50 protein-coding genes (2 of these 50 running past the window's edge) are annotated in these 56,937 nt (G+C 72.6%); 26 read left to right on the top strand and 24 right to left on the bottom strand.

Annotated features, from left to right (window positions below):
* Positions 1–236, top strand: partial view of an ankyrin repeat domain-containing protein gene (locus ACIBI5_RS02975; protein WP_397242550.1) — the final stretch only. The gene continues 1,108 nt to the left of window position 1, outside the view; 236 of the gene's 1,344 nt are visible here — the last part of the coding sequence; the start codon falls outside the window, past its left edge; the stop codon is at positions 234–236.
* 12 nt (positions 237–248) lie between these two features.
* Here the strand turns inward: ACIBI5_RS02975 and ACIBI5_RS02970 are convergent, their stop codons facing one another.
* The 5 genes from ACIBI5_RS02970 to ACIBI5_RS02950 all read right to left on the bottom strand — a co-directional run bounded on the left by ACIBI5_RS02970 (position 249) and on the right by ACIBI5_RS02950 (position 4,703).
* Positions 249–1,139: a maleylpyruvate isomerase family mycothiol-dependent enzyme gene (locus tag ACIBI5_RS02970; RefSeq protein ID WP_397242548.1), complete on the bottom strand. Its 891-nt coding sequence runs from the start codon at positions 1,137–1,139 to the stop codon at positions 249–251.
* The gene (locus ACIBI5_RS02965; protein ID WP_379613764.1) at positions 1,139–1,690 is read right to left on the bottom strand and encodes a sigma-70 family RNA polymerase sigma factor; all 552 of its coding nucleotides are present in this window, start codon (positions 1,688–1,690) and stop codon (positions 1,139–1,141) included. The genes ACIBI5_RS02970 and ACIBI5_RS02965 overlap by 1 nt, the downstream gene beginning before the upstream one ends.
* A gap of 652 nt (positions 1,691–2,342) precedes the next feature.
* Positions 2,343–2,945 (bottom strand): hypothetical protein, encoded by a 603-nt coding sequence (locus ACIBI5_RS02960; RefSeq protein WP_397242546.1) that lies wholly within the window; start codon positions 2,943–2,945, stop codon positions 2,343–2,345.
* Between the two features lie 310 nt (positions 2,946–3,255).
* On the bottom strand, positions 3,256–4,191 hold the full coding sequence (locus ACIBI5_RS02955) for a hypothetical protein (protein WP_397242544.1): 936 nt from the start codon (positions 4,189–4,191) through the stop codon (positions 3,256–3,258).
* Entirely contained in the window at positions 4,191–4,703 is a 513-nt protein-coding gene (locus ACIBI5_RS02950; RefSeq protein ID WP_397242542.1) for an RNA polymerase sigma factor, read from the bottom strand. Before ACIBI5_RS02950 ends, ACIBI5_RS02955 begins: the two co-directional genes overlap by 1 nt.
* 121 nt (positions 4,704–4,824) lie before the next feature.
* On the opposite strand from ACIBI5_RS02950, the gene ACIBI5_RS02945 reads away from it, so the two are divergent.
* The 10 genes from ACIBI5_RS02945 (at position 4,825) to ACIBI5_RS02900 (ending at position 17,286) form a co-directional block, all read left to right on the top strand.
* Entirely contained in the window at positions 4,825–5,250 is a 426-nt protein-coding gene (locus ACIBI5_RS02945) for an OsmC family peroxiredoxin (protein ID WP_397242540.1), read from the top strand.
* A 33-nt stretch (positions 5,251–5,283) separates the two neighbouring features.
* A complete protein-coding gene (glgX, locus tag ACIBI5_RS02940) occupies positions 5,284–7,401 on the top strand; it encodes a glycogen debranching protein GlgX (protein ID WP_397242538.1) in 2,118 nt (705 codons plus the stop codon).
* A 256-nt stretch (positions 7,402–7,657) separates the two neighbouring features.
* A complete protein-coding gene (locus ACIBI5_RS02935) occupies positions 7,658–8,944 on the top strand; it encodes an ABC transporter substrate-binding protein (protein WP_397242536.1) in 1,287 nt (428 codons plus the stop codon).
* Positions 8,944–9,873, top strand: coding sequence for a carbohydrate ABC transporter permease (locus tag ACIBI5_RS02930; RefSeq protein ID WP_397242534.1), 930 nt, complete (start codon positions 8,944–8,946; stop codon positions 9,871–9,873). Before ACIBI5_RS02935 ends, ACIBI5_RS02930 begins: the two co-directional genes overlap by 1 nt.
* Complete coding sequence (locus ACIBI5_RS02925; protein ID WP_397242532.1) at positions 9,860–10,720, top strand: carbohydrate ABC transporter permease; 861 nt, start codon at positions 9,860–9,862, stop codon at positions 10,718–10,720. The genes ACIBI5_RS02930 and ACIBI5_RS02925 overlap by 14 nt, the downstream gene beginning before the upstream one ends.
* Positions 10,721–10,740: 20 nt before the next feature.
* Positions 10,741–13,086 (top strand): polysaccharide lyase 8 family protein, encoded by a 2,346-nt coding sequence (locus tag ACIBI5_RS02920; protein WP_397242530.1) that lies wholly within the window; start codon positions 10,741–10,743, stop codon positions 13,084–13,086.
* A 38-nt stretch (positions 13,087–13,124) separates the two neighbouring features.
* Positions 13,125–14,087 carry an acetylxylan esterase gene (locus ACIBI5_RS02915; RefSeq protein ID WP_397242528.1) on the top strand — a complete coding sequence of 321 codons (963 nt, stop codon included), beginning with the start codon at positions 13,125–13,127 and terminating at the stop codon, positions 14,085–14,087.
* A gap of 9 nt (positions 14,088–14,096) precedes the next feature.
* Complete coding sequence (locus tag ACIBI5_RS02910; RefSeq protein WP_397242526.1) at positions 14,097–14,852, top strand: SDR family NAD(P)-dependent oxidoreductase; 756 nt, start codon at positions 14,097–14,099, stop codon at positions 14,850–14,852.
* Positions 14,840–16,705: a heparinase II/III family protein gene (locus tag ACIBI5_RS02905; RefSeq protein ID WP_397242524.1), complete on the top strand. Its 1,866-nt coding sequence runs from the start codon at positions 14,840–14,842 to the stop codon at positions 16,703–16,705. The genes ACIBI5_RS02910 and ACIBI5_RS02905 overlap by 13 nt, the downstream gene beginning before the upstream one ends.
* 23 nt (positions 16,706–16,728) lie before the next feature.
* A complete protein-coding gene (locus tag ACIBI5_RS02900) occupies positions 16,729–17,286 on the top strand; it encodes a hypothetical protein (protein ID WP_397242522.1) in 558 nt (185 codons plus the stop codon).
* Here ACIBI5_RS02900 and ACIBI5_RS02895 read toward each other — a convergent pair.
* Entirely contained in the window at positions 17,283–19,286 is a 2,004-nt protein-coding gene (locus tag ACIBI5_RS02895) for a hypothetical protein (RefSeq protein WP_397242520.1), read from the bottom strand. The genes ACIBI5_RS02900 and ACIBI5_RS02895 overlap by 4 nt on opposite strands.
* A gap of 86 nt (positions 19,287–19,372) precedes the next feature.
* Between ACIBI5_RS02895 and ACIBI5_RS02890 the strand changes: the two genes are divergently transcribed.
* Entirely contained in the window at positions 19,373–20,428 is a 1,056-nt protein-coding gene (locus tag ACIBI5_RS02890) for a LacI family DNA-binding transcriptional regulator (RefSeq protein ID WP_397242518.1), read from the top strand.
* Here ACIBI5_RS02890 and ACIBI5_RS02885 read toward each other — a convergent pair.
* Positions 20,400–20,804, bottom strand: a complete 405-nt coding sequence (locus ACIBI5_RS02885) for a hypothetical protein (RefSeq protein WP_397097583.1) — start codon at positions 20,802–20,804, stop codon at positions 20,400–20,402. The genes ACIBI5_RS02890 and ACIBI5_RS02885 overlap by 29 nt on opposite strands.
* 363 nt (positions 20,805–21,167) lie before the next feature.
* On the opposite strand from ACIBI5_RS02885, the gene ACIBI5_RS02880 reads away from it, so the two are divergent.
* Genes ACIBI5_RS02880 through ACIBI5_RS02870 form a run of 3 tightly spaced genes read left to right on the top strand, consistent with a single transcriptional unit; the run spans position 21,168 to position 23,378 of the window.
* Positions 21,168–21,860 (top strand): pyrimidine reductase family protein, encoded by a 693-nt coding sequence (locus ACIBI5_RS02880; protein ID WP_397242516.1) that lies wholly within the window; start codon positions 21,168–21,170, stop codon positions 21,858–21,860.
* Positions 21,861–21,864: 4 nt separating this feature from the next.
* On the top strand, positions 21,865–23,001 hold the full coding sequence (locus tag ACIBI5_RS02875; protein ID WP_397242514.1) for an ATP-dependent DNA ligase: 1,137 nt from the start codon (positions 21,865–21,867) through the stop codon (positions 22,999–23,001).
* 26 nt (positions 23,002–23,027) lie between these two features.
* Positions 23,028–23,378, top strand: a complete 351-nt coding sequence (locus ACIBI5_RS02870; protein ID WP_397242512.1) for a hypothetical protein — start codon at positions 23,028–23,030, stop codon at positions 23,376–23,378.
* A 7-nt stretch (positions 23,379–23,385) separates the two neighbouring features.
* On the opposite strand, the gene ACIBI5_RS02865 is transcribed toward ACIBI5_RS02870, so the two are convergent.
* Positions 23,386–24,093 carry a polyphenol oxidase family protein gene (locus ACIBI5_RS02865; protein WP_397242510.1) on the bottom strand — a complete coding sequence of 236 codons (708 nt, stop codon included), beginning with the start codon at positions 24,091–24,093 and terminating at the stop codon, positions 23,386–23,388.
* Positions 24,094–24,142: 49 nt separating this feature from the next.
* Here ACIBI5_RS02865 and ACIBI5_RS02860 point away from each other — a divergent pair, with 49 nt between their 5' ends.
* The 3 genes from ACIBI5_RS02860 (at position 24,143) to ACIBI5_RS02850 (ending at position 26,785) form a co-directional block, all read left to right on the top strand.
* Positions 24,143–25,576 (top strand): aldehyde dehydrogenase family protein, encoded by a 1,434-nt coding sequence (locus ACIBI5_RS02860; RefSeq protein WP_397242508.1) that lies wholly within the window; start codon positions 24,143–24,145, stop codon positions 25,574–25,576.
* A 66-nt stretch (positions 25,577–25,642) separates the two neighbouring features.
* A complete protein-coding gene (locus tag ACIBI5_RS02855) occupies positions 25,643–26,116 on the top strand; it encodes a hypothetical protein (protein ID WP_397242506.1) in 474 nt (157 codons plus the stop codon).
* Positions 26,117–26,785: a class F sortase gene (locus ACIBI5_RS02850; RefSeq protein ID WP_397242504.1), complete on the top strand. Its 669-nt coding sequence runs from the start codon at positions 26,117–26,119 to the stop codon at positions 26,783–26,785.
* On the opposite strand, the gene ACIBI5_RS02845 is transcribed toward ACIBI5_RS02850, so the two are convergent.
* A complete protein-coding gene (locus tag ACIBI5_RS02845; protein WP_397242502.1) occupies positions 26,763–28,613 on the bottom strand; it encodes a polysaccharide lyase family 8 super-sandwich domain-containing protein in 1,851 nt (616 codons plus the stop codon). The two genes, ACIBI5_RS02850 and ACIBI5_RS02845, sit on opposite strands and share 23 nt — an antisense overlap.
* Before the next feature lie 10 nt (positions 28,614–28,623).
* Entirely contained in the window at positions 28,624–30,630 is a 2,007-nt protein-coding gene (locus ACIBI5_RS02840; RefSeq protein WP_397242500.1) for an acyl-CoA dehydrogenase, read from the bottom strand.
* A 130-nt stretch (positions 30,631–30,760) separates the two neighbouring features.
* Between ACIBI5_RS02840 and ACIBI5_RS02835 the strand changes: the two genes are divergently transcribed.
* A complete protein-coding gene (locus ACIBI5_RS02835) occupies positions 30,761–32,920 on the top strand; it encodes an alpha-L-fucosidase (protein ID WP_397242498.1) in 2,160 nt (719 codons plus the stop codon).
* Positions 32,921–32,960: 40 nt separating this feature from the next.
* Here ACIBI5_RS02835 and ACIBI5_RS02830 read toward each other — a convergent pair whose 3' ends face one another.
* Entirely contained in the window at positions 32,961–33,572 is a 612-nt protein-coding gene (locus ACIBI5_RS02830) for a glyoxalase (RefSeq protein WP_397242496.1), read from the bottom strand.
* A gap of 65 nt (positions 33,573–33,637) precedes the next feature.
* Positions 33,638–34,648 carry a non-homologous end-joining DNA ligase gene (gene ligD, locus ACIBI5_RS02825; RefSeq protein WP_397242494.1) on the bottom strand — a complete coding sequence of 337 codons (1,011 nt, stop codon included), beginning with the start codon at positions 34,646–34,648 and terminating at the stop codon, positions 33,638–33,640.
* Between the two features lie 531 nt (positions 34,649–35,179).
* On the opposite strand from ligD, the gene msrB reads away from it, so the two are divergent.
* The gene (gene msrB / locus ACIBI5_RS02820; RefSeq protein WP_397242492.1) at positions 35,180–35,581 is read left to right on the top strand and encodes a peptide-methionine (R)-S-oxide reductase MsrB; all 402 of its coding nucleotides are present in this window, start codon (positions 35,180–35,182) and stop codon (positions 35,579–35,581) included.
* Between the two features lie 184 nt (positions 35,582–35,765).
* On the opposite strand, the gene ACIBI5_RS02815 is transcribed toward msrB, so the two are convergent.
* The 3 genes from ACIBI5_RS02815 to hemG all read right to left on the bottom strand — a co-directional run bounded on the left by ACIBI5_RS02815 (position 35,766) and on the right by hemG (position 38,625).
* Entirely contained in the window at positions 35,766–36,338 is a 573-nt protein-coding gene (locus tag ACIBI5_RS02815) for a hypothetical protein (RefSeq protein WP_397242490.1), read from the bottom strand.
* A 195-nt stretch (positions 36,339–36,533) separates the two neighbouring features.
* Positions 36,534–37,235, bottom strand: coding sequence for a hydrogen peroxide-dependent heme synthase (hemQ, locus tag ACIBI5_RS02810; protein WP_379613830.1), 702 nt, complete (start codon positions 37,233–37,235; stop codon positions 36,534–36,536).
* Positions 37,228–38,625, bottom strand: coding sequence for a protoporphyrinogen oxidase (hemG, locus tag ACIBI5_RS02805; RefSeq protein ID WP_397242488.1), 1,398 nt, complete (start codon positions 38,623–38,625; stop codon positions 37,228–37,230). Before hemG ends, hemQ begins: the two co-directional genes overlap by 8 nt.
* A gap of 99 nt (positions 38,626–38,724) precedes the next feature.
* Between hemG and ACIBI5_RS02800 the strand changes: the two genes are divergently transcribed.
* Positions 38,725–39,654 carry a DUF4349 domain-containing protein gene (locus ACIBI5_RS02800; protein WP_397242486.1) on the top strand — a complete coding sequence of 310 codons (930 nt, stop codon included), beginning with the start codon at positions 38,725–38,727 and terminating at the stop codon, positions 39,652–39,654.
* A gap of 1 nt (position 39,655) precedes the next feature.
* Here the strand turns inward: ACIBI5_RS02800 and ACIBI5_RS02795 are convergent, their stop codons facing one another.
* Together ACIBI5_RS02795 and hemE are read right to left on the bottom strand one after the other, a co-directional pair.
* Positions 39,656–41,446 carry a BTAD domain-containing putative transcriptional regulator gene (locus ACIBI5_RS02795; RefSeq protein WP_397242484.1) on the bottom strand — a complete coding sequence of 597 codons (1,791 nt, stop codon included), beginning with the start codon at positions 41,444–41,446 and terminating at the stop codon, positions 39,656–39,658.
* A gap of 71 nt (positions 41,447–41,517) precedes the next feature.
* Positions 41,518–42,531 carry a uroporphyrinogen decarboxylase gene (gene hemE, locus ACIBI5_RS02790; protein ID WP_397243779.1) on the bottom strand — a complete coding sequence of 338 codons (1,014 nt, stop codon included), beginning with the start codon at positions 42,529–42,531 and terminating at the stop codon, positions 41,518–41,520.
* A gap of 481 nt (positions 42,532–43,012) precedes the next feature.
* Between hemE and ACIBI5_RS02785 the strand changes: the two genes are divergently transcribed.
* Positions 43,013–43,606, top strand: coding sequence for a DUF3000 domain-containing protein (locus ACIBI5_RS02785; protein ID WP_397242482.1), 594 nt, complete (start codon positions 43,013–43,015; stop codon positions 43,604–43,606).
* Entirely contained in the window at positions 43,603–44,829 is a 1,227-nt protein-coding gene (locus ACIBI5_RS02780) for an HRDC domain-containing protein (protein ID WP_397242480.1), read from the top strand. Before ACIBI5_RS02785 ends, ACIBI5_RS02780 begins: the two co-directional genes overlap by 4 nt.
* Positions 44,830–45,021: 192 nt before the next feature.
* Here the strand turns inward: ACIBI5_RS02780 and ACIBI5_RS02775 are convergent, their stop codons facing one another.
* Together ACIBI5_RS02775 and ACIBI5_RS02770 are read right to left on the bottom strand one after the other, a co-directional pair.
* The gene (locus ACIBI5_RS02775) at positions 45,022–45,837 is read right to left on the bottom strand and encodes an alpha/beta hydrolase (protein ID WP_397242478.1); all 816 of its coding nucleotides are present in this window, start codon (positions 45,835–45,837) and stop codon (positions 45,022–45,024) included.
* Between the two features lie 61 nt (positions 45,838–45,898).
* Positions 45,899–46,255: a PadR family transcriptional regulator gene (locus tag ACIBI5_RS02770; RefSeq protein WP_397242476.1), complete on the bottom strand. Its 357-nt coding sequence runs from the start codon at positions 46,253–46,255 to the stop codon at positions 45,899–45,901.
* 91 nt (positions 46,256–46,346) lie between these two features.
* Here ACIBI5_RS02770 and ACIBI5_RS02765 point away from each other — a divergent pair, with 91 nt between their 5' ends.
* The 3 genes from ACIBI5_RS02765 to ACIBI5_RS02755 are packed head-to-tail and all read left to right on the top strand — an operon-like array spanning position 46,347 to position 49,467.
* Complete coding sequence (locus ACIBI5_RS02765) at positions 46,347–47,480, top strand: Gfo/Idh/MocA family protein (RefSeq protein ID WP_397242474.1); 1,134 nt, start codon at positions 46,347–46,349, stop codon at positions 47,478–47,480.
* Positions 47,477–48,643 carry a dihydrodipicolinate synthase family protein gene (locus ACIBI5_RS02760; protein ID WP_397242472.1) on the top strand — a complete coding sequence of 389 codons (1,167 nt, stop codon included), beginning with the start codon at positions 47,477–47,479 and terminating at the stop codon, positions 48,641–48,643. Before ACIBI5_RS02765 ends, ACIBI5_RS02760 begins: the two co-directional genes overlap by 4 nt.
* A complete protein-coding gene (locus tag ACIBI5_RS02755; protein WP_397242470.1) occupies positions 48,640–49,467 on the top strand; it encodes a sugar phosphate isomerase/epimerase family protein in 828 nt (275 codons plus the stop codon). The genes ACIBI5_RS02760 and ACIBI5_RS02755 overlap by 4 nt, the downstream gene beginning before the upstream one ends.
* A gap of 39 nt (positions 49,468–49,506) precedes the next feature.
* Here ACIBI5_RS02755 and ACIBI5_RS02750 read toward each other — a convergent pair whose 3' ends face one another.
* The 5 genes from ACIBI5_RS02750 to ACIBI5_RS02730 form a co-directional block, all read right to left on the bottom strand.
* Positions 49,507–52,152 carry a PEP/pyruvate-binding domain-containing protein gene (locus ACIBI5_RS02750; RefSeq protein ID WP_397242468.1) on the bottom strand — a complete coding sequence of 882 codons (2,646 nt, stop codon included), beginning with the start codon at positions 52,150–52,152 and terminating at the stop codon, positions 49,507–49,509.
* A 529-nt stretch (positions 52,153–52,681) separates the two neighbouring features.
* Positions 52,682–53,575 (bottom strand): alkaline phosphatase family protein, encoded by an 894-nt coding sequence (locus ACIBI5_RS02745; protein WP_397242466.1) that lies wholly within the window; start codon positions 53,573–53,575, stop codon positions 52,682–52,684.
* 329 nt (positions 53,576–53,904) lie between these two features.
* A complete protein-coding gene (locus ACIBI5_RS02740) occupies positions 53,905–54,678 on the bottom strand; it encodes a sugar phosphate isomerase/epimerase family protein (protein WP_397242464.1) in 774 nt (257 codons plus the stop codon).
* Between the two features lie 179 nt (positions 54,679–54,857).
* Positions 54,858–55,847 carry a LacI family DNA-binding transcriptional regulator gene (locus ACIBI5_RS02735; protein WP_397242462.1) on the bottom strand — a complete coding sequence of 330 codons (990 nt, stop codon included), beginning with the start codon at positions 55,845–55,847 and terminating at the stop codon, positions 54,858–54,860.
* Positions 55,848–56,549: 702 nt separating this feature from the next.
* Positions 56,550–56,937, bottom strand: partial view of a hypothetical protein gene (locus tag ACIBI5_RS02730; protein WP_397242460.1) — the 3' portion only. Its footprint extends 767 nt past the window's final position; the window shows 388 of its 1,155 coding nt (coding positions 768–1,155); its start codon lies beyond the right edge, outside the window; the stop codon is at positions 56,550–56,552.

Genomic DNA, 56,937 nt, shown 5'->3' with positions numbered 1-56,937 from the left:
AGGTACGCGACTGGGCGACCGCCGGGCTGTCCTCGCTCGACGCCGACACCCCGGAGATCAGGGACGTGCTGGCCCAGCGGCTGGACGACACCGACCTGCGCACGGTGGCCGAGGCCACGCGGGGGCTGGCCGAGCGGGGCGACGCGCGGGCCGAGGCCGGGGTCAAGCGGGTGCTGGCGGAGAGCGACGACTCCTACGAACGCGAGATGGTCACCGAGGCGGCCGCCAAGCTCTGACTCCCCGGCCTGTCAGGGGCCGGACAGAGCCGGGGCGGTGCGCAGGATGTCGGCGGCCAGGTCGTGGTCGCCCGTGATCTCGGCGGGGAACGCCCCGGGCTCGCCGCGTCCGCCCAGCAGGAAGCAGAAGCCGATCACGTCGGCGGTGATCGAGACGTCCGGAGCGCCGGGAGCCGCGTCATGGACGCCGAGCGGCATGGTCCACTCCCCGCCGCCGGGCCCGGTCAAGGTCAGGTGGAGGGTACGGCCGGCGCCTTCCACCCCGGACAGCATCATCGTCCACGGCAGCAGGCGGGCGCACAGGTCGGCCGTCGGCCGGATGTGGTCGGGGACGGGGTGCGGCAGGCGTAGCCCGGCGACCGAGGCGGCGTCGTCGGTGTGGATCCACGTCTCCAGGCCGCGCGCCAGGACGTGGTCGCCGAGCGCGCCGGCCACGCCGTCGAGCGTGGCGGGGGTGTCGGGGGTCAGGCCGCCCAGGTGACGGCAGAGCGCGTCCGCCTGTGCCCGCCAGTCGCGCCGGGTCTGCTCGGGGCTGCGCGCCCGCTCGTACTCCTGAACCTGGAGGGTGCGTCCCATCGCGTCGAGCGCGTCGAGGGCGGGGCCGAGCACGGGGGCGCCGACCGAGGCGGCCAGCAGCCCGTCCTTGGCGGCGAGGTGGGCGACGAGTTCCTGCAGCGTCCAGCCTTCGACGATCTCGCGGGCCCAGTCGTCGTCCATCGCCGCGGCCAGCAGCGCGTCCATGGCGGCCACCCGTCCGGCGTACGGCTCCGCCCACGCGGCCGTGGGCGCGGCGGGCCGGCGGCGGGCCCTCGCCCCGGCCAGCAGCTGCGGCCGGAGCGACCGCTCGGGCACGGCCGCTTCTTCCATGAGGGCGTCCAGGTACAGACGCTCGACGGGCTCCATCACACCTCTTCCTCTGCCAGCGCGTCGGCCAGGCGCCGCAGCGCCAGCCTGATGCGTGACTTGGCCGTGCCCTCGGGCACGCCCAGTTCCTCACCCACTTGCCGATACGTACGGCCACCGAAGTACGCCAGTTCAATCGCCTCGCGTAAACCTTCGGGCAGCCGGGTGACCGCTTGGCGTACCCGCTTGGCCTCGTCGGCGGCGAGCACGGTCTCCTCCAGTCTCTCAGGCGGGGGCTCGAACAGCCTCGGCCCCAGGACGGAGACCCGGCGCCGCTCCTCGGCGCGTACATGGTCGACGGCGCGCCGGTGCGCGATCGTGGCCAGCCAGGCGCGCAGGGTGCCGCGGTCGGGGTCGTAGGCCAGGGGTCGTTCCCAGAAGATCAGGAACACCTCCTGGGTGATGTCCTCGGCGATCACACGGTCTCTGGTGACGCGGAGCGAGAGACCGAAGATCAGCGAGGAGAGGTGGTCATACACCTCGCCGAGCGCGGACTCATCGCCGCCGACCACCCGTTGGTGCAACAGGCGGTCGTCGAACGGTGCCTCCACTGGCACCACACTCCCGTGATCCGGACCTAGGCGGCGGGTGCGCCGCGACCCGAGCATGTCACTATTCGCCGGAAATGTTGAGCCGGATGACGAACGAGCTCCCCGATTTCCCACCCCCTCCTGGGCTTGGCCCAGGTGCCTGGTTTCCCTGTGCTGGACGCGGTTTCCTGAGTCCCGCACTTCACCCGGTCCGACCGGCCCGCCTTCGCGGCCGCCCAGGAACCCGGCCCTGGGCCAGACCACGGTGCCGGGACGAGACCGCCCATCCTCAGGGCGGCACGTGGCGTCCCGCCCCGGGACCCCCGGGTCGTGGGCAGGCGGCGTGCGGCGCTCCGTCCAGGGACACGGGGCACGACCGGAAGCGTGCGTGTGCGGTGCCGGAGGGTGTCCCGGGCAGGAGGTGGCGGTCCTGCCCGGGACCCGCGCGGGGAGGGGCGCCGCGCGGAGTTTCGGGAGAAACGCGGTGGGATGGGGCGGCGGATACGGGTGATACGGGGGATACCGGTGGGGACGCGGTTGGGGTGCCGAGGCCCGCTGGGATGTTGGAGATTCCGTGATGGTGCCGGGCCCCAGAGGTGGTGGGGCACGGTGGGCGTGGCTGCGGGGGGTGAGAGGTGGCGGGGCCGTGGGGTGGAGAGGGCTGTGGAGTGGGTCAGGAGGAGGGGTAGGGCGGGGTGGGGTAGGAGGTGGTGATGCGGTGGTGGTAGGCGGCCACGGTTTCGGCTGCTGCCTGGTCGCCGTCCAGGACGGCGGCGATGCGGGCCTGGGACCTCAGGGCGAAGGACTCGGCCCACCAGTCGCGGGGTCCCGGGGCGGGGCGGTCGCGGAAGAGAGGAAGGCAGCGGCGGGTCAGGGCGCGCCACTCCAGGGTCGCCGACAGTCCGTCGAGGTCGCACAGGGCGTGGGCGGCGAGCATGCGTGCCGGGGAAGGGGGCGGCAGGTCGCGCCACAGGGCCGGGCGGGCGAAGGGGAGGCTGCGGCCGGTGATGCCGTCCGGGTCCTTGACGACGTAGCCGATGCCGGTGCCGCCTATCCACAGCATGGCCAGTCCGGTGGCCAGGCGGTGGGCGGGGCCGTACTCAAGAGTGGCCAGGTCGTCGACGGCGGTGACGAAGTCGGGGCGTGGCGGGCCGTCCTTGGGGGACCACAAGCGGCGCAGCACGCCTTCGAGCGGGCCGCACCAGCGGCGGCCGTCGCGCGGGGTGGGGCGGAGGTCCTCCGGATGGGGCGGGCACCAAGCGGGCGTCATCATCATGCCCGGTAATAGTCCGGCCGCCCGGCATTTCTTACGGCCCCGCGCAGCCGCGTCTCTCACCGCCCGAACGAAGCCGCCTTACGAAGCCGCCTTACGAAGCCGCCCCACCGAACCACCTCATCAAACCACCTCGCCGAACCGCCCCACTGAGCCGCCTTCCGCCGAATCGCCTCCCGCCGCCTTGCGGGACCGCCGAGCCGTCTGGCCAAGGCGCCGCGCCTCTCGCCGCTTGCGGGGCCGCCGTGCCGAGCTGTCGGGCTGAGGTGGCTTGCCGAGCTGGGCCTTGCCGGACAAACCAACGGGGCGAGGGTCAGTCGCCCACGGTGGCCGCGTCGGCGCGGTCGAGGAAGGTCCAGAAGTCGCGGACGCAGGGCGGCGTGACCTCCAGGCCGGCCGCGGGCCGCAGCATCACGCGCTCCACCCCCAGCAGGTCGCCGCTCCCCCGGTCGGCCACCAGCACCCACCGGTCGGCGGTGCCCACGTCGAAGGCGACCCCCTGCCCCGTGCGTTCGCGCCGGTCGGTGATCTGGCCCAGCGTGCGCAGGCCCGGCCGGTCGGCCAGGATCCGCCACAGCGCGGCCGTGCGCGGGGCGTCGAGGATCTCGCTCTCGTTGAGGGAGATGATGGCGGTGACGAGCCCGTACGTCTCGGGTTCCGCCGACAGACGGGCGCGCAGGTCGCCGGGGAGCGAGGGTCCCGGCCGGTACGCCCCCTCCCGCCCCTCCTGCCCTTGGACGAGGCGTTCACCGTCGACGGCCAGCGTGTACTCCACCCGGCGGCCGGAACCCCGCACCGGCGTCCACTGCCTGGACAGCACGCTGGCCCGCCCGCCCGGCCTCAGCAGCGACGACGCCACCGTGATCCGGCCGTGGCCGCGCGCCGCCACCCGTCCGGCCCGTGCGGCCGCCTCGGCCAGGCCGAGTACGACGCGCCGGGCCCCGCCCCCGGTCCCGGGCAGTTTGCGCGGCCGGGGCCCCGGTTCCCCGCACAGCGCCAGGGGCGCGCCGGGGTAGCGGAAGTAGGCGGTGACGGTCAGCTGGCCGGGCGTCCTCGCGGTGGGGATGGCGCCGGCGGCGAGGATGACGAGCCCGGTGGCCAGCGCGGCGCCGAACGTCAGCCGCCACGACAGGGTGGAGCAGCGGCGCGGCCTGGCCGTGCCGAGGATCTCGGCGAGCAGCAGTTCGTCGGGCGGCACCTCGTGCGGGGCCGGGTCGTGGCGTGCCATCAGCCGTGCGAGCTCGTCCATCAGCTCCCCTCCTGGAACCCGAGCGTGCGCAGGTGTTCGCGCAGGCGTGCCCTGGCCCGGCTGAGCCGGGTGGCCATGGTGCCGGCGCGGCAGCCGGCGACCGTGGCGGCCTCCTCCACGCTGAGCCCCTCCCAGTAGAAGAGGCGCAGGGCCTCCCTGTCCTTGCCGGCCAGCCTGGCCAGCGCCTCGTGGAAGGCGAGCCTGGTGACGATCTCTCCGTCGAGGCCCTGATCGGCCGGCGCGCGCCAGACGGCCAGCCGGTCGGCCAGGGCCTGCCTTCTGCGCAGGCCGCGCCACTCGTTGCTGACCTGGCCGCGGGCGATGCCGAGCAGCCAGACCCGCTCGGCGCGGCGCTCGCCGGGCACCTGCCCGAGACGGCGGAAGGCGTCGGTGAAGGTGCGCGCGGCGACGTCGGGCGCCGCGTCCCGCCCTACTCTGCGCGCGGCGTAGCGCAGCACCGTGGAGTAATGGCGGTGGTACAACGCGGCATACCGTTCATCGTCCTCCGGCACGGGGCCCTCCGCTGCGGGGATTACGACGCTCCGCTCCGATTACAACCGACCACTCATGGTCACCGCGGCGATACAGGATATGTTCGGACCTGTATCGGCAATCGATGAAGGGACTATCGCCATGGCGACCACGCGTACGGCCACCACGCAGTGGAAGGGCGCGCTGCTCGACGGCTCCGGTACGGTCTCGCTCGACACCTCCGGCGTCGGCACCTTCGAGGTCTCCTGGCCGTCGAGGGCCGAGGCGGCCAACGGCAAGACCTCGCCCGAGGAGCTCATCGCCGCCGCCCACTCCTCCTGCTTCTCGATGGCGCTGTCCCACGGCCTGGCCGGGGCCGGTACGCCGCCGGAGTCGCTGGAGACCCGCGCCGAGGTGACCTTCCAGCCGGGCGAGGGCATCACGGGCATCGTGCTCAGCGTGAAGGGCCACGTCCCCGGCCTGACGCCCGGCCAGTTCCAGGAAGCCGCCGAGACGGCCAAGGCGAACTGCCCCGTCAGCAAGGCCCTCACGGGAACCACGATCAGCCTGAAAGCGGAACTGCTCTAGCAACGGGGCGATCGCGTGCGACAATTGGGTCACATGCGTGAGGTCTGGCCGGGCGAGCCCTATCCACTCGGCGGCACCTGGGATGGCGTGGGCACCAGCTTCTCGGTGTTCTCCGAGGTCGCCGAGCGGATTGAGCTGTGCCTTTTTCAGGACGACGGCTCCGAGGAGCGCGTTGATCTGCCCGAGATGGATGGGTTCGTCTGGCATGGCTACCTGCCCGGGATCGCCCCCGGCCAGCGGTACGGCTACCGCGTCCACGGCCCGTTCGCGCCCTCGCAGGGCCACCGCTGCAACCCGGCCAAGCTGCTGCTCGACCCGTACGCCAAGGCGATCGACGGGGAGCTGACCTGGAACGAGGCGCTGTTCGCCTACCGGTTCACCAATCCGGCCGAGTTCAACGACGCCGACAGCGCGCCGTACATGCCGAAGAACGTGGTGATCAATCCGTTCTTCGAGTGGGGCAACGACCGGCCGCCGCGCACGCCGTACCACCAGACGCTGATCTATGAGGCGCACGTGCGGGCGCTCACGATGCGCCACCCGTCGGTGCCGGCGGAGCAGCGGGGCACCTACGCGGGGATCGGGCATCCGGCGGTGATCGACCACCTGGTCTCGCTCGGGGTGACCGCGATCGAGCTGATGCCGGTGCACCACTTCGTGCCGGAGCACTTCCTGGTGGCGCGGGGGCTGACGAACTACTGGGGCTACAACACGATGGCCTTCCTGGCCCCGCACGGCCCCTATTCGAGCGCGGGCTCGCGCGGGGAGCAGGTGCTGGAGTTCAAGGCGATGGTGCGCGCCCTGCACGAGGCGGGCATCGAGGTCATCCTGGACGTGGTCTACAACCACACGGCCGAGGGCGATCACATGGGGCCGACGCTCGGCTTCCGCGGCATCGACAACGCGGCCTACTACCGCCTGCACGACGGCGACCGGCGCTATTACCTCGACTACACCGGCACCGGGAACTCGCTGAACGTCCGCTCGCCGCACGCGCTGCAGCTGATCATGGACTCGCTGCGCTACTGGGTGCTGGACATGCACGTGGACGGCTTCCGCTTCGACCTGGCCTCGGCGCTGGCGCGGGAGCTGCACGACGTGGACCGGCTGAGCGCGTTCTTCGACCTGATCCAGCAGGACCCGGTGATCTCGCAGGTGAAGCTGATCGCCGAGCCGTGGGACGTGGGCCCCGGCGGCTACCAGGTCGGCAACTTCCCGCCCCTGTGGACGGAGTGGAACGGCAAGTACCGCGACACGGTGCGCGACTTCTGGCGCGGGACGGGCTCCGCGCTGCCCGAGTTCGCCTCCCGGCTGACCGGCTCCGCCGACCTCTACGCCACCTCGGGCCGCCGCCCGGTCGCCTCCATCAACTTCGTGACCTGCCACGACGGCTTCACCCTCACCGACCTGGTGTCCTACGACCGCAAGCACAACCTGGCCAACAGCGAGGACAACCGCGACGGCACCGACGACAACCGCTCCTGGAACTGCGGCGCCGAGGGCCCGGTCGAGGACCCGGACATCGTCCGCCTGCGCCACCGCCAGCGCCGTAACTTCCTGGCCACGCTCTTCCTGTCGCAGGGCGTGCCGATGATCTCCCACGGCGACGAGCTGGGCCGCTCGCAGCGCGGCAACAACAACGCCTACTGCCAGGACAACGAGCTGACCTGGATCGACTGGACGGCCGTCCACACCGAGTCGGACCTGCTGGAGTTCACGCGGTCGCTGGCCAGGCTGCGCCGCGAGCACCCGGTCTTCCAGCGCCGCCGCTTCTTCCGCGGCCGCACCGCCGACAACGGCCGCGACCTGGTGTGGCTGACCCCGGCCGGCGCCGAGATGAGCGCCGGCGACTGGCACACCGGCTACGCCAAGTCGCTCATGGTCTATCTCAACGGCGAGGCCATCACCGAGCCCGGCCCGCGCGGCGAGCGCATCCAGGACGACTCGTTCCTGCTGCTCATCAACGCCCACCACGAGGACATGACGTTCACGCTGCCGGGCGAGGAGTTCGGCGCGGCCTGGCAGACCGTCTTCGACACCAGCGACGACACCGCCCGCGACGAGCCTTTCCCCGACGAGCAGTGGCTGCCCGCCGCGCTGGTCGCCGTCGCCTCGCGCAGCCTGCAGCTCCTGCAGCGCAAAACCCCGTAAAAGCCTCTTAGAAGTACGGCAAGCCACCCCCACGCCACCCGCCGCACCGAGCGGGCGCCGATCGTGGGGGTCGCTTCTCACGTCGCACGTGGTCCCCGCCGTAACGGCCCCTTGGTTGGTGTACCGATGCACCACAAGAGACCCAACATCTCGACGCCCTCCCAGTGAACTCGCTGTTGACCACGGAAAGAGGCGTCCCTATGGTTGGTGCATCGATTCATCGGCGCCCCTTCCCCCCAGAACTGAGAGGCATCCCATGGACCTGACGAGACGGGGTTTCCTTGCTGCGCTAGGCGCCCTCGGCACGGCCGCGGTCGCCACCGGGTGCGCCGCCGGCGGCTCCTCGGCCGGGAACGCCGACGGCGCCGTGGAGGGCGAGATCACGCTCCTGACCCCGATGTTCGAGGGGTCCAGCGGCAAGCAGCTCCTCGAAGGCACGCTGCTGCCCTCGTTCCTGAAGCGGCACCCCAAGGCCAGGGTGCGCGTCGACTACACCACCTACGCCGCGCTCAACGAGAAGATCACCACCGCGCTGGCCGGCGGGCTCCTGCCCGACGTGCTCATGCTGGGCGTCGGCTGGGTGCCGCCGTTCGCCCACAAGAAGGTGCTGGCTCCGCTGCCCGACTCCGTGGCCGCCCGCCACCAGTACGAGCCCAGGGTGCTGGAACCCTCCCGCTACGACGGCAAGCTCTACGCGCTGCCGGTGGTGCTCGACACCCGGGTGGTCGCCTATCGCAAGGACATGTTCGACAAGGCCGGGATCAAGGGGACGCCCCAGGACTGGACCGAGCTGCGCGCCCTCGCCAAGGAGCTGACCAGGCGCGACGCCGCGGGCAAGCTGGCCACCGCGGGCTTCGACCCGTTCTCCGTGGACCTGCGGCAGTGCTGGGAGACGTTGCTGTTCGCCAACGGGGGCAAGCTGTTCGACGAGGCCGGCCGTACCCCCTTGTTCGACGACGAGCGCGGCGTCGCGGCGCTGCAGCTCTTCCTCGACCTGATCGCCGACAGGAGCACCGAGTACTCCTTCAAGTCCGAGACCGGCCAGCCGAGCCTCATCCAGCAGGGCAAGGCGGCGATGGCGATGACCACGACCGCGCTGTGGCTGCAGATGGAGCAGCAGACGCCCGAGCTGATCAAGGACGACGCCATCGGCACGTTCGTGGTCCGCAACACCAACGAGGCGATGCTGCAGGGCGGCACGCTGGCCTCGGTGTCGGCGCACAGCAGGCAGCCGGCCGTGGCGCGGGCGCTGGTGGAGTTCCTGGCCAGCCCGGAGGTGATCCTGCCCGCGTCCCGGCAGCGCGGGTCGGTGCCAGCGGTGCGGAGCCTGCGCGACAGCGAGTACGTGAAGAACAACAAGTTCGTCGGCTTCGCGCTGGACAACCTGGACAAGGCCTACTCCGAGGGCGGCACCGCGGCCTGGATGGAGATCCGCGAGAAGATCAAGCCGACGCTGGAGACCGCCGTCGTCGGCCAGCGCGGCGCGGCCGAGGCGCTCAAGGAGCTGTCCGGCCTGGCCGCCAACGCGATCGGCCGGCTCTGATGGCACTCGGCACGCTCGCCCCGCCGCGTCCCCCGCGCGCGGCGCCCCGGCCCGCGCGCTCGTCGCGCTCGCGCCGGCGCGCCGGATACCTGATGATGGCGCCGGCGTTCCTGCACATGCTGCTGTGGACCGGGCTGCCGCTGGTCGCCGCGGTGTTCCTGGCGTTCACCTCCTACGACATCCTGAGCGCGCCGGAGTTCGTCGGGCTCGCCAACTTCACCGAGATGTTCGGCGACCCGGTCTTCCGCCGGGCCGTGCTCAACACCGTCGTCTACGCGATCTTCACGGTGCCGGTGGCGATGGGCATCGCGCTGGTGATCGCCGTCCTGCTCAACGGCAACGTGCGCGGCCGGAGGCTGTTCCGCACCGCGGTGTTCCTGCCGCAGGTCACGGCCACGATCGCGGTCGCGCTGGTGTGGCTGTGGATCTACAACCCGCGCGGCGGGCTGCTCAACGCGGTGCTGTCGTTCTTCGGCGTCGCCGGGCCCAACTGGCTGTCGTCCACGACGTGGGCGCTGCCCGCGGTGATCGCGGTCGGCGTCTGGCAGGGCATCGGCATGAAGATGCTGATCTACCTCGCGGCGCTGCAGAACCTGCCGCCCGAGCTGTACGAGGCGGCCTCGGTCGACGGGGCCTCCAAGGTGCGCCAGTTCTTCACGATCACGGTGCCGCTGCTGCGCCCGGCGACGTTCTTCGTCTTCGTCACCTCGGTGATCGGCGCCTTCCAGTCCTTCGACCAGATCTACGTCCTGACCGACGGCGGCCCCGCCCACAGCACCACGATGATCACCTACGAGGTGTACAAGTCGGCCTTCCGCGAGTTCCGCATGGGCTACGCCTGCGCGCAGTCGCTGGTGCTGTTCGCCATCCTGATCGCCCTCACGCTGATCAACCGGCGGGTCATCGGAGGCGACCGTGTCACGGCTTAGCCGCAGGATCGGCCTCTACGCCGCGCTGAGCGTGATCGCGGTCATCATGATCGCGCCGTTCGCGTGGATGGTGCTCACCTCGCTCAAGACGCCCGCCGACATCGGCGCCAGCCCGCCGCCCCTGCTGCCGACCACGTGGGCGTGGAGCAACTACGTGGAGGCCTTCGCCGCGGCGCCGTTCGCGACCTACGCCCGCAACAGCCTGATCATCGCGGTCAGTCACACGCTGATCAACGTCACCTTCGCCTCGATGGCCGGGTACGCGCTGGCGCGGCTGCGCCTGCCCGGATCGCGATGGTTGTTCGCCGCCTTCGTGGGCGCGCTGATGATCCCCACGTACACGAAGATCCTGCCGGAGTTCCTGATCGTCCGGTTCATGCCGCTGGCCGGGGGCAACGACCTGTTCGGCCAGGGCGGCACCGGATGGCTCGACTCGTGGTGGGGCCTGATCATCCCGGGCGCGGTCGCGCCGTTCTCGGTGTTCCTGTTCCGGCAGTTCTACCTGTCGCTGCCCGTGGAGCTGGAGGAGGCGGCGCGGCTGGACGGGCTCGGCGAGTTCGGCATCTACTCCCGCATCATGACGCCGCTGGTGAAGCCGGCCTTCGCCACCGTGGCGCTGCTCACGCTCGAAGGGTCGTGGAACAACTTCCTGTGGCCGCTGCTGATCACGCGCCGGGACGATCTGCGGGTGATCCAGGTGGGCCTGTCGGTGTTCCAGACCGAGAACAACACACAGTGGGCCTTCCTGATGGCCGGTACGACGCTGGCCACGCTGCCCATGGTGCTGCTGTTCGTCGCCTTCCAGCGCTACTTCGTCCAGGGCTTCGCCACCGCCGGCATCAAGTGACCCCCCCGGAAGGATCTACCATGTCCCTGCCTCTCGCCCGGCGTACCGTCCTGATCGGCGCGGGCTTAGGAGCCACCGCCGCCTTCGCCGCCGGCCCGGCCACGGCCCTTGTGGCCGATACCGCGGCGTTGCGGCTGCGGTGGCGGGCCCTGCTGACCGGCGGCGACGGCATCGACGCCGGAGATCCGGACATCGCCGCCGCGGTGGCGCGGATCGGGCGTACCGCCGCCGGGTTCCTCGCCACGCTCGACACCGGCGCCTGCCGTACCGCGCTGTGGCCTGATCTGGCCGATCCGGCCCGTTCCGGCCATGTGACGTCGAGCTTCTCGCGGCTGGCGAAGATCGCGCTGTCGTGGGCGACGCCGGGCACCGGCCACCACGCGCACGCGCCGACCCTGCGGGTGGTCCTGGACGCGCTGGACTGGATGTCCGAGCGCCGCTACGGCCCCGCCCTGGCCCGCTACGACAACGACTGGGACTGGGAGATCGGCGCGCCCATCCAGCTCAACGACGCGATGGTCCTGCTGCACGACGTTCTGGGGGCCGAGCGCCTGGCCAGGATGACGGCGGCGGTCCACCACTACACGCCCGACCCCAACCTGTGGCGGGCCGACCGGCAGATCGCCACCGGGGCCAACCGGGTGTGGGTGTGCACGGTCGTGGCGCTGCGGGCCGTACTGGACGGGGACGGGAGTGCGCTGGGCGAGGTCCGTGACGCGCTCAGCGACGTACGCGGCGGCGGCGCCAACAGCGTGCTGGCCTTCCAGGACTCCGGCGCCGGCGGCACCGGCGAGGGCTTCTACTCCGACGGGTCGTTCCTGCAGCACTGGAAGCACCCCTACAACGGCGGCTACGGCAAGGAACTGCTCAGCACGCTGTCCAAGCTGCTGCACCTGCTGGCCGGCAGCACGTGGGCGGTGCGCGACCCGGCCGTGGACAACGTGTACCGGTGGGTGGACGAGGCGTTCGACCCGCTGATGTTCCGCGGCGACATGATGGCGGCCGTCTGCGGCCGCGAGGTGGCGCGGGAGAGCAAGCAGGGACACGCGGCGGCGCAGCCGGTGATCGAGGCGGCGCTGCGGCTGGCGGGCGCCGACCCGGGCCGGGCCACCCACCTGACACGGCTGATCAAGCGCTGGATCACCGAGGACACCTACCGCGACTTCCTCAAGGTCACCGACCTGTCGTCGATCGTGCTGGCCCGCAAGGCGCTCGGCTCGGCCGCGCCCGCCTACCCGCCGCCGGTCCTGCACCGGCAGTACCCGCGGATGGACAAGGCCGTCCACCACCGCCCCGGCTTCGGCTACGCGGTCAGCGCGTACTCCACGCGGATCTACAACTACGAGTCCATCCAGAACGAGAACCTGCGCGGCTGGCACCTGTCCGACGGCATGGTCCTGGTCTACGACGGCGACCTCGGCCACTACAGCGAGGACTACTGGCCGACCGTGGATCCGCACCGCCTGCCCGGCACCACCGTCGAGCGGCGCGCGCTCGCCGACGGGCAGGACCAGCGGCGCGTGTCCGCCGCCGACTGGGCCGGAGGCGCCGCGCTGCCCGGCACCACGCTGGCCGCCTACGGCATGGATGTGCGCGGCCTCGGCACCGGCCTGCGCGCGCTGAAGAGCTGGTTCTTCGTCGACGACGCGATCGTCTGCGTCGGCTCCGGGATCACCGGCCAGGACGTGGAGACCGTGCTGGAGAACCGCAAGCTGCGCGATCCGCAGGCCGTGCTGACCGTGAACGGCGCCGCCGTACCGGGCAGCCCGGGGACGCTGACCGGCGTGCGCTGGGCCCACCTCGCGGGCACCGGCGGCTACGTCCTGGCCGGCCCGACACGGCTGCGGGCCCTGCGCGAAGCGCGTACCGGCCGGTGGAAGGACATCAACATCAAGTACGGCTCCGCCACCGAGATCACCCGCACCTACCTGACCCTGTGGCTGGAGCACGCGGCGGGCACCGGCTACTCCTACACCCAGCTTCCCGCGGCCTCCGCCGAGCGGACGGCGGCATGGTCGGCGGCGCCCGCCGCTCAGGTGGTGGCGGCGACGGGGGCGGTGCACGCGGTGGCCGGTCCCGGCCGTCACTTCCTGGCGGCGAACTTCTGGGGCGCCGGGCGGGCCGTGGATCTGGCGGCCGACGGGGCCGCCTCGGTGGTGACCCGCAGGCGTGGCTCGGCGACGGCGGTGGCGGTGTCCGATCCGACGCAGAAGCGCGACCGGGTGGTGGTGGAGCTGTTCCGGCCGGGGCTGCGGATGGTGCGGGCCGATCCGGGGGTGCGGGTGCAGGCGCTGGCGGGCCGGGTCCGGATCACCGCGGAGACCGCGGGCCGCCATGGGGCGAGCCTCACCGCCGACCTGGCCTGAACAGCCCCCGACAAATCGCTCGATGGAGAGGATTGCCCGTGCTCGTGGACATGCCGCCCGACCGGCTGCGCGACTACCGCCCGGAACCCGAGGAGCCCGCCGACTTCGACGCGTTCTGGAAACGCACGCTCGACGACTCCCCCGCCGGAGCGGAGTTCGCGCCGTGGGAGGGCGGCCTGGCCACGGTCGAGGTCCTGGACGTGACGTTCGGCGGATGGGCGGGGCAGCCGGTCAAGGCCTGGCTGCTGCTGCCCCGTCATCGAACCGCGCCGCTGCCCGCCGTCGTGCAGTACATCGGGTACAACGGGGGGCGCGGCCTGCCGTACCAGTCGCTGGCCTACAGCGCGGCCGGGCACGCCCACCTGATCATGGACAACCGCGGCCAGGGCGGCGGCGGCAAGGCCACCGCCGACACCCCTGACGTGCACCCGGCCGGCCACGGCTCCTCCGCGCCCGGTTTCGTCACCCGCGGCATCGAGGATCCCGAGCACCACTACTACCGGCGTCTCATGACCGACGCGGTCCGCGCGGTCGACGCGGTCAGGGCGCATCCCGACGTGGACGGCTCGCGGGTCGCGGTGGCCGGGGGCAGCCAGGGCGGCGGGCTGGCGCTGGCCGTCGCCGGGCTGCGCGACGACGTGGCGGGCATGCTGGCCGACGTGCCGTTCCTGTGCCACTACCGGCGCGCGGCCGAGATCACCGACAACGGCCCCTACGCGGAGATCCGCCGCTGGCTGAGCGGCCACCGCTTCGCCGCGGAGACGGCCTTCACCACACTGTCCTACTTCGACGGCGTCAACTTCGCCGCCCGCGCCTCCTGCCCCGGCTGGTTCTCGGTCGGGCTGATGGACAACGTCTGCCCGCCCTCCACGGTCTACGCCGCCTTCAACCGCTACGCCGGTCCCGCCTCGATCGAGGTGTACCGCTACAACGGCCACGAGGGCGGCGCCGAGTACGACCTGCCGCGCAAGTTCGCGGCCCTGCGTTCCCTGTTTTCCTAAGGAGTTCTGATGAGTTCTGACCTGCGTGACACCCGGGCCCTCGTCACCGGCGCGGCACACGGCATCGGCGCGGCCATCGCCGTGGCGCTGGCCGGGGCCGGGGCTGACGTGGTGGTGCACTACGGGCGCTCGGCGGGAGCGGCGGACACCGTGGCGCGCGTGGAGGCGTGCGGCCGCAAGGCGCTGGCCGTGCGGGCCGACCTGACCTCCACGGAGGAGGCCGGCCGCCTGGTCGGCGAGGCGGTGGCGTTCCTGGGCGGGCTGGACGTCCTGGTGTGCAATGCCGGGCATCTGGTAGGACGGTCTACCGTGGCCGACATGTCCGACGAGCAGTTCGCCGCCACGCTGGACGTGAACCTGGGCGCCACCTTCCGCACCTGCCGCGCCGCCGTACCGCACATGGGCGCGAAGGGCCGCATCATCACGATGTCCTCGCTGGCCGCCCACAACGGCGGCGGCCCCGGCTCTGCGGCCTACGCGGCGGCCAAGGCCGGGGTCATCGGCTTCACCAAGGCCCTGGCCAAGGAGCTCGCGCCCCAGGGCATCACCGTGAACGCCCTCGCCCCCGGATTCATCGGCCAGACCGCCTTCCACGACACGTTCACCTCCGCCGAGGCGCGCGCGGCCATCGTCGGCGGCATCCCCGCCGGTCGCGAGGGCCACCCCGCCGACGTGGCCGCCGCCGCCGTCTACCTGGCCGCGCCGGGCAACGGCTTCGTCACCGGCACCACGCTCGACATCGACGGTGGCGTATGGCCCCGCTGAGCGCGCCGCGCCTGCCGCGCGAGCGCGGCGGCTGGTGGCACGCCTACGTCTGCGGCGCGCACGGCGTCGAACTCGCCCACGACGGCCTGCTGTCGGGCGCGTTCCCGCCCGAGGGGGCGCGCTGCCCGTACGGCTGCCGCCTGGACACCCCCGCTGTCCACGGCGCGTGGGCCGCCCTGGCCCACCAGGCGTGCGCGCGCCGCATCCGCCTGCTCGCCGCCGTCTCCCCCGCGCAGGCCCTCCCCCCGCTGATCGAGTACGGCGAGCGGTACGCGGAACTCACCTCCGGCGGCCGCCACGAACAGGCTCAGCCGTGGATGCTCCGGGGCCGCATGTTCCACCAGGCGCTCAGCGAGGCGATCTGGGCGGTCTCGCTCGGCCACGCCGCCTGGACGCTGGCCGAACACGAGATCCACGGCCTGGACCCGCTCCTCCCGCTGCTGGACTCGCTGGAGCGCGCGGCCCGCGAGGCCCGCGCCACGCTCGTCGCCCAGGACCGCTTCACCTCCAACTACACCGCCTGGCTCAACGCCGCCGGCGCCGTCACCGCCCGCGCCGCGGCCCTCATCCGCGGCGGCACGACGGACGCGCAAGAGGCCCGCGACAGCACGGCGGAGGCGGACTGGCTGGAGGGGTCGCACGGCCTGCACGCGCACATCCTGGCCGCCGTCGCGCCGGACGGCTGGGAGTGGGAGGCCTCGACCTACTACCACGGCTTCGTCCTGCGCGCCTACCTGCTGCAGTTGCGCGGCACCCGCCCCGGGGACCTGCCGGACGCGGTCGCCGCCAGGCTGCTGGGCATGATCGCGGCGCTGGCCGGGACGGCCTCACCCGGCGGGGTGCTGCCCGCGCTCCACGACGGCCCCTACGACCGCCCCGCCACCGCCGCCGAGCACGCCGAGCTCGGGGTCCTGGCCGCCGGTTTCGCCGCGCCGGACCATCTGGCCGCCGTCACCGCCCGCGCCGTGGCCGACGCCGGGACCGGCCACGACCGGCTGGAGTCCTTCCTTTCCGGGTGGTTCGCCGGGCCGCCGCGCGCCGCCGTACCGCCGGGGACGCGTTTTCCCGACGCGGGCCTCGCGGTGCTGCGGGCGGGCGGCGTGCACGCCGTGCTCGACTACGGCCCGCACGGCGGCAGCCACGGCCACCACGACAAACTCGCCCTCTACCTGTACGGCGAGCACACCCCCTGGCAGCCCGACCCCGGCCAGGTCCCCTACGCCGAGGACCGCTGGCGCGCCTACTTCGCCGGGCCCGACGCCCACCCCGCCCCCGGCCTGCCCGGCTTGGAACCCGCCGAGACCACCGGCACGCTGGACGCCGACGACCCCGGCCGGGTCACGGCGAGCTGCGACGACGCCTATCCGGGCGTGCGCCTCACCCGGACGGTGCTGACCGGCTCCGGCTACCTGGCCGACCTGTGCGCGCTGGCGCCGAAGGCGGACGAGCCGGTGGTGCTGCGGTTGCGGCCCGGGGTGCCGGTGGAGGCGGCCGAAGGCGACGGCGTGGTCACGACCGTGTGGCGGGGCGAGGAGGAACTGCGCGGCCTGCACGTGGCCGACGCCCCCGCCGTGCTCTCGGCCTTCCCCGCGCCGGGCCTGGCCGACGACCCGCAGCGGGCCCGCACCTGCCTGGACTGGGCGGCGCGGGGTCCGGTCACGTTCTGCTCGGTGTACCAGGCTGCGGGGGCCGAGCCCGGGGTGCTCGGCGTGGCGGTGGCGGACGGCGCGCTCAGGGTGACGCTGGCGGGCGGCGCCGTCGAGGAGCACCGCCTGCCGAGAGCGGGCGGTGCTGCCGAGGAGCATCTCCTGGTGAGTGCGGGCGGGGACGCAGAGGAGCGTCGGCTGCCGTGAGCGGGCGGCGCTGGGATCAGGCGATGGTGCGCTTGCTCGGGTACGCGACCGTTCCGGCGTTCGCCGGGGCCGCGTTCTGCCTGCTGGCGCTGGGCGTGGTGACGTGGCTGCCCGCGCTGGCCGCCGCCGCGGCAGCGCTGCGGGCCTGGCGGGAGGAGGGCGAGCACCGGGTGTTCACCGGGGTGCTGCGCGCCTTCCCCGGCTACCTGCGCCCGCTGCTCCCGCACGCGCTCGCCTCCACCGCCGCCATGGCGCTGCTCGGCGCGAACGTGCTGTTCCTGCTGCGGCGGCCGGGCGAGCTGGCCGGGCCGCTGCTGTGGGGGCAGCTCGGCGTCCTCGCCGTCGCGCTCGTCTACCACGTGCACCTGGCCGTGGCCGCCGCCCGCGCACCCGGCGCGGGGGCCCGTACGTGGGCGCTGACGGCGCTGCGCGGGTTCGGGGCGCCGGGGCCGAGCCTCGCGATCCTGGGGGCGGCGGTGGCGGCGGGCATCCTCACGATCGTGCTGCCGTTCGGGCCGCTGCTGTACGGGCCCACCGTCCCCCTCCTGCTCGCCCTGCACCTCGGCGCCGGGCGCGGTTAGGGCCAGTCGACCACGCCGGTCCACGGGCGCGGCGACGCGTGCACCGGCTCGCCGTCGCGCCGGACGCTGACCGCCTCCACCAGCGCCGCCCTGCCGCCGGAGACGATGACCGCCGCCGCCTCGGCCTCGATGCCGGCCGCCGTGATCTTCCGCTCCGCGGGCGACAGCAGGACCACCTCGCCGTCGAACGACAGCGCCGTGCCGTACCCGCTGTCGACAGGGAGGCGCGCGGACGTCGGCGGGGCGGGGTTCAGGGCGGCGGACGGCTCGATCGTGTGCAGGAGGCACGCCTCCCGCACGCGCGCGGTCGTGGTGCGGACGGTGTGCAGCGTCTTCACGATGCGCAGGCTCGGCGTGGAGGAGGTGGGGTTGGCCTCGATCTCGGTGACGTCCCGGGTGACCTGGACGGGCTCGGTCGACAGGCGGCGTACCCAGGCCAGGGCGGGGCCCGAGACCAGCGCCAGATCGGGGGCGCTCGGATCGGCGGGCCAGTCGGTGTGCAGGAGCATGGTCCAGGCGCGCGGCTCGGCGGCTGCCAGCGTGTCGAGCAGCACGGTACGGCCGCGCGGAGTGACCACGAGCGTGCGGTCGCAGCGCAGCACGCCGAGCTCCTCGGGGAACATCACCGCCGTCGAGGAGGTGGCGTGGGCGAAGCCGTCGCGGGCCAGCACGTCGCGCATGCCGGGCACACGGTCGTCGGGAAGGTCCTTGTAGACGTGGTAGCGGCCCTCATCCGCCCAGCCCGAGCCGTCGGCCAGCACGAGGTTGTGGTGGGCGGCCCGCTTGGCGTTGCAGTAGCCGTCGTCGACGGCGAGGAAGGCCCCGTGCGCGGCCAGCACGAACGAGCCCGCGTCCGGGTGGTGGTGCCCGGCGCTCAGCGTGTCCCAGCCGCGCTCGTCGCGCAGCCGCCGCGACTCCCGCCACGCGCGGTGCCCGCCGCCGGGCGCGGACTTGAAGCTGAGGTACGCGGCGTCGCCGGCCCAGCTCGTCCGCGTGGTGAGCTGGCCGAGGTCGGGGAAGTAGGCGCTGGTTTCACGCGGCGGCTCCGGGGCGACCGACGGGTCGTACCAGAGGAGTTCGAGGTAGGCCTCGGGCATGACCCCTGGCTTGACGCCCGACTCGTACGCCTCGCGCCACAGGAAGCGCTCCGACACCAGATCGGCCAGCCAGCGCGCGCGGCCGTCGCGGTAGGCGGCGGCGAGCTTGTAGTACAGGGCCGGGCTGTGGCCGCTGCGGCGGTCGTGGCAGTCGCCGTGGTCGGCGTTCTCCTCGAAGCCGGGCGCGCACTGGTGCAGCCGCCAGCCGAAGGTGTTGCCCAGGAAGCCGCCGCGATCCCACAGGCTCACGCCCTCCAGGCGTTCGACCAGGTCGGCGTGTATGGCCAGCCACGGCACGCCGTACCTCCAGTAGACAACGCCCTCGCTGTCGGAGCCGTCCTCGGGCAGCAGTTCCAGGACGGTTTCCAGGTTGCGCCGGGCACGCGTGGTCCAGGCGGGCTCGTCCAGCAGGTACCCGGCGGCGGCCAGGCCCGCGTGGCAGATCCAGTTGTGGTTCTGCCAGTAGCTGGAGGACCACCAGCCGCCCTCGCTCGCGACCGCGTGGTCGTACAGGCGCCGCCCCTGCAGGCGCAGCTTGGCGCGCAGTGCCTCCAGGCGGCCGGGGCCGAGGTCGTCGCCGAGCCAGCCGCAGGCCATCGACAGTCCGTGGAGCAGCCAGCCGGCGTCCAGGTCGTGGTCGGGCAGGTGGGCCTTGCCCCAGTGAGGATAGGAGATCGCGGTCGAGATCCAGCGCCAGGCCTCCTCCAGGTACGCGCGGTTGCCGGTCAGCCGGTAGGCCAGGGCCAGGTTGGCGGCGGCGGGGCCGAAGTAGGTGATGCTGGCGCGCGGGTGCTCGGCGGGCGGCCGCTGGCGGCGGTACCAGTCGCACTGCTCGTGCAACCGGCGCCACTGCGCGGCGTGCGTCGTGGTGAGCGGGTCCCTCAGGCCGTCGACGGGAAACACACGACCTCCTTGTGCAACGTTTTACCGAGACTTCACCCTAGACCATGGGCAGCAGGACCCTCCAGCAGGGCGCTACAATGACCGCCATGAGCGGTGCAACGATCCACCAGGTAGCGAAGGCCGCGGGCGTCTCCCCCAGCACCGTGTCCAACTTCCTCAACGGCCGCCCCGGCCGCATGCTGCCGGAGACCAGGGCCAGGGTCGAGGAGGCCATCAGGCACCTCGACTACCGGCCCAACCGCGCCGCGCGGCAGTTGCGCACCGGGCGCGTCCAGGTGGTCGGGCTGGTCGTGCCGTCGGTGGCGAACCCGTTCTGGGGCGCGTTCGCGCTCCACCTGGAAGGGGCCGCCCTGGCCGCCGGATACCACGTGCTGCTCTGCAACAGCGCCCGTGACCCCGAGCGCGAGCGCGCCTACATCGACGAGCTGTGGGCCGACGGCATCCGCGGCGTCGTGCTCTGCTCTTCCCTGCCCTCGCTCGACCACGTGCTGCCCCTCGTCGAGCAGGGGCTCAACCTGGTCGCCTTCGACCGCACCGCCCAGGCCGGCGACCCGTCCCGCATGGTCAACATCAGCGTCGACAACGTCATCGGCGCCCAGCTCGCCACCCGCCACCTGCTGGAGCTCGGCCACCGCCGGATCGCGTTCGTCTCCGGCGCGCTGCGCAGCGTCAACCGGCGCGAGCGCTTCCGCGGCTTCCGCGACGCCCTGGAGGGCGCCGGGCTCTCCCCCGACGACGCCATCGTGTGGTCGGGGGCCGCCGACGAGCCCTACGGCGACCTCGACGTGGCCGGGCTCGGCCGGCGCGCCGCCGCAGACCTCATGCGCGAGGACGACCCGCCCACCGCGATCGTCGCCATCAACGACATGTGCGCGCTGGGCGTCAGCGCGGGTGTGCGCGACGCCGGGCTGCGCGTCGGCCAGGACGTCTCCGTCGTCGGCTTCGACGACATCGTCCTCGCCGACCTGGCCGCGCCGCCGCTCACCACCGTCCGCCAGCCCATGGCCGACATGGCCGCCGCCGCGTTCACCCACCTGCGCGAGTGCGTCGAGTCCGACGAGCCGGCCACCGGCCGCTCGCTGCTGATGCGGCCCGAGCTCGTGGTCAGGGGCTCTACTGGCCCCGTGCCACCGCCGCGGTGAGCAGCACCAGCACGAACGTCGTCACCCCCGCCACCCCGTGCAGCAGCACCGCCAGCACGGGCAGCCGCCGTTCCGCGCCCTTGGCGTGCCGGCCCGCGCCGAGCCAGCGCGTGAACAGCGTGAACCCCAGCAGCGCCGCGCCCGCGAGCACCCCGAACGCGGCCCAGGCCAGCACCCGGTTCCCGGTGAGCAGGAACGCGACCCAGCAGGCCAGCGCGCAGATCGCGAGAGCCGGATGGGAGAAGATCAGCGCCACCGGGAAACGGGTGACCTTCGTCGCCTGTTGTCGCAGGCCGCCGCCTGACAGCCAGAGGTAGAGCAGGTAGATGCCGACGATCGCAGTGAACAGCCATGTCACGACAGTGACCAGACCCACCGGGCCTCCTTGTAGTCCCCACGCCCTATCGCCACGTTAAGCACAAGACATCACGTACGTCTTTCAGATCCACGAAAGCGCTATATCCTCCTCCAACCGCCCACCCGGCCCGTCCTGCGCCCTTCCACCCCGCTCTTGCCCGTGCATCCCCGGCACTTTCCGGCGCGCCGGACACGCCGTCCGGCCGAGGACCGCCCTCCCCTGCGCACGCGCACCCCCTCCGGATCCCGAGCGCTCCTGGAGGCCGGGCGCTCCGGCCGGGTCCTTGGGTGCTTCACCGCTCCTGCCCGCGGGACAACGGTGACGGGTCGCCGGGGGTGGGAGGTGGGGCTGGTTGTCGGGGGTGTGTGCCAAGGTAGGGGGGTGCGTCGCATTCACCCGGACACCCATGACGACCCCGACCTGGCCCAGGCCTACGCCTACCCGGAGGGCCGGCCGTGGCTGCGGGTCAACATGGTGGCCAGCGCCGACGGCGCCGCCTGGCTCAAGGGCCTGTCAGGGGGGCTCTCGAGCAAGGGCGACCGCCGGGTGTTCGGGGTCCTGCGCGGGCTGGCCGACGTGATCCTGGCGGGCGCCGCGACCGTCCGCACCGAGGGGTACGGCCCCGCCAAACGCAGACCGGGCAGGCAGGTCCCCCCGCCGATCGCCGTGATCACCCGCCGGCTCGACCTCGACCTGGGCAGCCCGCTGTTCACCGAGGCCGAGTCGCCCACGATCGTCATCACCTGCGAGGCGGCCCCCGCCGACCGGCGGGCCGCGGCGGGCAGGCAGGCCGAGGTGATCCTGGCGGGCGCGGACCGGGTCGACCTGCCGCTGGCCGTACAGGCGCTGCGTGAGCGTGGCCTGGACCGGATCCTGTGCGAGGGCGGGCCGCGGCTCAACGCGCAGCTCGCGGCGGCCGACCTGATCGACGAGCTGTGCCTGTCGGTGAGCCCGCTGCTGGTCGGCGGCACGGCGGCGCGCATACTCAACGGCGAGAGCGCGAACGTCGGCCTGACGCTGGCCCAGGTGCTCGAGGAAGACGGCGTGCTGTTCAACCGCTATGTGAGGGAGTGAGCCGATGGAGGAGCCCACCGAGATCCAGCTCGACCTGCCGGTGCTGCCGCCGGTGGCGCCGATGCTGGCCAAGGCGGTCAAGGCGATGCCGAAGCAGGACGGCGGCCTTTTCTACGAGCCGAAGTGGGACGGCTTCCGCTGCATCATCTTCCGCGACGGCGACGAGGTGTTCCTGGGCAGCCGCAACGAGCGGCCGTTCACCCGGTACTTCCCCGAGCTGGTCGAGGCGGTAAAACGCGAGCTGCCCGACAAGTGCGTGGTCGACGGCGAGATCGTGCTGATCCATGACACGCACCTCAATTTCGAGCAGCTCCAGCAGCGCATCCATCCGGCGGCCTCGCGGGTGAAGATGTTGTCGGAGACGACTCCTGCCTCGTTCATCGCCTTCGATCTGCTGGCGCTGGGCGAGGAGTCGCTGATGGAGACGCCGTTCGCCGACCGCCGCGCCCGCCTTGAGGGGATATTTCCTGAAAAGGGGCAGACGGGCGCCATCCGCCTCACCCCGGTCACCAGGAACGACGAGCAGGCCGGCGAGTGGTTCGAGATGTTCGAGGGCGCCGGACTCGACGGCATCATCGTCAAACCCGGCGACCAGCCGTACATCCCCGACAAGCGCACCATGTTCAAGGTCAAGCACGAACGCACCGCCGACGTCGTCGTGGCCGGATACCGCGAGCACAAGACGGGCCCGATCGTCGGCTCGATCCTGCTCGGCCTCTACGGCCCCGACGGCAAGCTGCACCACGTGGGCGTGGCCGCCTCGTTCCCCATGGCGCGCCGGGCGGAGCTGGTGGAGGAGCTCAAGCCGTACCTCGCCCAGCTCGGCGAGCATCCGTGGGGCGCGTGGGCCGACCAGGCGATCCTGCAGGCGCAGGAGGGCGGCCCGGCCGCGACGCCCGCGCGCGGCGGCCAGCGCATGCCCGGCGCGGTCTCGCGGTGGAACGCCAAGAAGGACCTGTCGTTCATCCCGCTGCGGCCGGAGCTGGTGATGGAGGTGGCCTACGACGCGATGGAAGGCGACCGGTTCCGCCATACGGCCCAGTTCCGGCGCTGGAGGCCTGATCGGACGCCCGAATCCTGCAATTACGAGCAGCTTGAAAGACCTGTTGCCTATAACCTCGACGACATCCTTGCCCGCTGACCCCCAAAGCCGTTATATCTCGACATATGAGCACCGGCGATGACGTACGCGCGGCAGTCTCGGCCCGCCGCGATCTCGGACCCGAGTACGAGGACGCGGTGGTCGAGTCCTTCATCGACAAGATGAGCGCCGAGATCGACCGCAGGGTCGACGAGCGCGTGGCCAGGCTGCCCAGCGCCAAGCAGGTGGCCCGCCAGAGCAGTGTGTCCGACGCCATGCGGCTGGCGCTGGCGATCGTCTCGCTGGTCCTGGGCACGGCCGCCACGATCGTCCTGCTGGCCCTCGACTCCAGCATCAGCGGCCTGGTGCCGATCTGGGGCGGCCTCGCACTGGTCAACTGGGCCTTCGCCCGGGGACACGGCGACCGCAAGAGCTGACCCGGGCTCACTCCAGCCAGACGAGCCCGGCGAACCGCCCGGCGACCCGCTCGCGCCGGTGGGAGTAGAGGTCGCCGGTCTCGATCGTGCAGCGCGCGTCGTGGCGCACCTCGCCCACGCCCGCCCCCAGCAGCTGCGCCTCGATGCCCGCGGGCAGGTCGAGCGCGGGCGTACCCCAGGACGTCGTGGAATGGGTCTCCGGTACGCGGCCCGCCACCCGCGCGCGCAGGTCCTCGGGCACCTCGTAGCAGCGCCCGCACGCCCCGGGCCCGATCAGCGCCACCATCCGCGCGGCCAGCGCCCCCTTGCCGACCATGGCCCGCACCAGTTCGCCCGCGATGCCGGCCTCGGTGCCGGGTCGGCCGGAGTGGGCCGCACCGACCATCCGCGCCACCGGATCGGCCACCAGCACGGCCGGGCAGTCGGCCCCGAGCGCGGCCAGCGCCAGGCCGGGCTCGCCGGTGAACACGGCGTCCACCGGCGGCGCGTCGTCCCCGAAGGGCTCGCCGACGTGGACGACGTCCGCGCCGTGCACCTGCTTCATGAAGACGATCCCGCGCACGCCCAGCTCGGCGGCGAGGCCCGCCCGGTTGGCCCGCACGGCCTCCGGGTCGTCGCCGACCAGCCCACCGAGGTTGCGCGAGGTGTACGGCGGGGCACTCACACCGCCGTGGCGGTCGGTGACGGCGGCACGGACGCCGGGAGCCAGCTGCATGGCGGCCATCCTATGGCCCCTGATCCCAACCAAGCATATGCTTGGTCCCGTGATTGACTACCGCAACCTCATCGGCGGAAAGCTCGCCCCCGCGGCCGACGGCAGGACCCTCGACTCGGTCAATCCGGCCACCGGAGAGGTATGGGCCCGCATCCCCGCAGGCGGGAAGGCCGACGCGGAAGCCGCCGTCGCCGCCGCCAGGAAGGCGCTGCCCAGATGGTCCGCCCTGCCCGCCCTGGGCCGCGCGCACTTCCTGCGGCAGGTGGCCGAGATCTTCACCCGGCACACCGAGGAACTGGCCACGCTGGAGACCACGGACAACGGCCGCATCCTGCGCGACACCCTGAAGAGAGACCTGCCCGGCATGGCCTACCTGTGGCAGATCGCCGCCGGCCAGTGCCTGGAGGCGGTCAAGGGCGACACGGTCATCCTCGGCCCCGACGCGCTGGGCATGACGCGGCGCGAGCCGTACGGCGTGGCGGTCTGCGTCATCCCGTGGAACAGCCCGATCTCGACGTTCTCCGCCAAGGCCGCCTTCGCCCTCGCCGCCGGCAACACGGTGATCGTGAAACCGGCCGAGCAGGCGAGCGTCTCGGTGCTGCGGCTGGGCGAGCTGCTGGCGGACGTCTTCCCGCCCGGCGTGCTCAACATCGTCGGCGGCATGGGCGAGGACGTCGGCGACGCGCTGGTCCGCCACCCCGGCGTCAACAAGATCAGCCTCACCGGTTCCACCGAGACCGGCCTGGCGATCACCAGGGCGGCCGGCATCAAGCCGATGACGTTCGAGCTCGGCGGCAAGTCCCCGAACATCGTCTTCCCCGACGCCGACCTCGACAGGGCGGCCGAGGGCGTGACGGTCAACTCGATCTACACGGGCAACGCCGGGCAGGTCTGCGTCGCCGGCTCGCGCATCCTGATCCACCGCTCGATCTGGGAGGAGATGCTCGCCCGCATCACCGCGGCCGCCAGGGGCATCATCCTCGGCGACCCGCTCGACCTGGCCACCACGATGGGCCCGATCGTCTCAGCGGGCCAGTACGAGCGCGTGGCCTCCTACCTGGAGATCGCCGAGAAGGAGGGGGCGGAGCTGGTCTTCGGCGGGCTGACCGGCGCCGACGTGGTCGCCGGGCTGCCCGGCGGCTACTGGATCTCCCCCACTCTCTACACCGCCGGGGACAACGCGCTGCGCGTCTGCCAGGAGGAGATCTTCGGGCCGGTGGCGGTGGCCATGCCGTTCGACACCGACGACGAGGCGCTCGCCATCGCCAACGACTCCGCGTACGGCCTGGCCGCCGGCGTCTGGACCCGCGACCTGGCCCGCGCCCACCGGTTCGTCCGCGACCTGCAGAGCGGCACGGTCTGGGTGAACACCTTCCGCCAGATGCCGCCCGGCCTGCCGTTCGGCGGCGTGAAGGACTCGGGTTACGGCCACGACGCCGTCCTGGAGTACACCAGGGAGAAGGCGGCCATCATCCAGACCTAGGAGTGACGCGTTTCACTTCGGTCACACTACTTGACTTCATGTCCAATAGTTCGCGAGGCTCGGCCCATGGCATTAGCGCGACGACTCGCAGCCGCCGGAGCCCTGGTGGCGTTCGTGATCGGCGGGGTGAGCCTCGCCGCGGGCATCGGCACGGCCGCCGCTGAGACCGGATCGGAAGCCGCCACCGTGGTCTCCACCTGCCTGCCGCTCCCGCTGATCCCCTGCGACAAGCCTTCGGGCGAGGGCGAGCCGGAGGACCCGTGGTCGTCGGCCCCGAACCCGGTCGACAGCTGGTCGGGCGAGCCGAAGCCGCAGGACTCCTGGTCCGAGGGCCCGCCCCCGCAGGAGGACGAGCCGAAGCACCCGTGGAAGCCCGTGGACGAGGACGAGCGCAGGGTCCCCGACGGCCACCCCGAGACGGGCGCCGGCGGGCTGGCGCGCGAGGGCGCGGTCTGGCCGTTCGCCGTCGGCGGCGCCGCGCTCCTGACGGGCGCGGGTCTCACCGGTTTCGCGGTACGGCGGCGCAAGGGCGGCGCGTAGTTGGCCCAGAAGCTCATCCTGGCCGGGGCGGGCGCCGTCTCCCTGGCCGGGATCGCGCTGATCGCCCTCGGCCTGAACGGCCTCTTCACCCCGCTCCCGGCCACGGCCCCGGCCGCCGCCACACCCGCCCCGCCGCGCGACATCAAGATCCCCAAGGGCGGCCGGATCGCCGCCCCGATGGAGCCCGCCCGCCCCACCGCCGTCTACATCCCCTCCATCGGCGTGTCCGCCCCGCTGATGGAGCTGGGCCTGGACACCCGGGGGGCCATCGAGAACCCGCCGCTCAACCCCTCGAATCTGGCCGGCTGGTACCGCTACGGCCCGGTCCCCGGCCAGCGCGGCGCCGCCGTCATCACCGGCCACCTCGACACCCGGACGGGGCCGGCCGTCTTCGCGTACCTGCGCAACGTCAGGAAGGGCGACCAGGTGCAGGTGCTGCGCGCCGACCGGTCGGTGGCGGTGTTCCTGGTGGACAGGGTCGAGCACACCCCCAAGACCCGCTTCCCCACCCGCAAGGTGTACGGCAGGCTGGCCTACCCCGGCCTGCGCCTGGTCACCTGCGGCGGCGCCTTCGACGCCAGGGCGGGCAGCTACGAGGAGAACACGATCGTCTACGCCCACCTGGCCGCCCCGTACTACCCGCGATCTAGCGGGCGGCCGGAAGGGTGAGGGTCGGTCCGGGCGGCAGGGACAGGGCCAGCTCGCGGGTGGTGCCGTGGTGGTCGAGGGTGAGGTTGGCCTGGCCGCCGGTGCCGAAGGGGCAGGCGGCGGACAGGGCCGACGGGCCGCGTACCTGCACCAGGATCGGGCGGTCCGTGGTGATGGAGCCGCCGGGCAGGGCGAGGGTGCCGGGGCGGTGGAAGACGATCTGGGTGAGGTCGAGGGTGCTGTGCCGTACGGCCTGGATGCCGGGGGTGTTGGCGAGGACGGTCAGCGGGCGCGGGGCGGTCAGCGTGTCGGCGGGCGGGCCGGGGACGGCGAGGTAGGCGTAGGAGGCGTCCGAGGGGGCGCGGCCGTGGTCGAGCCAGATCTCCAGGACGTCCGCCGACAGCTCGCGCGCCGACTGCGAGCGGTTGACCGCGGCCCAGCTGCCCGAACGTGCGCCGGAGCGGACCGTCAGCGGGGCCGGGTGCGGGAAGAAGTAGGTGACGCCGTTGTGGTGGAGGGTGCCGTCGGCCAGGCGTACCTCGCCGGTCAGCGTGGTCTGGTCGATGGTGGTGTGGACGGGGACGTCCGGGTCGGCGCAGGTGATGCCGGCGCCGAGCGCCACGTACTCGTCCAGGAAGAAGAACCACGACTTGCGGGCCCGGACGCCGTCGCGGTCGAGGTGCATGGCGGCCATCGCGTAGGGGCCTTCGGTGAGGCCGCCGGCGAAGTCGGAGCCGCCGGTGTCCTGGCCGAAGTCGGCGGCGGGCAGCGGCCCGCCCCGGTAGGCGACGGTGGTGCCCGGCAGGTGGCGCCAGTCCTGCACGGGCCAGAGCGCGTGGTACTCCTCGCCGGTGCGCCACAGGTGGGTCACGCCGTCGCACAGGTGCCGCCCGCTCAGGCCCTCGCCGTTGCCCGCCTCGGACAGGACCGTGCGGGTCGAGGAGGTCTTGACCGCCGCCGACCAGCCCGGACGGTAGACGGCCAGGTAGTCGGAGCGCCAGAAGTAGCGGGCGCCGGTGCCGGGGCCCTGCCCGAAGTGCAGCAGTTCCTCCGCGCGGGGCCCGCCGCCCGCTGCCAGGGATCTGGCGGCCGCCTCCAGGGCGGGGCCGCGGGCGGCGTTGCCCTCGCGGGTGCTCTCCCTGCCCATGCAGGCGATGTCGTAGCGCCCGGCGTGGATCATCCAGCGCTGCCCGTCGAGAAGGTAGGCCGCCAGGACCTCCATCGCCTCCTCCGGCATCGCCATCGGGGTGCCGGAGGCCAGCGTGGCCAGGGCCGCCATGTCCACGGCGAAGCTGTGGCCGTAGCCGCCCGAGTAGAGCTGCGGGCCGTGCTGGTGGAAGCTGTGGTCGGGCTGGATCCCCTCGCCCTCGCTCGGGACCAGCAGCGTCGCGGCCTGGCCGAACGCTTCGGCGAGCCCCTCGTCGTCGCCGTCGAGCAGGCAGCGGCGGATGACCACCTCGGCCGCCCAGAGCAGGTTCTGGCCGGTCATCCCGGTCACGGCGGCCCGCCCGAGTATCCGGGTGAGCCGCGGGTCGTGCGCGATCCCCAGCAGCAGCGCCGCGTCGCCGAGGACGCGCGGGGCGCCGAGCTGGTCGTACCACCAGTTGGGGCAGCGCAGGTCCATCCGCAGCCAGGCGTCCAGCGCGCGCCCGGCCGGTTCCGGCTCGGCCGGGGCCAGCGCCCTGAGCCTGACCAGATGCTCGAACGGCGCCCAGATGGTCACGTCCAGGTCGGCGTAGTCGATGTCGGCCCAGAGGCCGTCGGGGCCCGGCGCGGCGGGCGGCGGCCCGGCCTCGCGGTGCAGCGCGGCCAGCAGCCGCGCCCGGATCGTGTCGGCGGCCTCACTCACGACGATCACTCTAAGGGTCGCGGGGCAGCCCGAGCGCGCGCTCGGCGATGATGTTGAGCTGCACCTCCGTGGTTCCGCCGCCGATGGTGAAGGCGCGGGTGGTGAGGATCATGCGGTTCCAGTAGCGGCTGGACGGGTCCACCGACCAGCAGAACTCCGAGATCGCCTGCGCGTGTCGCATGCCGAGCAGTTTGCGTACGCTCGCCGCGGTCCCGGTGCCGCCGCCCGACAACTGGGACAACGTGACCCGCAGGCCGAGGGCGGAGATCGCCTGGCCCTCCGCCCACAACCGCCCGGCCTGCTCCCATTGCGACGGGCGCAGGCCGTCGCGGGCGGTGACCAGCCGCATCATGTCGGTGTGCTGCGAGCCGGGTCCCCAGGAGTCGCCGAGAGCGACGCGCTCGTGCGAGAGGGTGTCGCGGGCCACCTTCCAGCCGTTGTCCACCTCGCCGACCACCAGGTCGTCGGGGACGAAGACGTCGTCCAGGAAGACCTCGTTGAAGATCTCCTCGCCGTTGATCTCCTTGAGCGGCCGGACGGTGACGCCCGGCGTGGCCATGTCGACCAGGAAGTACGTGATGCCCCGGTGTTTGTCAGGGGAGGTCCTGGCCAGGCAGATGCCCCAGTGCGCGTACTGGGCCAGCGACGTCCAGATCTTCTGCCCGCTCAGCGACCAGCCGCCCTCCACCCGGGTGGCCTTGGCCGACAGGCCCGCCAGGTCGGAGCCGGCGCCGGGCTCGCTGAACAGCTGGCACCACACGATCTCGCCGGTGAACGTCCTGGGCAGGAAACGTTCCTGCTGCTCGCGGGTGCCGTAGGCGACGATGGAGGGCACCGCCCAGGCCGCGATGCCCAGGTTGGGCCGCTTCAGCTCGCGGAACTCCTGGTGGATGACGACCTGCTCCAGCGGGGTGGCGGCCCGGCCCCACGGCTTGGGCAGATGGGGCATGATCCAGCCCTCCCGCGCGAACCGGCCGAGCCGGGCGAGAGGCTCTTCCCTGGCCAGCTCCCCCGCCTGCGCCCGGACCTCCGCCCGCAGCGCCGCCGCCTCCTCGGGCAGGTCGGGCTCCATGGCCCGCCGCGTGCCCGCCGCGGCCAGGCGGGCCACGCGCTCGCTCCACTCGCCCGGGTCGCCGGCCAGCATGCGGCCGGACAGGGCGCGGCGGTAGTAGCGGTGCGCGTCGTGCTCGAAGGTGTAGCCGATGCCGCCCAGCACCTGGATCGCGTCCGCGGTGCAGCGTACGGCCGCGTCGGGCGCGAGCACCGCCGCCACCGCCACCGCGAGCCCCACCTCATCCGCTTCTGTACTGCTCGCCGTGTCGAGGGCACGGGCGGCGTCCCAGACGGCGGCGCGGGCCTGCTCCAGGGCGACCAGCGCGGCCGCGACCCGGTGCTTGACGCCCTGGAACTGCCCGATCGGCCGCCCGAACTGCTCGCGGACCTTGGCGTAGGAGGCGGCGGTGTCCACCGCCCAGGCGGCCAGGCCGCACGCCTCGGCCCCGAGCAGCACGGCCGCCAGCTCCCTGACCGGCACCGGCCCCAGTTCCCGCCCCGCGGGCACCTCGGTCACGGTCACCGCGCAGAGCGGGCGGTCGAGGTCCACGCCCTCCAGAGGGTCGGCGGTGACGGACGAACCGTCGAGCAGTGCCCAGCCGCCGTCCACGGGCACGAGGAAGAGATCGGCGTCGGCGGGGCCGAGGGCGGTAGCCGTACCGGAGAGGGCGACCGTGACGGTGAGGGTGCCGTCGGCGAGGCCGTCGAGCAGGGGGTCGCCGGCGGCGAGGGCGGCGGCGGCCAGGACGGTGGGCAGGAAGGCGCCGCCGGCGCGAGCCCGGCCCAGTTCCTCCAGCACGACGCAGAGCTCCGGCAGCCCGAAGCCCTGGCCGCCGTGCGACTCCGGCACGTGGACGCCGAACAGGCCCTGCCGCGCCAGCGCCGCCCGGTCGATCCCGCGTCCGGCCCGCCCGCGTACGGACTCGGCCAGCGCCCGGTGTTCCTCGGTCAGTCCGATGCTCATGGGCCGACTCTAGAACCTTGTTCGGTCGCGTTCAAGGTTGGACGAATCTGTCGGCAACTCTGGCCAACCACGCAGAAACCCGCATACGATCTCGGCGGTCATCCGACCTCTGATGGAGCAAGGGGCAAGCATGGTGCTGGACGTCGGGTTCGGCGGATCGTTCACGACCAGGACCGGCTACACCCCGGCCACCGGCGAGGTCGCCGCAGGGCAGCTGACCAGGCGCACCGGCGGCGAGGAACACGAGATCGGCGCCGGGGTACGCCTGAAGGGCGGTGCGGAAGGCCTCACCTACCACCCGGCGCGACCGCTCGGCGCGGCCACCGTGGACCACCCGATCGCCGTGGAAGCCGCGTACACCCCGGACCCGGCCCAGAACGCGTCGGCCACTCTCCTGTCCATCGGCGGCGGCATCTGGTTCCGCCACCGCACGGCCACCGAGATGGAGTACGGCTTCGCCGACGTCAAGGCCACGGTGGAAGCCCCCGAGCCGGGCAGGGAACACACCGTGGCCCTCGCCTACGAGCCGGCCCCGGCCGGCGCGACCCTGCGGGCGTACCTGGACGGCGCCCCGCTCCCCCCGGTCACCTCGCCCGAGGCCAGGGCCCCGAAGCTCGCCGACACCATCGGCCTGGGCAACGACGCGCACCCGTCGTCCTCCGGCCACGGCATCAAGGCGCTGGTCAGCCGGGCCGTAGCCACCCCGTTCACCGGCGCCTTCGCGCCTCGCCTCCTCCCCGCCGGGCGGATCGGAACCCCGGCCACGGACGAAGGGACGCTCCCGACCAGCGGCCTGGAGCCAGGCTGGCGGCTGCCGGTGAGCGCGGCGGAGGACCCGGCCTCACTGGTGGCCAAGGCCGCGATGCTCCGGCCCACCCCGCGCCAGTACGACTGGCAACGCCTCGAACAGACCGCCTTCCTGCACTTCGGCGTCAACACCTTCACCGGCCAGGAGTGGGGCTACGGCGACGAGGACCCGGATCTGTTCCAGCCGACCGGCCTCGACACCGATCAGTGGGCCCGCGAGCTGAAGGCGGCCGGGTTCGGGCTGGCCGTCCTCACCGTCAAGCACCACGACGGCTTCGTGCTCTACCCTTCCCGCTACACCGCCCACACCGTCGCCGCGAGCAGTTGGCGCGACGGCGGGGGCGACGTCCTGCGCGCCTTCACCGACTCCGCCCGCGAGCACGGCCTGAAGGTCGGCGTGTACATCTCCCCGGCCGACGAGAACTCCTACGCCCGCGGCGTCTACGCCAACGGCAGCCCCCGCTCCCCCCGCAGCATCCCCACCCCGGTCGAAGGCGACACCCGCCCTCCTGCCAGAACACGCACCTACGAGGCCACCGACTACGGCGCGTACATGCTCAACCAGCTCCACGAGGTGCTCACCGGGTACGGGCAGGTGGACGAGGTCTGGTTCGACGGCTCGCTGGGCCGCATCCCACCCGGCAAGACCGAGACATACGACTTCGACAGCTGGTACGCCCTCATCCGCGACCTGGCGCCCCAGGCCACGATCGCCGTGGCCGGCCCCGACGTGCGCTGGGTCGGCAACGAGGGCGGCCTGGCCCGCGAGAACGAGTGGAGCCCCATCCCCATCCGCCTGACCGGCGAGGCCCACCTCGACTACGCCGCCCTCCCCAGCAGCCCCGACACCGGCAGCCGCACCGCCATCACCGAGGCCGCCGCCACCGCCACCCACCTCCAGTGGTGGCCCGCCGAGGTCGACGTCAGCATCCGCCCGGGCTGGTTCTACCACCCCGAGCAGCAGCCCAAGACGGCCGACCAGCTCCTGGACATCTACCTCACGTCCGTGGGCCGCAACGCCGTCCTGCTGCTCAACATCCCCCCGGACACAGAGGGCAGGCTACCCGCCGCCGACGTGGCGAGGCTCCGCGAGTGGCGGGCCAGACTGGACCGCGAGTTCCCCTTCAACCTGGCCACCGGCGCGAAGCCCACCGGCCACCCGGCCCTGGACGGCGACCGGGACACCTCCTGGAAGGTCACCGGCCCCCTGGAGATCACGCTGCCCATCCCACACGAGGTCGACAAGGTCGTCCTGGCGGAGGACATCCGCCACGGCCAGCAGGTCGAGTCCGCCGTGGTGGAGGTACGGCAGGCCGACGGCACCTGGCGCCAGATCGCCGCCGCGGGCACGATCGGCTACAAGCGCATCCTCACCCTGGCCGAGCCGGTAACCGGGCAGGAGTTCCGCCTCCGCGTCACCGCCCACCGCGCCCAGCCGTACCTGACCCACTTCGCCCTCTACAGAACGGCCCCCGAGCGCTAACCCTCGTCCTCGCCGAAACCACAAGGCGGACGGCCTGGGGTCAGGCTGACGGCGCCCACACGAAGCCGTCCGGATCGGTGAAGGGCTTGGCGTCGCTGCCGATGACCAGCCGGTGCGACCCGCTCCCCTCGGCCGGAACGCCGGAGACCTTGGCCAGAGCCTTGCGCTTGTAGAGCGACAGCGCGAGAGGGCTCGACGGCGGCGAGAACTCGACGTACCTGCCCCCGTAGCTCTTCGTCACCTCGAATCCGTGCTCGACGTAGCACCGCCTGCTCGCCGCCACGTCCTGCACGCCCAACTGCAGCACCACCGCGTCGATCTTCCGTGTCGCCGGGCCGGTGTCCTTCTTCGACGAGCTCGCGATCGTCCAGATCGTGCCGTCCGGGGCCTGCACCACGCCGCCGTAGCCCCACAGGGACTTCGCGACCGGCTTCAGGGTCTTGGCGCCGGCATCGGCAGCGGTGCCGTAGAGGCTGTCGACGGTGGAGGGCTGGGCGACGACGAGCGACATGGCGAAGCCGCGGAAGCCCGACGTGGGCGCGTCCGAGGCTCGCAGGCGCAGCCGGTCGTCGAGGCCGAAGGCGGCGGCGTAGAAGCGCTCGGCGTCCGCGGGGTTGGGCACCTCTAGGGTGACGAATTCCAGGTAGGCCATGGCCCCCACGCTAGGCGCGCCAGGACGGGCCCGCTTCTCGATTCCTGCTCGATGCGCTCGACCCGCTAGTCCTTGTCCTTGTTGGCCCTGGCCTTGCTGGGCTGGACGCGCATCGGCTCGCCGGGCATCTTCGGGTAGTTGGGCGGGTAGGGCATGTCGCCGCGGTCGTCCTTGGCGTACCACTCCAGGAGCTGGTCGAGGGGGTGGGCCTGGTCGTCGATGGCGGCGTGGACGTCGCCCTTGTCGGCGAAGCGGGCGGGCATCGTCCGCAGGTCGAAGTCGGCGGGCTCCGCGTCGGCCAGTTCGTCCCAGGTGACGGGGGCGGAGACGAGCGCCTCCGGGCGGGCGCGGACGGAGTAGGCGCTGACGACGGTGCGGTCGCGGGCGTTCTGGTTGAAGTCGATGAACACCCGATCGCCCCGCTCCTCCTTCCACCAGGCGGTGGTGACCAGGTCGGGCGCGCGGTCGGCCACGGCTCTGGCCAGGGCGATCCCGGCGTGCCGCACCTCGATGAAGTCCCAGTTCGGCTGGATGCGGACGGCGACGTGCACGCCCCGGTTGCCGGACGTCTTCGCGAACCCGGTCATCCCCAGCTCGTCGAGCACCTCCCGGGTGAGGAACGCGGCCTTCCGCACGGCGTCGAAGGGCAGACCGGGCTGCGGGTCGAGGTCGATGCGGAGCTCGTCGGGATGCTCGACGTCCTGGGCCCGCACCTGCCAGGGGTGGAAGTCGATGGTGCCGAGGTTGGCGCAGTAGGCGATGGCGGCGACCTCGGTCACGCGCAGCGAGTCGGCCTTGCGCCCGCTCGGAAACGTGACCGTGGCCGTCTGCAGCCAGTCGGGATGCTTGGGCGGCATGCGCTTCTGATAGATGGCCTCGGTCTGGATGCCGTCGGGATGGCGCTTGAGGTTGGTGGGGCGATCCTTCATGGCCCGCAGGGCGCCTTCGCCCACGCTGACGTAGTACTCCACCAGCTCCCGCTTGGTGATCCCGATATCGGGAAAGTACACCTTGTCGGGGTTGGTGACCTTGACGATCCGCTCTCCGACTTCAAGCTCTATGTACGGCGATGCCATGCCCACGACCATACTCGCCGCCCCCGTCAAGAAGCCCGCACCAAGCACCGGTCACCAGGAGCGGGTTCCCGGCCAGGTGGTCAAGGAAGGGCCGTGGCGGCGAGCTATCTGTCCGACGTGAGAAGCGATCCCGGCGATCGGCGCCCGCCCGCGTCGGCGGGTGGCGGTGGGGGCGGCTCGCCGTAACGGAAACTCGCTGTGAAAACAGACCGGCACGACAGAGAACCACGAAGAGGAACAAGATAGGGGCGCCGTCCGGAGCCCGGCCGGTGGCGGGACCGGGGGCTCGACGGACGGACAGAAGATCACTCGACACCGTTCCGGGCGCTGGCGCGTCGCCCGGCCGGCCTTACGGTCGTCGGCGACGCCAGCACGGGCGTGGGCTGTGCCGCTCGGACGACCAGACGGGTGATCTCACCCCAGTACAGGAGGCGATGACGCCCCCCATACTGATAAAGACGCAGATTCGCCCCAGAAAGGATGCTTCCCCCTGCGGAGATCTCTTTTTGCCGGATCTCGTACGCTGGACTCATGGACAAGGTGGTCAAGAGCGAGGCCGAGTGGCGAGTGAAGCTCTCGCCCGAGGAGTTCCACGTGCTGCGCGAGGCCGGCACCGAGCGCCCCTTCACCGGCGAGTACGTCGACACCAAGACCGAGGGCGTCTACTCCTGCCGCGCGTGCGGGGCGGAGCTGTTCCGGTCGCAGGCCAAGTTCGAATCGCACTGCGGGTGGCCGAGCTTCTTCGAGCCGTCGGAGTCGGATGCCGTCACCCTGATCGAGGACCACAGCCACAGCATGGTCCGCACCGAGGTGCGCTGCGCGCGCTGCGACTCCCACCTCGGGCATGTCTTCCACGGCGAGGGCTACGCCACGCCCACCGACGACCGGTACTGCATCAACTCCGTCTCGCTCAGGCTCGAACCCACCGAGTGATCAGCTGGCGACAGCGCGTACCGACCGCCCGGCGCGGGTAGGGAAATCTATGTGAGCCTTGTCCATTTTCGTCATCGCTGGGTGACGATTGAGGCGATCGGCCGCGTCATCACGCAGCGGTGCGAGGTTTGCCTCAAAACCCGCGTCCGTGTCCGCTGAGCCCCAGGGCAGCACCCCACGGGTTTCAGTCGGTGTCGGGATGGGTGACACGGCAGGTCGTGTCGGCAGGGCCGAGGATGTTGGCGAGGATCGGGTTGCCGTTCTCCCCGAACTCCGCCTGGACGAAGACCACGGGGTCGGTGACGCCCTGCTCGCGGAGGTAGTCGAGGCCGCGTTCGCACAGGGTGAGGGCCTTCTTCGAGTTGTCCGCCTCTTCCGGCAGATCGGTGTAGATGCGCAGATATCCGCCGACGGTGCGGATGTCCTTGAGGTGTTTGACGGCCGGGTCGCCGGATCCCCAGCGGGTCCGGAAGTGCTCGGCCGCCTTCTTGTCGGTGTGCTGCCCCTCGGCCGTGATCGCGGAGGGCTCCGCCACACTCGCCTGACTCGCCGCGCCCGTCGCGACGGGCGTGCCCGTCGCGACCGGCCGGTCTGTCGCGGCCGGCCGGTCCGTGACGACCGGCCTTCCCGCGCCGGCCCCTGACCTGCTCGTCGAGCCGGCCGCGGCGGGCGCCGACCACGGCAGCGCCCCCGCTCCGCCCGCATCCGGGCGCTCCAGGGCGAACCACCCGGCCAGGATCCCGAGCACCAGCGCCACCCCACCTGCTCCCGCCCGCCACGGCCACCGCGACGTCGCCCGCCGCCGTCCGTGTCTTCCGGGAGTTCTGGAACGTGCCACCCGTACACCCCCGCTCCCAAGGGATTTCCTTCACGATTGTGGCAAGAACCAGGAGATCAGGTACGGGAGATGGAGGTTTTGCCCGGCCCGTCGGAAGGCACCGGGCAATACCGCCTACGGCAGCGCGTTGACCAGTTCGCCGACCGGCTTGCGGACGCCGGTGTAGAAGGGGATCTCGATCCGGGTGTGCTCGCGGGCCTTCGCGCCCCGCAGGTGCCGCATCAGGTCGACGATCCGGTGCAGTTCGTCGGCCTCGAAGGCCAGCATCCACTCGTAGTCGTTCAGCGCGAAGCAGGCCACCGTGTTGGCCCGCACGTCCGGGTAGTCGCGGGCCATCAGCCCGTGCTCGGCCAGCATCGTCCGCCGCTCGGCGTCGTCCAGGAGGTACCACTCCAGCGAACGCACGAACGGATAGACGCACACGTAGCCCCGCGGCTCCTCCTCGGCCAGGAAGGCCGGGATGTGCGACTTGTTGAACTCCGCCGGCCGGTGCAGCGCCATCGCCGACCACACCGGCTCGCTGCCCCGGCCGAGGCCGGTGCGGCGGAAGCGCGAGTACACGTCCTGCAGGTCCTCCGGCGAGGCCGCGTGCCACCAGAACATGTAGTCGGCGTCGGCCCTGAACCCGGCCACGTCGTAGAGGCCGCGGGTGACGACGCCCTTGCGAGCCTCCTGCTCCAGCAGTTCGGTGACCTCGTCGGCCAGCCCCTCGCGGTTGCCGGGACACGGCTCGGTGACCTTGAACACCGACCACATGGTGTAGCGGATCACCTGGTTAAGATCGCGGGCCTTCGGCCTCTGCGCGCCCTCAGTCATGTGTCAATTCTCCCAGTATCCGGGCGACCGCCGTGCGAGCCGTGGCGACGCACGCGGGGATCCCGAGCCCGTCGTAGGCCGCGCCGCAGACGGCGAGCCCCGGCTGCACGGCCACCGCCGCGCGAACCCTGGCCACCCGATCCAGGTGGCCCACGTTGTACTGCGGCAGCGCGCCGCCCCACCGGGTGACGCGGGTGTCCACGGGCAGCCCGCGTACCCCCATCACCTCCGCCATCTCCGCCGTGGCCAGCGAGACCAGTTCGGAGTCCGCGCGCTGCAGAAGGTGCTCCTCGCCGATGCGGCCCACCGAGCAGCGCACGATGAGCAGGTCGTCGGACAGGTGCGGCCACTTGACGGAGCTGAACGTGGCCGCCTTGACCGGCCGCCCCTCGACCGGGGGCACCAGATAACCGCTGCCGGTCGGCAGCTCGGGAAAGGCGTCGGGGGTGTAGGCGAGGGTGACGATGGCCATGCTGGCGTACTCGATCCTGGCCAGCTCGGCGGCGGCCTTCGGGACCTCCTCGCGCAGCAGCCGCGCGGCGGGCGCGGCGGGGACGGCGAGGATCACCGCGTCCGCCTCGATCACCTCGGGCCGCGGCACCGGCCCGGTCACCAGCTGCCAGCCCGACTCGGTACGGCGCAGCTCCCTGACCGTCACCCCGGTCCTGATGTCGGCGCCGCAGGCCTTGGCCACCGCCTCGGGCAGGCTGCCCAGCCCGCCGCGCAGCGAGTTGAAGACCGGCCCCGCCGCCTTGGGGGCGTCCCCGACGATCTCGCGCGTGGCGCCGAGCAGGGAACGCTCCGTGCGGGCGGCGATCGCGATGCCCGGCATCGTGGCTTCCAGGGAGAGCATGTCGGAGCGCCCGGCGTAGACGCCGCCGAGCAGCGGCTCCACCAGCCGGTCGAGGACCTCGGCGCCCATGCGGGCCCGGATGTAGGCGGCGACGGAGACGTCCGTGCGCACGAGCGTGGCGGGGAGCACCTGGTCGAGCGGGACCCGCAGGAGCCCGGCCGGCGAGATGATGCCCGACCTGGCCAGCTCGGTGAGGTCGGCGGGGACGCCCATCACCTGGCCCTTGGGCATCGTACGCAGCATGCCGCGCGAGTAGATGGCGGCCGAGGTGGTGCCGGGGCTGACCAGGTCGTCGCCGAGCCCCACGGCCTTGGCCAGGTCCTTGCCCTCGGGCCGCCTGGCCAGCATCGCCTCGGCGCCCTCGTCCACCCGGACCCCCGCCACCTCGGAGGCGTGCAGCTTGCCCCCGATGCGCGGGCTGCCTTCGAGCACGGTCACCTTGACGCGTTCGCCGCCGTTGTGCCGCAGATGCCACGCCGCGGCCAGCCCTGAGATCCCGCCTCCGACGATGACGACGTGCGCCCGGTTCCCTTCCACGCTTCCTGACGCTACCGCCTGCCGGGGCCGGTCGGACGCGTGACCCTATCGAGACGCCTCCGTTAGAACCGGCGCCGGGCGCGACCCGTCCTTATGGTCATGAAGACAATGGCGTTGGCGGCGGCACTGGCCGTCGTGCTGCTGTCCGGCTGCGGCGGCAGCGGCAGCGGCGGTGTCGCCCAGAGCAGCGACGTCTCCCGGCCCGAGAGCGCGGCGGTCGGTCCGGCCCGCGCGGATGCCGACTACTCGGCGAAGGACGAGGCGAAGGACGAGGCAGGCGGCAAGACGATCACCTCGGACGTGAAGGTGACCGCCGAGGAACGTCAGATCATCTACATCGCCACCCTGACCGTGCGGGCCAGGGACGTCACGGCCGCCGCCGACCGGGCCAAGACGCTCGTCACCGGCGCCGGCGGGCACCTGTCGAAGGAGGAGTCCAGCGCCGCCGAACAGCAGGAGGCCAGCGCGACCCTCGAGTTCAAGATCCCGCCCGCCCGATACCAGGAGATCCTGACCGTCCTCGGCCGCGACCTCGGCAAGCGGCTGTCCATGACCCAGGGCACCCAGGACGTGACCATGGAGGTCGCCGACGTCAACAGCCGGCTGAAGTCGGCCGAGGGAGCGCTCGCCTCGCTCCGTTCGCTGCTGGGCAAGGCCAAGACCATCGGCCAGGTGCTCCAGGTCGAGCGCGAGATCCAGAACCGCGAGGCCGAGCTGGAGTCTCTCCAGGCCCGGCAGAAGGAACTGGCCGCGCAGGTCGGCATGGCCACGGTGACGCTGCGGCTGGTGGGCCCGGCCGCCGAGGTGCTGCCGCCCGACGACGACCCGCCCGGCTTCCTCGGCGGCCTCGCCGCGGGGTGGCGGGCGCTCGTGGACTTCCTCAAGGTCGTGGTGACCGTCGTGGGCGTGGTGCTGCCCTGGTTGCTGATCGTCGCGCCCGTGGTGCTGCTCGTGATCTTCCTGGTACGGCGCCGCCGTACCGACGAACCGGCCACCCCCGCGGCGCCGGAGGAGACGCCCGCCACCTAGCTCACACCACGCAGAGCTTGGACGAGATGGTCCGGCGGCGGCCCATCGGGGAGGCCATGGCGCGGGCCACGGCCTGTTCGCGCAGGCGGGCGGGCACCTCGGCGGCGGCCCGCTCGGCCGCGAACAGCCGGACCAGGTGGTACATGCGGTAGCGCTCCCAGCCCTGCTCGTCGGCGCGCTCGTGCCGCAGGAGCTGTTCGTCGGCGAGGCGGTCGAGCAGTCCGCCGGCCTCCTCGATGCCCGCGCCGAGCATGACGGTGGCCAGCCACGGGGTGCACTCGACGGCCGCGGGCAGCAGGCCGAGCAGGCAGAAGAGCAGGCGTTCGCGCTCGCCGACGGCGTCGTAGCCGGACGCGATGGCGGCGCGGACGTCGAGGTCGCCGGCGCGCAGCTCGTCGAGGCGGCTGTGCTCGGCGCGCATCCGTCCGGCCAGGAGCCCGGCGGTCCAGCCGGGGCGGGTGGCGAGCCGGGCGGCGGCGATGCGCAGCGCCAGCGGCAGCCCGTCGCACAGCTGGGCGAGCTGCTTGAGGCCTTCGTCCTCTCGCGCCGGAGGAGAGGGGACGAGGCGGCGCAGGAGGTTCACCGCCTGGTCGCTGGGCAGCACGTCGAGTCGCGTGGACGAGGCGCCCTCCCCCACCAGGCCCTCGAACCGGCCGCGCCCGGTGACCAGCACCCGGCAGCCGGGCGCGCCGGGCAGCAGCGGGCGTACCTGGGCGGCGCACGAGGCGTCGTCCAGGACCAGCAGCACGCGGCGGCGGCGCAACAGCGTGCGGTAGAGGGCGGCGCGCTCGTCGAGGCCGTCGGGGACGCGGGTGACGCCGAGCGCGCGCAGGAACCTGGCCAGCACCTCGGCGGGCGGCAGCGGGCCGGTCCTGGCGCGCAGGTCGGCGGCGAGCTGGCCGTCGGGGAAGCGGGCCGCCCGCGCGTGCGCCCAGCGCAGGGCCAGCCCGGTCTTGCCGATGCCGGCCGGGCCGGTGATGACGGCCGTCGCGCCCGTTTCGAGCGAGCGGTCGAGGGCGGCGAGCTCCAGGCGGCGGCCGGTGAAGGCGGCGACGTCCTGGGGCAGCTGGGCGGGGTGCGGCGGCGGCTGGTCGCCGTCCAGGGCCTGGGCGTGGGCGGCGCGCAGGTGGCGGCCGGGCTCGACGCCCAGCTCGGCCACCAGACGCGAACGGCCCTCCCGGTAGGAGCTCAGCGCCTCGGCCCGGCGGCCGGATCGGTGCAGGGCGAGCAGGTGGGCGGCGCGCAGGCGTTCACGCAGGGGCTGGGCGGCCACCAGCGGCGCCAGCTCGGCGGCGGCCTCCGCGGGACGGTCGAGGGCGAGCAGCTTCTCCGCCCGTTCCTCCGCCGCAGCCAGGCGTAATTCCTCCAGGCGGGCCGCCTCACAGCTCACCGCGTGAAGGCCGGCGTAGGCCTCGCCGCGCCACAGGGCGAGCGCCTCGCCGTACGTGGCGGCGGCCGCTTCGGGGGAGGCTTCCGCACGGGCCCGCGTGAGCAGGCGCTCGAAGCGGGCGGCGTCGAGCTCGGCCGGGTCGAGGAGCAGCAGGTAGGCCTCGCCGCGCCGGGCGACGCGGTCGTCGCCGATCGCCTGCCGTACGTGGTGGACGTGCCAGCGGACCGTGGCCGGGGACGGCGGCGCCTGCCCCCACACCGCCTCCGCGAGCCTGCCGTCGGGGGTGGCCCGGTTGGCCCTGCTCAGCAGCACGGCCAGGATGTTGCGCTGCTTGGCCGAGGTCAGCGCGACCGCGCTGCCGTCACGGACGATCGCCAATTCCCCCAGAACGCCGAACTCCACGCCGGTTCCCCCCGGTTGCCTCGCACCCGACGCCCCCGACGATACTAAGTCGCCCGAAGTATGTCAGGGGGTCATAGCCGGGCGGTATCGGGGTCAAAGGAATGAACCAGATCTGTCAACCGCTTGAGCTGGTCCGGGTCGGTGCTGGGCAGGACGCCGTGGCCGAGGTTGAAGACGTGGCCCTCGGCCGCGCGGCCCCTGCGCAGGATGTCGAGCGCGCGCTCCTCGACGACCTCCCACGGGGCCAGCAGGATGGCCGGGTCGAGGTTGCCCTGCAGCGCCCTGCCGGGGCCGACGCGGCGGGCGGCCTCGTCGAGCGGCACCCGCCAGTCGACACCCACCACGTCGGGGCCCACCTCGCCGAGCACGCCGAGCAGTTCGCCGGTGCCGACGCCGAAGTGGATGCGCGGCACCTCCGGCACCCCGGCGAAGATGCGGCTGGTGTGGGGCGCGATGAACTCGCGGTAGTCGGCGGGCGCGATCGCGCCGACCCAGGAGTCGAACAGCTGGATGGCCGAGGCCCCGGCCCTGACCTGGATGCGCAGGTGCTCCAGGACGATGCCGGTCAGGCGGTCCATGAGCGCGTGCCAGAGGTCCGGCTCGCCGTACATCATGGCTTTGGTGCGGTCGTGGTTCTTGGAGGGGCCACCCTCGATCAGGTACGACGCCAGCGTGAACGGCGCGCCCGCGAAGCCGATGAGCGGCGTGGACCCGAGCTCGCCCACCAGCGACCCGATCGCCTCGGTGACGTAGGGGACGTCGCCGGGCTCCAGGGGGCGCAGGGCCTGCAGGCCCTTGGCGTCGCGGATCGGGCTGGCGATGACGGGGCCGACGCCCGGCTTGATGTCGAGGTCGACACCGATGGCCTTGAGCGGGACGACGATGTCGCTGAAGAAGATGGCGGCGTCGACGCCGTAGCGGCGGATCGGCTGCAGGGTGATCTCGACGATCAGGTCCGGGTCGGCGCACGCGGCCAGCATCGCCGTGCCCTCGCGCACCTTCAGGTATTCGGGCAGCGAACGGCCGGCTTGCCGCATGTACCACACGGGGGTGTGCGGGACGGGCTGACGGCGGCAGGCGCGCAGGAAGGCGGAGTCGTCGAGATTCACGCTCCAAGCCTGCCACGGCACTCGCGTGGTCCGCGCACCGGAGCAAGGCGGGAAATTCTGGATCAAGAGTTCGCCAAGCCGCCGCGCGGCATCGATTCGGCAACCACTTTCGGGACACGCCGAGCGCGTTGCGGGGAATTGTCAGCGAGCCGTGTCACCGTCAGACCCACGATCACAAGAAAGGCCCCGTGCGATGACCGCGTTGTGGAGCTCCCTCCGCAGTGAACATTGCCCCGACTGCGCCGGCGAGCGGCTGTTCGAGCAGCCGCTCTGCGTTGACGGGCACGAGCCTGACACGTGCCCCGACTGGGCGTGCACGGACTGCGGGCTGGCCGTGTTCCTCGGGGCGCCACAGGTGCCCGCGCGGACCCGGACGCTGGTGACGGCCGCGGCTTGAGCACATCGTATGAGCACCCCCGTGGTCCCCTTCCGTCCGTCAGCGACCTACGCTTCGACTATGACCGTCGGTGACCGGCCGCCGCCTCCCCCGGCGTTCCTGCGCGCCGCGGAGAGCCTGCGGCCGATCGACGTGCGGCCCGAGATCGAACTCGAGGACCTGCCCGCCCCCCAGCGGCTGGCGCCCTACTCGGCCGCCATCGGCGCGTCCGTCTACCGCGACGACGACGAGCTGGCGGTGGGGCGGCTGATCCTGCTGTTCGACCCCGACGGCCAGCGTGGCTGGGACGGCCCCTTCCGCCTCGTCGCCTACGTGCGGGCCGACATGGAGCCGGAGATCACCTCCGATCCGCTGCTCGGCCCGGTCGCGTGGAGCTGGCTGACCGAGGCGTTGGAGTCCCACCACGCCGCTTACACCGCCGCTGGCGGTACTGTGACAAGGGCCGTGTCCGAGGGGTTCGGCAACAAAGCGGAAGACCCGGTCACCACCGAGCTGGAACTGAGGGCGTCCTGGTCCCCGACGGAGGAGGACCTCTCGGGTCACGTCGCCGCCTGGTGCGACCTCATGTGCCTGGCGGCGGGGATCCCACCCCTCCCGCCCGACGTGGCCACGCTGCCGCGCCATCGTGAAGATCCGGAGTCCTTTCGGCAGTGACAGAAGAACAGACCGTCGTCCCGCTGCTAGAGCCGCGCGAGGGTATCCCGACGGTGATCGCCGACGCCGCGGGGCTGGCCCGCACGATCGAGGCGTTCGCCGCCGGCAGCGGGCCCGTCGCGGTCGACGCCGAGCGGGCCTCCGGCTACCGCTACGGCAACCGCGCCTATCTCGTCCAGCTGCGCCGCATCGGCGCGGGAAGCGCGCTCATCGACCCCATGGGCTGTCCCGACCTGAGCGCGCTCGACGCGGCCGTGTCCGATGCCGAGGTCGTCCTGCACGCCGCCTCGCAGGACCTTCCGTGTCTGGCCGAGATCGGCTTCCGGCCGCGCCGGATGTTCGACACCGAGCTGGCCGGGCGACTGCTCGGGTACGAGCGCGTGGGCCTGGGCACCATGGTCGAGACCGTCCTCGGCCTGCGGCTGGAGAAAGGCCATTCGGCGGCCGACTGGTCGACCAGGCCGCTGCCCGAGGACTGGCTGCGTTACGCGGCGCTCGACGTCGAGGTGCTGGTGGAGCTGCGTGACGAGCTTCACGCGCAGCTGGAGGAGAGCGGCAAGCTGGAGTGGGCCCAGGAGGAGTTCGCGGCCGTGCTGGCCACGCCGCCGCCGTCGCCGCGGTCCGACCCCTGGCGGCGTACCTCCGGCATCCACAAGGTCCGCAACGTCCGGGCGCTGGCCATCGTGCGCGAGCTGTGGACGATGCGCGACACGATCGCCAGGGAGAAGGATCTGGCCCCCGGCCGCGTCCTGCCCGACGCCGCGATCGTGACCGCCGCGCTGGAGGTGCCGCGCACCAAGAAGGCGCTCACCGAGATCTCCGCGTTCACCGGGCGCAGCGCGCGGCGCTACATGTCCGACTGGCTGTCGGCGGTCAGCCGCGCACGGGCGCTGCCCGACGGCCAGTTGCCCGCGCCGAGCTCGCCCGGTGACGGCCCGCCGCCGGCCAACCGCTGGGCCGACCGTGACCCGGCCGCCGCCAAGCGCCTGGCCGCCGCGCGCGCGGTGGTGGCGGCGCTGGCCGACGAGCACCGGATGCCCACCGAGAACCTCCTGCAGCCCGACGCGGTCCGCCGCCTGACGTGGGAGCCGCCCGCGGTGCTCGACGACGCGACGGTGGCCGAGCGGCTGCGTTCGCTGGGGGCCCGCGAGTGGCAGATCGGCCTCACGGCGCATCCGCTCACCAAGGCCCTGGACCGGCTGGAGACCAAGGGCGAGGTCTGACGCCGCCTCCGCGGAGGCGGCGCCGCGCTTCTACCCCTCGGTCCAGTGCATGTCCGGGCGTGCCGTCGTGCCGTCCCCGTCGATCATGGCGATCGGTGCCTTCCTGAGATTCCTCCGGCCAGTCGTCGAGCAACGCTAGGGCGCGGCCGTTGGATCGTTGTTGGCCCCGGGTTGGCTCGCGACGAGGGGCCGTCAGGCTCGGCCGGTCAGCGCGATTCTGGTGATCCGGTCGAGGGTGGGACCGGGGCGGAGGTAGTCGGTGTGGCGGCCGTCGCCGCCGTCGATGATCCGGGCGCCGAAGGCCGCGACGTTCGGGTCGGCGCCGAAGCCGATGGGGCCGAGCCGTACCCCTGGGCGGAAGACGTCGTCGCGGCCGGACAGCGCCGTCCACACGCGGGCCGGAGTGCGGAGGTCGGCGGCGCCGGCGACGCCCATGCCGGGGCTGCCCAGGGCGACGATGTCGGTGACGGGCAGGGCGGGCGCGGCCTCGCCGCAGACGACCGTGCCGTAGCTGTGGCAGACCAGGGCGATCCGCTTGGGCAGAAGGGCGGTCACCAGGGTACGCAGGGCCTTGGCGCCCTTCGCGGCGGGCAGCGTGGTGATGACGCCCGGGTCGGTCATCTCGGGCGCGTCGTAGCCGAGCCAGCCGATGACCGCGACCTTCGTGCCGGGGGCCAGGGCCTGGGCGCGGGCGTGCAGGGCGCGGGCGGCGCCGCCCGGCGCGGCGGTGCTGTCGTTGAACTGGGCCAGGCCGTATCCGGTGCCCGGCACGAAGATGATCACCGAGTCGGCGGCGGCCAGGTCGCCCACCACCTCGACGGCCCGCCCGTCGCCCGTCCGGTCGAGGGCCAGGAACTGCCGTCCGGAACCGTCCCGCGCGTTGGCGGCGTAGCGTTCGGCCAGGGCGGGCGCGGTGATCGCGGGCAGGTCGAGTGGCTGCGCGCCCGGCTGGGAGGCGGCACCCGCGACGGTCAGGGCGAGCACGGCACCCAACAGGAAACGACGCATGGTTCACGACCGTATGCGACGGCGCGCGCGGCTCGCGTCGGTCTCAGGTACCACCCGTCCCCTACCTCCCGGGTACGTGCTTGCCCGGAGCCCCTCTCAGGGTCGCCAGCGCGGCGTCGAGCCGCTCCCAGTCGCGGCCGAGGAGCGCGGCGAGCGCCGCCCCGGCCTCGCTCGTCCGGTAGAACCGGCGCGGCCTCGACTCCTTCATGCTCCATTCGCTGACCAGGAGCCCCTGCCTCTCCAGCCGCCGCAGCAGCGGGTAGAGCGTGTTGGCCTCGACCGCGAAGCCGCTGCTGGCGAGGTCGTCGAGCAGGGCGTAGCCGTAGTTGGGCCGCTCCAGCGCGAGCAGGCAGGCCAGCACGACGGTGCCCCGCCGGAGCTCCTGGAGGTGGGTGGCGAGCGGCACGTCGTCGGGCATGGTCGCACGTTATTGTGTGGCACACAGTATTGCAACGGCACCCGCGCCCGCCGTACGGTCCTGGAAAGCGCTTTCCAAGGAAGAGGTCTCGATGCGCAGAATCGGCGTGGTGATGAACGGCGTCACCGGCAGGATGGGCTACCGGCAGCATCTGGTCCGGTCCGTCCTGGCCATCAACGAGCAGGGCGGGCTGGCCCTCTCCGACGGCACCCGGGTCAGGCTCGATCCCATCCTCGTCGGCCGCAGCGAGGCCAAGCTGGCCGAGATCGCCGCCAGGCACGGGCTCACCGACTACACCACCGACCTCGACACCGCGCTGGAGCGCGCCGAGATCTACTTCGACGCCCAGGTCACCCAGGCCAGGGTCAAGTCGGTGCTCAAGGCCATCGAGGCCGGCAAGCACATCTACGCCGAGAAGCCCACCGCGGAGTCCGTCGAGGAGGCCGTAGCACTCGCCGAGGCCGCCGCCGCCCGCGGCGTCAAGAACGGCGTCGTCCAGGACAAGCTGTTCCTCCCCGGCCTGCTCAAGCTCAAGCGGCTGATCGACGGCGGCTTCTTCGGGCGGATCCTGTCGGTACGCGGGGAGTTCGGCTACTGGGTGTTCGAAGGCGACTGGCAGGAGGCCCAGCGTCCTTCCTGGAACTACCGGGCCGAGGACGGCGGCGGCATCATCCTCGACATGTTCCCCCACTGGCACTACGTGCTGGAGAACCTGTTCGGCCGCGTCCAGTCCGTCTACGCCAAGGCCGTCACCCACATCCCGGCCCGGGTCGACGAGCAGGGGGCGACCTATGACGCGACGGCCGACGACGCCGCGTACGGGATCTTCGAGCTGGAGGGCGGCACCGTCGCCCAGATCAACTCCTCCTGGGCCGTGCGGGTGAACCGGGACGAACTGGTGGAGTTCCAGGTGGACGGCACGCACGGCAGCGCCGTCGCCGGGCTGCGCAACTGCCGGATCCAGCACCGCGCCGGCACCCCGAAGCCCGTCTGGAACCCGGACCTTCCGGTCACCGCCCGCTTCCGCGACGACTGGCAGGAGGTGCCGGACAACGCGGAGTTCGACAACGGGTTCAAGATCCAGTGGGAGCTGTTCCTGCGCCACGTGCTGGAGGACGCCCCGTTCCCCTACGACTTCGCCGCGGGCGCCCGCGGCGTGCAACTGGCCGAGCTGGGGCTGCGCTCGTCGGCCGAGGGCCGCAGGATCGAGGTGACGGGCCTGTGAGAATCCGGCTGCCCGGCGGCGCGTACACGCTGCGCGACCCCGTCACCTGGCCCGAGCCCGGCGCCGGCCCCGCCGGCGCGCGGGTGGTCTACGCGGCCGCGCACGTGGTGGCCGACCCGCTCGGGGACAACACGCCCGGCGCGCCCGCCGCGGTCGACTGGTCCGCCACACTGCGCTTCCGCCGCCACCTCTGGTCGTACGGCCTGCGCGTCGCCGACGCCATGGACACCGCCCAGCGCAACATGGGCCTGGACTGGGCGGCGACCCGCGAGCTGATCAGCCGCAGCGCCGGCGAGGCCCGCGCGTTCGGCGACCCGGCCGAGCTGGTCGCGTGCGGCGCCGGGACCGACCACGCGCCAGAAGCCGACACCGTCCAGGCGATCACCGACGCCTACGCCGAGCAGATCGACACCGTCCAGGCCACCGGCGCCGGCGTGATCATCATGGCCTCGCGCCAGCTCGCCAGGACCGCCACCGGCCCCGATGACTACCACCGCGTGTACGGCAAGCTGTTCGGCCTCGCCGACCGGCCGGTGATCCTGCACTGGCTGGGCGAGATGTTCGACCCCCAGCTGGCCGGATACTGGGGCTCGCGCGACGTGGAGGCGGCCACCGAGTCGTTCCTGGAGCTGATCCACGCCAACGCCGCGATGGTCGACGGCGTGAAGGTCTCCCTCCTCGACGAGGATCACGAGGTACGGCTGCGCGCCGCCCTCCCCCAGGGCGTCCGGCTCTACACCGGCGACGACTTCAACTACCCGTCGCTCATCAAGTCGGGCAGCCACGCCCTCCTCGGCATCTTCGACGCGATCGCCCCCGCGGCGGCCGCCGCCCTGCGGGCGCTGACAGCCGCGGAGTCGGCTCCCGACGAGCAGCTCCGCACCCGGAACCTCGCTCTCTACGATGCGATCTTCGAGCCGACGGTGGCGTTGTCCCGCAAGATCTTTGAGACGCCGACGTTCCACTACAAGACCGGCATCGTCTTCCTCGCCTGGCTCAACGGTCATCAGGAAGCGTTCAGCATGGTCAACGGGGCGCAGTCGGCCCGGTCGATCACCCACCTGGCGGAGGTGTTCCGGCTGGCCGACCAGGCGGGGCTGCTGGCGGACCAGGAGCTCGCGGTCCGCCGGATGACGGCGCTGCTGGCGGTGAACGGCCGGTGAACCCGCTGTCGCTCAACCAGCGCACCACCAAGAGCTGGACCGTCGCCCAGGCCGTGGACGGCTGTGTGCGGCACGGGCTTGAGGCCGTCGGGTTGTGGCGCGAGGAGGTGGCCGAGCAGGGTCTGGCCGCCAGCGCCAAGCTGGTGCGCGCGGCGGGGCTGCGGGTGTCGTCCCTGTGCCGGGGCGGCTTCATGACCGCGGCCGCCTCCCTGGATGACAACCGTCGGGCCGTCGACGAGGCCGCCGAGCTGGGGGCCGCCTGTCTCGTCCTGGTCGTGGGCGGGCTGCCGGGGGTGACCCCTGGGAGTCCGCTGGAGGATGGAGTCTCGCGGGATCTGGCCGGGGCGCGGGAGCGGGTGGCCGAGGCGCTGGCCGAGCTGGCGCCCTATGCCGGGGAGCGGAACGTACGGCTGGCGTTGGAGCCCCTGCATCCCCTCTACTGCCCCGATCGGGCTGTCGTGTCCACGCTTGGGCAGGCGTTGGATCTGGCCATGCCGTACCCCGGTGAGCAGGTCGGGGTGGTGGTGGACACCTTCCACGTGTGGTGGGACCCGCAGGTGTTCGAGCAGATCGCTCGGGCGGGTGAGCGGATCGCGTCCTACCAGGTGTGCGACTATCTGCATCCGCTGCCTGCCGACGTGCTGCTCGGGCGGGGGATGATGGGCGACGGGGTGATCGACTTCCCGCCGATCACCCGTGCCGTGCTCGCCGCCGGGTACACCGGTGACATCGAGGTGGAGATCTTCAACGCCGACGTCTGGGCCGCCGATCCGGACGAGGTGGTGGCTGCGATGAAGCGGCGTTATGCCGAGGTGGTCGGTTAGGCGGGGTCGTGGGCTTGGCCGTGCTCCTTCGTGATCGTGTCACGCGCGTTCATGGGTGATCGTGTCTGCGGCTTCCTGGGTGATGGTTCCGGCGGCGCCGTCCACGGTGACGGTCTCGCCGGTCGTGACGCGCTCGGTGGCGCGGGTGACGCCGACCACCGCGGGGATGCCGTACTCCCTGGCCACGACCGCGCCGTGTGACATGGCGCCGCCCATCTCCATCACCAGGCCGCCCGCCGTCAGGAACAGCGGCGTCCAGCCCGGATCCGTGGACGGGCAGACCAGGATCTCGCCCGGCTCCAGGTGCGCGCCGGCCGGGTCCATGACCACGCGGGCCGGGCCGGTCGCGATGCCCGCCGAGGCCGGGGTGCCGGTGATGGCGCCCTCGGCGGCGGCGATCGACAGCGCCTCCGGTTCGGTGCCGTCCGACAGCAGCAGGCGGGGGACGTGCCTGCGCCGCTCCTCCCGCTCGTGGGCCGCCTTGCGCCCGGCCACCAGTCCGCGAAGGTCGTCCTCGCTCTTCGCGGGCTGGAGGGCGGTTCTGGCCTCCTGGAAGGTGAGGAAGTAGATGTCGTCGGGGGTGCCGAGGACGCCCTGCGCCACCAGGTGCTCGCCGACGACGCGCATGCTCCGCCGTACCCCTGCCAAGATCAGCACCGCGTAGTACTTGGGCAGCTCGCGCAGCCCGCCGAGACGGCGGGTGCGGTCCAGGGCGCGGCGGACGATCGCGGCGCGCCACCGGCCCTTGCGCGCGGCGGCGGCAGCGACGCGCTCGACGGCGGCCTGCGCTTCGGCGGCGCCGCGCGCGAACAGGGCGTCGGGCGCGAGGCGGTCGTCCATGCGCAGGTAGTTGGCCAGGACGCCGATGATGTGGGACGGATCGTCCGACCAGCGCTTGACACCGAGGTCGATCTCGGCGACGCCGCGGTGACCGTAGGTGGCGAGGAAGCCGGAGATGGCCTCCTGGGTCACACGGGGCAGTTGTCCTGCCTGGTAGAGGCGGGTGACCTCCTCGACCGACCGGTCACCGAACGGTTCGATGCGCGTGGCCAGCCGCCACAGTTCCATGTCCATCTCGGTGGTCGGGTTGTGGGGCATGCTCCGCAGGACGTCCTGCATGTCGGAGATCGGCACGCCCGAGAGCTTCGACGCCAGCCCGAACATCCCGTACCCCACGAGCACGATCGGCATGATCGAGAAGATCATCGGGAAGGTGGCGCCGAGCAGGCGTTCGGCATGGTCGATCCGTGCCTGCGGGGAAACGTCCTCCGGGAGTTCCAAGCGCCGCGTGAGCTCGTCGCCGACGCGCCGCGTGTAGGTCAGCGCGCGTTCGGGCCGCGTGAGCGCCCACCGCATCCGCCGCGGCGCGCCCGCCGCCCGCGCGATCCGCCGCGCCGCACGAAGGAACGGCCGCCGCGACGGGTAGGTCATCGACAGTCTCGGGTCGTCCATCAGCGCCTTGAACAGCACCGCCGTGCGCGCCTCCGCGACAGAGAGCACTCTCGGCAGTACGGCGCGGCCGACGCGGCTGCGTGCCGCCTTGGTCAGGTCGACCCAGAGCCGCTGCCCCGCCTCGACCACCGGGCCGGCGCCCTGGTGGGGGTCGGCCGGCGGGTACCCCGCCATCCTGGCCGCGCCCGCGCTCATCAGCTTGATGCCCGCGCTCCCCATCGGCGTGAACGGCCCCATGACCCCCTGTGCCACGTTGATCGAGAAGAACAGGCGCAGCCCGTCGTGTCCGGTGCCGGGCGGGGTCTGGGGCAGGGTCTCGGGCACTGGATAGAGCGTGGTGATCGGCCGCGCCTGCGTCAGCCAGAGCCGCCCGCCGGCGTCGATCGCCCACTCGGTGTCCTGCGGCGCGCCATAGTGTCCCTCGACCCGGGCCCCGAGCTCGGCCAGCGCCCGCACCTGCGCGTCGGTGAGGCAGAAGCCGTCGACGTCGGTCTCGACGCGTTCGGTGCCGCCGCCGGGCAACGACCTGATGGCGATCTTCTTGTCACCGGCGTGGCGTTCGCGGATCTCGGCCGTGGCCACGTCGACCACGAACCGGTCCGGATTCACCGCCCCCGACACCACCGACTCGCCCAGGCCGGGACTGGCGTCGATCACCGCTTCCCGCCTGCGGCCGGTGACCGGGTTCGCGGTGAACATCACCCCCGCCACCTCCGCGTCCACCATCGCCTGGACCACCACCGCGATGCGGACCGCCGCGTGGTCGATCCCGTTCGCCTCGCGGTAGGCGACCGCCCGGTCCGTCCAGAGGGAAGCCCAGCACTTCCGCACCGCCCGCAGCACGTCGTCCGGCCCCACCACGTTGAGGAACGTGTCCTGCTGGCCGGCGAAGCTCGCGAACGGCAGATCCTCGGCCGTGGCCGACGACCGCACCGCCACCGGGGCCGACTCCCCCAGCCCCGCGTAGGCCTTCCTGACTTCCTCGGCCACCTCGGCGGGGATGGTGGTTTCCAGGAGGCGTTGCCGCGCCTTCGCCGCCAGGTCGCCGCCTTGGGCGATGACCTCCTGGAGTCCCGCGGTTTCCGCTGCCTGGTGGTAGGCGTCCGTGGTCAGTACCCAGCCTTGGGGGACCGGTAGGCCCGCCCTGGTCAGCTCACCCAGGTTGGCGGCCTTGCCGCCTGCTTCGGCGAGCATGCCGGCGTGGATCTCGGAAAACTCCAGTGCGGTCTTCATTCGCCGTCCTCCTGAGAGACACCCTTCGTTCACAGTGTGGCGCGTGGATGGCGAGAATTCAACAAGCGATGAAAAACTTGGGCAGAACGAGGCCACTCCTCACGCCACGCGGCCCTTTCAACGTGCAGTCACCTGCCAGACGCCTCTCTCCCGACACGCGCCCCCTCGCAACGATGCTTCCCCGCGTGGCGCGCCTGCCCTCGGGCGTGGACCTCCTCACACCACAGGACCTTCACGACATGCGCCTCGCGGTCCGTGGCCCTCGCAGTCGGTGGGCCCTCTCGGTCCGTGGGCTCTCGCGATTGGTGGGCTCTTGCGGCACGTGGCCTCTCTGGCGGGTACGGCGCCTGGGGCGGCGCGTCTACATGGGCAGGCGGAGCCCCGGAGTCGGGAGGCAGGCGCTCGCGACCCTGGAGACGCGCTTGGGGTCAAGGCGGGCGCGTGAAGCGGGCGCCCTGGAACCCCCGGGCGGGTCGGCGGTTCCCGGGCGGGTCGGCGGTTCCCGGGCGGGTGGCGGATCTCGGGTGGGTTAGAGGGGGAGGGGGTGGCCGTCCAGGTTCCAGGCGGGGGTGGGGGTGATGCCCAGCTGGGCCAGGGCGGTGGGGGCGATGTCCACCAGGCGGGCCTCTGGGAGGGTGCGGCCGCCGAGGTTCTCGCCCAGGCGGGCGGCGATCACGAATGTGGTGCGTTCCTCGGGAGAGACCCCTCCGTGACCGCCTTCGTCCAGGTGGCCGTGGTCGGTGGTGACCAGGATGGTCCAGCGTTCCGCGGGGTAGGAGGAGCGGTTCTTGATCGAGGTGAGGACGCGGCCCAGGTAGTTGTCCTGGGTGTGGAGGGCGTCGGCGTACTCCGGGCAGTGGGGGCCCAGGCGGTGGGCCACCTCGTCGGTGTCGCCGAAGTAGACGAAGGCCAGGTCGGGAGCCTGCTCGGCGAAGTGGCGTTCGGCGGCGTCGGCTATCTGCCTGTCGCCCTCGGTGAAGGTGATCGCGAAGCCGTCCAGGACCACGCGGGTGTCGATCTTCTGCCCGAACGCCCCGTGCTCGGCCAGCGCGGCCCACGAGAACAGGGCCGAGGTGGTCAGGGCGGGGTCGGCCCGCTTGGCCCGGGTCAGGAAGTCCGGATATTTCGCGAAATCAGGAGCGGTGAAGCTGTTATCCACCACGCCGTGCTTGTCCGGCCACACACCGGTGGCGATCGACGACCACCCCGGCCCCGAGTCGGTCCTGGACGCGATCGACCTCTCCCCCAGCCGCATGACCTCCCCCTTGGCCCCCGTGGAGACGGCCCCGGCCTCCCCATACGGCAGCAGGCTCGTCCCATGCGCACCGGTATCGAGCAGTTCCCCCAGCACCTTGGGACGCAACGCCAGCAACCGGTCGAACCGCAGGCCGTCCATGCCGACGACAAGCACCTTGTCCTTCACGCGACTCCCCTCTCCCACCACCGCAACAACACACCGCCGCCGCCACCCTACGCGCGCCCCACCCACCCCCCAACGCCACCCTGGACCGCCAAGGCCCGCCGCATGCCACGGACGGCCGCCTCAGGACACAAACCCAGCCGCATCCCACCGGAGACGGCGCACCGCGCACCGGCGGGCCACTACTGGGCAGCGGGCGGGCGGCGGGTGCCTGGAGGACTACAGGGGCTGGTGGGCAGGTGTGGCGCCGATGCGGGCAGGCGGAGGGCTCCAGGGTCGGCCGGCTGCGGGCAACCGGGTGCCTGGAGGGGCGGCGGGTCGGGTGAGCGGGGTCAGGGCTGGTAGCGGCGGACCCATTCGGCGGCACCGGGGAGGATGTCCTCTACCGGGGCGACCTGGGGGTACCAGGTGCGTTCCCACTCCAGCGACACCCACCCGTCGTACCCCGCCGACTGGAGCAGGTCCCCGCACTCGTCCAGCGGCACGGAACCCGACCACATCGGCACCGGTGTACTGTCGTTGGCCGACACCGCGTCCTTGACCTGCACGTACGCCAGGTGCGAGCCCAGGGCGGACAGCGTGTCGGCCGGGGATTCGCCGTGGCGCCACGGGTGAAGGAGGTCCCAGAGGGCGCCGGTGGTGTCCGGGGAGCCGGCGGCGTCCAGGAGTGCGGCGACCTTGGCGCCGGTGGCCATCAGGTCGTGGGTTTCCACGAGGACGCGCAGGCCGAGCTCGCGTGCCGTACCGGAGACCGCCTGGAGGCGGCGCGCGCCCACGGCCGGGTCGTCGCCGCGCGGGAACACCCGCACGCCCGGCGCCCCCAGGTCGGCGGCGAGCTTGAGGTCGGCGAGGAGCGCCTCGATGAGGGGTTCGTCGGGACCTGGCTCACATACGCGTACATAGCCTGCCAGGGCGGAGATTTCCAGACCCGCGCTCTCCACCGCCTTCCGCGCCGCCGCGCGCTCGTCGCGGCTCAGTCCCGCGTGTACGCCGGTGTCGGGGTGCAGCCGCAGCTCCAGCCCCTGGCAGCCGTGTCCCAGGGCCACCTCGATCGCCCGGTCGAGCTTGTCGCCCGGCATTCCCAGCGTGCTGACGGACAGTTTCACAGTGTTCTCCCAAGGGGGTGGTGGCACGCGCGCCGCCGATCAAGCGACACGCGGGAGTACGGCGGAGCCGCCGCCGTACCGGCACAAAGGACCCGAGCCGCAACCGCACGGATCTGGGGTGTGGACAACGGCGGGCAAGGAGGTCGGGTGCGGGCCCACGGCGGCGAGGGGTGCGGGCATCAGAGCGGGCGGACGCTTTCGCGCAGGACCACCTCGCCGCGCACCGGCTCAACCACGGGCTTGTCGGCCGAAGTGAGGGCCAGCTCCAGGGCCCGCGCACCCATGTCGGCCAGCGGCAAGCGCACCGTCGTCAACGCGGGCGCGTGGTCGCGCAGGGTCGCGATGTCGTCGAACCCCGCCACCGACACGTCCTCCGGCACCCGCACGCCCCGCTCCCTGTAGGCGGCCAGCGCGCCCACGGCCATGACGTCGTTCACCGCGAACACGCAGGTCGCGTCGCCCGTCTCCTGCGCCGCCTGATAACCGCCGTCGCGGTCGAACGGGCCGTGGACGATCCGGGGGCGCGGGAGTCCGAGTTGTTCGAGAGCGGTGACGAATCCGGCGCAACGGTCCGCGGCGGTCATGAGCCGCGGCGGGCCCGCGAGCACCGCGAACCGCCGATGCCCCAGCCCCGCCAGCGAACGCGCCAGCGCCGCCGACCCCTCCCCGTTGGCCGGGGCGACGGTGTCGACGCCGAGCAGGTCCTGGCCGACGCAGGCGACCCGGCCGCCGCTGGACAGGTAGCGGTCGAGTTCGGCGCGCAGCCGTCCGGTGACCTCGGGATCGTCGAGCCGCGAACCCACCAGCAGCACCGCCCGCACGCGCTGCGCGTTGAGCGTGGCGACGTAGGCGATCTCCTGCTCGGGGTCGCGGTGGGTGGTGCCGACCATGACCAGCAGCCCTTCCCCGGCCGCGGCCCGCATGACCCCGTCGGCCAGCGCCGCGAAGTAGGGGTCGGTGAGATCGTGCACCACGATGCCGATCACGTTGCTGGCACCGCGGGCAAGGGTCTGGGCGGCGATGTTGGCCCGGTAGCCGAGCTCGTCGGCGGCCTGCTCGACGCGGGCACGCAGGCCGGCGCCCACCTGGCGGGTACTGCCGTTCAGCACACGCGAGGCGGTCGCCAGCGAAACACCCGCCTGCCTCGCCACATCTTCGAGGGTGACCACGACACCTCCTGGAAAGCGATTTCCCAGTGTGCCAGACTCTCCCCTCCCCGCGCCGCCCCTCTCCCCGTGCCTCCCGCTCTCCCCGTGCCTCCCGCTCTCGCCCGCGCGTCTACCTCTCACCCCCGAACCCACCACCATCCGTTACGGCCGGCCACACCCCCACCACCCGCCGACGCCCGCCGGCGCCGATCGGGGGGATCGCTTCTCACGTCGGACGTGGCACTCGCCGCCACGGCGATCCGTCAGCCCGCCAAGTGGCGACCCCGTCATCCAGCTAGGCCGCGCCCAGGAAGCCGGCCAGCAAGACGACCCACTGACCGGCTACCGCATGTTGGCCGGTCTCCGGAGGTTGGCCTGTCTCCTGGTGTTGGCCGGTGGCCGCATCCTGGCCGGTTACGGCATCTTGACCGGTAACCGCATCGCCGTTGTGGCGGGGACCCCGTCCGACGTGAGAAGCGACCCCCACGACACGCACGCTCACGTCGGCGGGTGGCGGTGGGGCGGCTGTGCCGTAACGGATGGCGGGCTGAAGGGACCGCAACCGGGAGCAACCCCCACGCGATGCCACAACACACCGCGGCCCGCACAACACCGCGGAGGCACCGTCCACACCGCAGCCCGCATCACAGCGCAACGCGGGCGGCCGGGGCCGCCCGCGTTGGGGTTCCGCGGCTCGTCCTGCCAAGCGAGCCCCGGAGGTCGTCAGCCGAACAGCCAGTCCAGGAGGCCGCCGGGCTTCTTGCTCTCCGTCGGCGCGGGGACCGGAGCGGCGGTGGTGGGGGCCTGGGCGGGCTGGGTGGTCTGCTTGGCCGAGGGGGCTTCGGTGGCGCGCGGCTGCTCGGGGTCGTTGGCGTTGTCGGTGACCGGGTCCTTGGGGTCCGGGGCGCGAGTGCCCTTGGAGGTCGCCTTGGGGGTGGGGTCGGCGTCGCGGGTCGGGGTCGCGCGGGGAGCCGGGGTACGGGTGGCTCGGGCGCGGCTCACCGTGGGCGTCGGGGTGACCGACTCGGACATGTCGGGTTCGGGGGTGGCCTCGATGGGCTGGTCCGCCGGGTCCTCCGTCTCCTCGGCGGGCGGGGCCACCGGGGTGCTC

Origin of the sequence: Nonomuraea sp. NPDC050540, from assembly GCF_044457485.1 — a bacterium.
In the GTDB taxonomy this organism is placed as follows: domain Bacteria; phylum Actinomycetota; class Actinomycetes; order Streptosporangiales; family Streptosporangiaceae; genus Nonomuraea.
Note: the sequence above shows the minus strand (reverse complement) of the source record. Positions and strands in the feature narration are given on the sequence as shown.

Coding starts and splice junctions, on each gene's coding strand:
- ACIBI5_RS02970 (WP_397242548.1), bottom strand. CDS start 1,139: ATGGAGCCCGTCGAGCGTCTGTACCTGGACGCCCTCATGGAAGAAGCG.
- ACIBI5_RS02960 (WP_397242546.1), bottom strand. CDS start 2,945: ATGATGATGACGCCCGCTTGGTGCCCGCCCCATCCGGAGGACCTCCGC.
- ACIBI5_RS02955 (WP_397242544.1), bottom strand. CDS start 4,191: ATGGACGAGCTCGCACGGCTGATGGCACGCCACGACCCGGCCCCGCAC.
- ACIBI5_RS02945 (WP_397242540.1), top strand. CDS start 4,825: ATGGCGACCACGCGTACGGCCACCACGCAGTGGAAGGGCGCGCTGCTC.
- glgX (WP_397242538.1), top strand. CDS start 5,284: ATGCGTGAGGTCTGGCCGGGCGAGCCCTATCCACTCGGCGGCACCTGG.
- ACIBI5_RS02935 (WP_397242536.1), top strand. CDS start 7,658: ATGGACCTGACGAGACGGGGTTTCCTTGCTGCGCTAGGCGCCCTCGGC.
- ACIBI5_RS02930 (WP_397242534.1), top strand. CDS start 8,944: ATGGCACTCGGCACGCTCGCCCCGCCGCGTCCCCCGCGCGCGGCGCCC.
- ACIBI5_RS02920 (WP_397242530.1), top strand. CDS start 10,741: ATGTCCCTGCCTCTCGCCCGGCGTACCGTCCTGATCGGCGCGGGCTTA.
- ACIBI5_RS02910 (WP_397242526.1), top strand. CDS start 14,097: ATGAGTTCTGACCTGCGTGACACCCGGGCCCTCGTCACCGGCGCGGCA.
- ACIBI5_RS02905 (WP_397242524.1), top strand. CDS start 14,840: ATGGCCCCGCTGAGCGCGCCGCGCCTGCCGCGCGAGCGCGGCGGCTGG.
- ACIBI5_RS02900 (WP_397242522.1), top strand. CDS start 16,729: ATGGTGCGCTTGCTCGGGTACGCGACCGTTCCGGCGTTCGCCGGGGCC.
- ACIBI5_RS02890 (WP_397242518.1), top strand. CDS start 19,373: ATGAGCGGTGCAACGATCCACCAGGTAGCGAAGGCCGCGGGCGTCTCC.
- ACIBI5_RS02875 (WP_397242514.1), top strand. CDS start 21,865: ATGGAGGAGCCCACCGAGATCCAGCTCGACCTGCCGGTGCTGCCGCCG.
- ACIBI5_RS02870 (WP_397242512.1), top strand. CDS start 23,028: ATGAGCACCGGCGATGACGTACGCGCGGCAGTCTCGGCCCGCCGCGAT.
- ACIBI5_RS02865 (WP_397242510.1), bottom strand. CDS start 24,093: ATGCAGCTGGCTCCCGGCGTCCGTGCCGCCGTCACCGACCGCCACGGC.
- ACIBI5_RS02855 (WP_397242506.1), top strand. CDS start 25,643: ATGGCATTAGCGCGACGACTCGCAGCCGCCGGAGCCCTGGTGGCGTTC.
- ACIBI5_RS02840 (WP_397242500.1), bottom strand. CDS start 30,630: ATGAGCATCGGACTGACCGAGGAACACCGGGCGCTGGCCGAGTCCGTA.
- ACIBI5_RS02835 (WP_397242498.1), top strand. CDS start 30,761: ATGGTGCTGGACGTCGGGTTCGGCGGATCGTTCACGACCAGGACCGGC.
- ACIBI5_RS02830 (WP_397242496.1), bottom strand. CDS start 33,572: ATGGCCTACCTGGAATTCGTCACCCTAGAGGTGCCCAACCCCGCGGAC.
- ligD (WP_397242494.1), bottom strand. CDS start 34,648: ATGGCATCGCCGTACATAGAGCTTGAAGTCGGAGAGCGGATCGTCAAG.
- msrB (WP_397242492.1), top strand. CDS start 35,180: ATGGACAAGGTGGTCAAGAGCGAGGCCGAGTGGCGAGTGAAGCTCTCG.
- hemQ (WP_379613830.1), bottom strand. CDS start 37,235: ATGACTGAGGGCGCGCAGAGGCCGAAGGCCCGCGATCTTAACCAGGTG.
- ACIBI5_RS02800 (WP_397242486.1), top strand. CDS start 38,725: ATGAAGACAATGGCGTTGGCGGCGGCACTGGCCGTCGTGCTGCTGTCC.
- ACIBI5_RS02785 (WP_397242482.1), top strand. CDS start 43,013: ATGACCGTCGGTGACCGGCCGCCGCCTCCCCCGGCGTTCCTGCGCGCC.
- ACIBI5_RS02775 (WP_397242478.1), bottom strand. CDS start 45,837: ATGCGTCGTTTCCTGTTGGGTGCCGTGCTCGCCCTGACCGTCGCGGGT.
- ACIBI5_RS02770 (WP_397242476.1), bottom strand. CDS start 46,255: ATGCCCGACGACGTGCCGCTCGCCACCCACCTCCAGGAGCTCCGGCGG.
- ACIBI5_RS02765 (WP_397242474.1), top strand. CDS start 46,347: ATGCGCAGAATCGGCGTGGTGATGAACGGCGTCACCGGCAGGATGGGC.
- ACIBI5_RS02750 (WP_397242468.1), bottom strand. CDS start 52,152: ATGAAGACCGCACTGGAGTTTTCCGAGATCCACGCCGGCATGCTCGCC.